The 46,540-nt window shown below is 67.1% G+C and carries 48 protein-coding genes (1 of these 48 cut by a window edge); 28 read left to right on the forward strand and 20 right to left on the reverse strand.

Annotated elements, in window-relative coordinates; translation table 11 throughout:
* The 3 genes from ACFSCV_RS10740 to ACFSCV_RS10750 all read left to right on the forward strand — a co-directional run.
* Positions 1-838, forward strand: partial view of a ketopantoate reductase family protein gene (locus tag ACFSCV_RS10740; RefSeq protein ID WP_378799587.1) — the 3' portion only. 203 nt of this gene lie to the left of the window's left edge; only the last 838 of its 1,041 coding nucleotides appear in the window; the start codon falls outside the window, past its left edge; its stop codon occupies positions 836-838.
* Between the two features lie 109 nt (positions 839-947).
* Positions 948-2,012, forward strand: a complete 1,065-nt coding sequence (locus ACFSCV_RS10745) for a GSCFA domain-containing protein (protein WP_378799588.1) — start codon at positions 948-950, stop codon at positions 2,010-2,012.
* Positions 2,009-2,776, forward strand: a complete 768-nt coding sequence (locus ACFSCV_RS10750; protein ID WP_378799589.1) for a hypothetical protein — start codon at positions 2,009-2,011, stop codon at positions 2,774-2,776. Before ACFSCV_RS10745 ends, ACFSCV_RS10750 begins: the two co-directional genes overlap by 4 nt.
* Before the next feature lie 25 nt (positions 2,777-2,801).
* Here ACFSCV_RS10750 and ACFSCV_RS10755 read toward each other — a convergent pair whose 3' ends face one another.
* Together ACFSCV_RS10755 and ACFSCV_RS10760 are read right to left on the reverse strand one after the other, a co-directional pair.
* On the reverse strand, positions 2,802-3,785 hold the full coding sequence (locus tag ACFSCV_RS10755; RefSeq protein WP_378799590.1) for a CorA family divalent cation transporter: 984 nt from the start codon (positions 3,783-3,785) through the stop codon (positions 2,802-2,804).
* 82 nt (positions 3,786-3,867) lie between these two features.
* Positions 3,868-4,557 (reverse strand): fumarylacetoacetate hydrolase family protein, encoded by a 690-nt coding sequence (locus ACFSCV_RS10760; protein WP_378799591.1) that lies wholly within the window; start codon positions 4,555-4,557, stop codon positions 3,868-3,870.
* A gap of 123 nt (positions 4,558-4,680) precedes the next feature.
* Between ACFSCV_RS10760 and ACFSCV_RS10765 the strand changes: the two genes are divergently transcribed.
* The 5 genes from ACFSCV_RS10765 (at position 4,681) to ACFSCV_RS10785 (ending at position 11,021) form a co-directional block, all read left to right on the forward strand.
* Complete coding sequence (locus ACFSCV_RS10765) at positions 4,681-5,433, forward strand: CoxG family protein (RefSeq protein ID WP_378799592.1); 753 nt, start codon at positions 4,681-4,683, stop codon at positions 5,431-5,433.
* A 270-nt stretch (positions 5,434-5,703) separates the two neighbouring features.
* Positions 5,704-7,209 carry an amino acid permease gene (locus ACFSCV_RS10770; RefSeq protein WP_378799593.1) on the forward strand — a complete coding sequence of 502 codons (1,506 nt, stop codon included), beginning with the start codon at positions 5,704-5,706 and terminating at the stop codon, positions 7,207-7,209.
* Positions 7,210-7,418: 209 nt separating this feature from the next.
* Positions 7,419-8,804, forward strand: coding sequence for an aldehyde dehydrogenase family protein (locus tag ACFSCV_RS10775; protein ID WP_378799594.1), 1,386 nt, complete (start codon positions 7,419-7,421; stop codon positions 8,802-8,804).
* Between the two features lie 154 nt (positions 8,805-8,958).
* Entirely contained in the window at positions 8,959-10,137 is a 1,179-nt protein-coding gene (locus ACFSCV_RS10780; RefSeq protein WP_378799595.1) for an iron-containing alcohol dehydrogenase, read from the forward strand.
* Complete coding sequence (locus ACFSCV_RS10785) at positions 10,134-11,021, forward strand: type 1 glutamine amidotransferase (RefSeq protein WP_378799596.1); 888 nt, start codon at positions 10,134-10,136, stop codon at positions 11,019-11,021. Before ACFSCV_RS10780 ends, ACFSCV_RS10785 begins: the two co-directional genes overlap by 4 nt.
* Before the next feature lie 13 nt (positions 11,022-11,034).
* On the opposite strand, the gene ACFSCV_RS10790 is transcribed toward ACFSCV_RS10785, so the two are convergent.
* Positions 11,035-11,808 carry an ABC transporter permease gene (locus ACFSCV_RS10790; RefSeq protein ID WP_378799597.1) on the reverse strand — a complete coding sequence of 258 codons (774 nt, stop codon included), beginning with the start codon at positions 11,806-11,808 and terminating at the stop codon, positions 11,035-11,037.
* Positions 11,805-12,734, reverse strand: a complete 930-nt coding sequence (locus tag ACFSCV_RS10795) for an ABC transporter ATP-binding protein (protein WP_378799598.1) — start codon at positions 12,732-12,734, stop codon at positions 11,805-11,807. The genes ACFSCV_RS10790 and ACFSCV_RS10795 overlap by 4 nt, the downstream gene beginning before the upstream one ends.
* A 398-nt stretch (positions 12,735-13,132) precedes the next feature.
* On the opposite strand from ACFSCV_RS10795, the gene ACFSCV_RS10800 reads away from it, so the two are divergent.
* The 8 genes from ACFSCV_RS10800 (at position 13,133) to ACFSCV_RS10835 (ending at position 22,003) form a co-directional block, all read left to right on the forward strand.
* Entirely contained in the window at positions 13,133-15,436 is a 2,304-nt protein-coding gene (locus tag ACFSCV_RS10800) for an FdhF/YdeP family oxidoreductase (RefSeq protein ID WP_378799599.1), read from the forward strand.
* On the forward strand, positions 15,436-15,756 hold the full coding sequence (locus ACFSCV_RS10805) for a hypothetical protein (protein WP_378799600.1): 321 nt from the start codon (positions 15,436-15,438) through the stop codon (positions 15,754-15,756). Before ACFSCV_RS10800 ends, ACFSCV_RS10805 begins: the two co-directional genes overlap by 1 nt.
* A gap of 74 nt (positions 15,757-15,830) precedes the next feature.
* Positions 15,831-16,037 (forward strand): hypothetical protein, encoded by a 207-nt coding sequence (locus ACFSCV_RS10810; RefSeq protein WP_378799601.1) that lies wholly within the window; start codon positions 15,831-15,833, stop codon positions 16,035-16,037.
* 528 nt (positions 16,038-16,565) lie between these two features.
* Positions 16,566-17,330, forward strand: a complete 765-nt coding sequence (locus ACFSCV_RS10815) for an ABC transporter permease (RefSeq protein WP_378799602.1) — start codon at positions 16,566-16,568, stop codon at positions 17,328-17,330.
* 50 nt (positions 17,331-17,380) lie between these two features.
* Entirely contained in the window at positions 17,381-18,370 is a 990-nt protein-coding gene (locus ACFSCV_RS10820) for an ABC transporter substrate-binding protein (protein ID WP_378799603.1), read from the forward strand.
* A gap of 18 nt (positions 18,371-18,388) precedes the next feature.
* Positions 18,389-19,228 (forward strand): ABC transporter ATP-binding protein, encoded by an 840-nt coding sequence (locus tag ACFSCV_RS10825; protein ID WP_378799604.1) that lies wholly within the window; start codon positions 18,389-18,391, stop codon positions 19,226-19,228.
* 56 nt (positions 19,229-19,284) lie between these two features.
* Complete coding sequence (locus ACFSCV_RS10830; RefSeq protein ID WP_378799605.1) at positions 19,285-20,961, forward strand: carbon-nitrogen hydrolase family protein; 1,677 nt, start codon at positions 19,285-19,287, stop codon at positions 20,959-20,961.
* 58 nt (positions 20,962-21,019) lie between these two features.
* Positions 21,020-22,003, forward strand: a complete 984-nt coding sequence (locus ACFSCV_RS10835) for a LysR family transcriptional regulator (RefSeq protein WP_378799606.1) — start codon at positions 21,020-21,022, stop codon at positions 22,001-22,003.
* A gap of 7 nt (positions 22,004-22,010) precedes the next feature.
* Here ACFSCV_RS10835 and ACFSCV_RS10840 read toward each other — a convergent pair whose 3' ends face one another.
* The gene (locus ACFSCV_RS10840; protein ID WP_378799607.1) at positions 22,011-22,622 is read right to left on the reverse strand and encodes a biliverdin-producing heme oxygenase; all 612 of its coding nucleotides are present in this window, start codon (positions 22,620-22,622) and stop codon (positions 22,011-22,013) included.
* A 415-nt stretch (positions 22,623-23,037) separates the two neighbouring features.
* Between ACFSCV_RS10840 and ilvD the strand changes: the two genes are divergently transcribed.
* On the forward strand, positions 23,038-24,885 hold the full coding sequence (ilvD, locus tag ACFSCV_RS10845; protein WP_378799608.1) for a dihydroxy-acid dehydratase: 1,848 nt from the start codon (positions 23,038-23,040) through the stop codon (positions 24,883-24,885).
* Here the strand turns inward: ilvD and ACFSCV_RS10850 are convergent.
* Entirely contained in the window at positions 24,873-25,286 is a 414-nt protein-coding gene (locus ACFSCV_RS10850; RefSeq protein WP_378799609.1) for a group III truncated hemoglobin, read from the reverse strand. The genes ilvD and ACFSCV_RS10850 overlap by 13 nt on opposite strands.
* A gap of 95 nt (positions 25,287-25,381) precedes the next feature.
* On the opposite strand from ACFSCV_RS10850, the gene ACFSCV_RS10855 reads away from it, so the two are divergent.
* Together ACFSCV_RS10855 and ACFSCV_RS10860 are read left to right on the forward strand one after the other, a co-directional pair.
* Entirely contained in the window at positions 25,382-25,834 is a 453-nt protein-coding gene (locus ACFSCV_RS10855; RefSeq protein WP_378799610.1) for an Rrf2 family transcriptional regulator, read from the forward strand.
* A gap of 36 nt (positions 25,835-25,870) precedes the next feature.
* Positions 25,871-27,025, forward strand: a complete 1,155-nt coding sequence (locus tag ACFSCV_RS10860; protein WP_378799611.1) for an HPP family protein — start codon at positions 25,871-25,873, stop codon at positions 27,023-27,025.
* Between the two features lie 3 nt (positions 27,026-27,028).
* Here ACFSCV_RS10860 and ACFSCV_RS10865 read toward each other — a convergent pair whose 3' ends face one another.
* Positions 27,029-27,877, reverse strand: a complete 849-nt coding sequence (locus tag ACFSCV_RS10865) for a hypothetical protein (RefSeq protein WP_378799612.1) — start codon at positions 27,875-27,877, stop codon at positions 27,029-27,031.
* Positions 27,878-27,980: 103 nt separating this feature from the next.
* On the reverse strand, positions 27,981-28,244 hold the full coding sequence (locus ACFSCV_RS10870) for a PepSY domain-containing protein (RefSeq protein ID WP_378799613.1): 264 nt from the start codon (positions 28,242-28,244) through the stop codon (positions 27,981-27,983).
* Positions 28,245-28,356: 112 nt separating this feature from the next.
* On the opposite strand from ACFSCV_RS10870, the gene ACFSCV_RS10875 reads away from it, so the two are divergent.
* From ACFSCV_RS10875 to ACFSCV_RS10885, 3 genes are read left to right on the forward strand one after another with little or no spacing between them, the layout of a single operon-like run.
* Positions 28,357-28,653 (forward strand): PepSY domain-containing protein, encoded by a 297-nt coding sequence (locus tag ACFSCV_RS10875; protein WP_378799614.1) that lies wholly within the window; start codon positions 28,357-28,359, stop codon positions 28,651-28,653.
* Between the two features lie 3 nt (positions 28,654-28,656).
* Positions 28,657-29,322, forward strand: a complete 666-nt coding sequence (locus tag ACFSCV_RS10880) for a response regulator transcription factor (RefSeq protein WP_378799615.1) — start codon at positions 28,657-28,659, stop codon at positions 29,320-29,322.
* The gene (locus ACFSCV_RS10885) at positions 29,319-30,671 is read left to right on the forward strand and encodes a sensor histidine kinase (RefSeq protein ID WP_378799616.1); all 1,353 of its coding nucleotides are present in this window, start codon (positions 29,319-29,321) and stop codon (positions 30,669-30,671) included. Before ACFSCV_RS10880 ends, ACFSCV_RS10885 begins: the two co-directional genes overlap by 4 nt.
* On the opposite strand, the gene ACFSCV_RS10890 is transcribed toward ACFSCV_RS10885, so the two are convergent.
* From ACFSCV_RS10890 to ACFSCV_RS10900, 3 genes are all read right to left on the reverse strand, one after another.
* Positions 30,668-31,381 (reverse strand): phosphotransferase family protein, encoded by a 714-nt coding sequence (locus ACFSCV_RS10890; RefSeq protein WP_378799617.1) that lies wholly within the window; start codon positions 31,379-31,381, stop codon positions 30,668-30,670. The genes ACFSCV_RS10885 and ACFSCV_RS10890 overlap by 4 nt on opposite strands.
* Positions 31,382-31,588: 207 nt before the next feature.
* Complete coding sequence (locus ACFSCV_RS10895; protein ID WP_378799618.1) at positions 31,589-32,605, reverse strand: homoserine dehydrogenase; 1,017 nt, start codon at positions 32,603-32,605, stop codon at positions 31,589-31,591.
* A 15-nt stretch (positions 32,606-32,620) separates the two neighbouring features.
* On the reverse strand, positions 32,621-33,043 hold the full coding sequence (locus ACFSCV_RS10900) for a VOC family protein (RefSeq protein WP_378799619.1): 423 nt from the start codon (positions 33,041-33,043) through the stop codon (positions 32,621-32,623).
* A 104-nt stretch (positions 33,044-33,147) separates the two neighbouring features.
* On the opposite strand from ACFSCV_RS10900, the gene ACFSCV_RS10905 reads away from it, so the two are divergent.
* A complete protein-coding gene (locus ACFSCV_RS10905) occupies positions 33,148-34,017 on the forward strand; it encodes a LysR family transcriptional regulator (RefSeq protein WP_378799620.1) in 870 nt (289 codons plus the stop codon).
* A gap of 69 nt (positions 34,018-34,086) precedes the next feature.
* Here the strand turns inward: ACFSCV_RS10905 and ACFSCV_RS10910 are convergent, their stop codons facing one another.
* Entirely contained in the window at positions 34,087-34,977 is an 891-nt protein-coding gene (locus tag ACFSCV_RS10910; protein WP_378799621.1) for a LysR family transcriptional regulator, read from the reverse strand.
* A 163-nt stretch (positions 34,978-35,140) separates the two neighbouring features.
* Here ACFSCV_RS10910 and ACFSCV_RS10915 point away from each other — a divergent pair, with 163 nt between their 5' ends.
* From ACFSCV_RS10915 to ACFSCV_RS10925, 3 genes are all read left to right on the forward strand, one after another.
* A complete protein-coding gene (locus ACFSCV_RS10915; protein ID WP_378799622.1) occupies positions 35,141-35,701 on the forward strand; it encodes a YybH family protein in 561 nt (186 codons plus the stop codon).
* 48 nt (positions 35,702-35,749) lie between these two features.
* Complete coding sequence (locus ACFSCV_RS10920) at positions 35,750-36,301, forward strand: nuclear transport factor 2 family protein (RefSeq protein ID WP_378799623.1); 552 nt, start codon at positions 35,750-35,752, stop codon at positions 36,299-36,301.
* 132 nt (positions 36,302-36,433) lie between these two features.
* Positions 36,434-36,769, forward strand: coding sequence for an Atu4866 domain-containing protein (locus tag ACFSCV_RS10925; RefSeq protein WP_378799624.1), 336 nt, complete (start codon positions 36,434-36,436; stop codon positions 36,767-36,769).
* A gap of 149 nt (positions 36,770-36,918) precedes the next feature.
* Here ACFSCV_RS10925 and ACFSCV_RS10930 read toward each other — a convergent pair whose 3' ends face one another.
* Complete coding sequence (locus tag ACFSCV_RS10930) at positions 36,919-37,434, reverse strand: nuclear transport factor 2-like protein (RefSeq protein ID WP_378799625.1); 516 nt, start codon at positions 37,432-37,434, stop codon at positions 36,919-36,921.
* Positions 37,435-37,623: 189 nt separating this feature from the next.
* Here ACFSCV_RS10930 and ACFSCV_RS10935 point away from each other — a divergent pair, with 189 nt between their 5' ends.
* Positions 37,624-38,535: a LysR family transcriptional regulator gene (locus ACFSCV_RS10935; protein ID WP_378799626.1), complete on the forward strand. Its 912-nt coding sequence runs from the start codon at positions 37,624-37,626 to the stop codon at positions 38,533-38,535.
* A gap of 496 nt (positions 38,536-39,031) precedes the next feature.
* A complete protein-coding gene (locus tag ACFSCV_RS10940) occupies positions 39,032-39,454 on the forward strand; it encodes an AbiEi antitoxin N-terminal domain-containing protein (RefSeq protein ID WP_378799627.1) in 423 nt (140 codons plus the stop codon).
* Positions 39,455-39,806: 352 nt separating this feature from the next.
* Here ACFSCV_RS10940 and ACFSCV_RS10945 read toward each other — a convergent pair whose 3' ends face one another.
* The 7 genes from ACFSCV_RS10945 to ACFSCV_RS10975 form a co-directional block, all read right to left on the reverse strand.
* Complete coding sequence (locus ACFSCV_RS10945) at positions 39,807-41,117, reverse strand: DNA phosphorothioation-associated DGQHR protein 1 (protein ID WP_378799628.1); 1,311 nt, start codon at positions 41,115-41,117, stop codon at positions 39,807-39,809.
* Positions 41,065-41,601 carry a hypothetical protein gene (locus tag ACFSCV_RS10950; protein ID WP_378799629.1) on the reverse strand — a complete coding sequence of 179 codons (537 nt, stop codon included), beginning with the start codon at positions 41,599-41,601 and terminating at the stop codon, positions 41,065-41,067. Before ACFSCV_RS10950 ends, ACFSCV_RS10945 begins: the two co-directional genes overlap by 53 nt.
* A 50-nt stretch (positions 41,602-41,651) precedes the next feature.
* Complete coding sequence (locus ACFSCV_RS10955; protein ID WP_378799630.1) at positions 41,652-41,894, reverse strand: sulfurtransferase TusA family protein; 243 nt, start codon at positions 41,892-41,894, stop codon at positions 41,652-41,654.
* On the reverse strand, positions 41,891-43,417 hold the full coding sequence (locus ACFSCV_RS10960) for an FtsK/SpoIIIE domain-containing protein (RefSeq protein WP_378799631.1): 1,527 nt from the start codon (positions 43,415-43,417) through the stop codon (positions 41,891-41,893). Before ACFSCV_RS10960 ends, ACFSCV_RS10955 begins: the two co-directional genes overlap by 4 nt.
* Entirely contained in the window at positions 43,414-45,483 is a 2,070-nt protein-coding gene (gene dndD, locus ACFSCV_RS10965) for a DNA sulfur modification protein DndD (protein WP_378799632.1), read from the reverse strand. The genes ACFSCV_RS10960 and dndD overlap by 4 nt, the downstream gene beginning before the upstream one ends.
* Before the next feature lie 16 nt (positions 45,484-45,499).
* On the reverse strand, positions 45,500-45,715 hold the full coding sequence (locus tag ACFSCV_RS10970) for a DNA modification system-associated small protein (protein WP_378799633.1): 216 nt from the start codon (positions 45,713-45,715) through the stop codon (positions 45,500-45,502).
* The coding region (locus ACFSCV_RS10975; RefSeq protein ID WP_378799634.1) for an adenine nucleotide alpha hydrolase family protein at positions 45,708-46,540 on the reverse strand (833 nt) is incomplete at its 5' end. The genes ACFSCV_RS10970 and ACFSCV_RS10975, both read right to left, overlap by 8 nt.

Below are 46,540 nucleotides of genomic sequence, written 5' to 3' on the forward strand. Positions count from 1 at the left end.
CGCGGCGCCGCCGCAGGCGATCGACGTCTCCAAGTACGATCTGGTCGGCCTTGCGATGCAGGAGCCGCAATACGCGAACCACACGATCCGCGTGCTGATGGTCAAGATCGCCGAGGCGAAGCTGCCCTGCCTGTCGATCATGAACATGCCGCCGCTGCCCTATCTCAAGCGCATTCCCGGGCTGGAGGGCATGAACTTCGAGGAGGCCTTCACCAACGCGCAGGTGTGGGAGCGCTTCGAGCCGGGCCTGATTTCGCTGTGCTCGCCGGACCCGCAGGCGTTCCGCCCGCCGGAGGAGGAGGCCAACGTCCTGCACGTGGGCCTGCCGACGAACTTCAAGGCGGCGACCTTCGAGGACGAGGCCCACAACCGGCTGCTCCGGCAGCTCGAGGCGGACATCGACGCGGTGCGGCTCGACGGCAAGGACGTGCCGGTGAAGCTCAAGGTTTTCGACTCGCTGTTCGTGCCGCTGGCCAAGTGGTCGATGCTGCTGACCGGCAACTACCGCTGCATCACGCTCGGCGAGCCGCGCTCGATCCGCGACGCGGTGCACAGCGACATCGCGCTGTCGCAGTCGATCTACGACCATGTGGACACGATCGCCCGGAAGCTCGGCGCCGATCCGGCGGACCAGGTGCCGTTCGAGAAATACGCCAAGGCGGCGGAAAGCCTGCTGAAGCCATCGTCGGCCGCGCGGGCTGTCGCCGGCGGCGCGCCCTTCATCGAGCGCGTGGACCTGCTGGTGAAGCTGATCGCGCACCAGCTCGACTTCCCCAACGCCGCGATCGACGACACCGTCCAGATCGTCGACCGGCGCCTGAACGAGAACCTCGCGTAAGTCGCGGAGGGGCTCGCCCATCGGGCGGGCCCCTTGAGCGACGCTGCGATCGGACCGCCAGCAAGGATAGGGGTGCGCTTTAGAGGTCGGTGACCTAGTCTGCCGCGTGATGACCAGCGCAGATGGCCGCCACCCCTACGACACGCTTCCCGACGACGCCTTCTGGCGGCTCGCGGTCGCTGCGAAAAGCCCGTTCGAACTGAACGCTATCTGGCGCCCGAAGGCGCCGCTCAGGCGCGACGCCATGGTCGCGACCGCGGGCTCTTGCTTCGCGCAGCACATCAGCCGCGCGCTGAAGCGCCGGGGCTTCGGCTGGCTCGACACGGAGCCGGCGCCGTTCGGCATGCCGCCGGACGTGGCGGAAAGCTTCGGCTACGGCGTGTTTAGCTTCCGCACCGGCAACATCTATTCGGCCGCCCTGCTGCGGCAGTGGCTGGGCTGGGCGGCGGGAGACGCGGCCCCCTCGGACGAGCTCTGGCGCGACGACGACGGGCGCTGGTTCGACCCCTTCCGGCCCGCGATCCAGCCCGGCGGGTTTTCGGACGCCGACGACGTCCGCGCCGCGCGCGCGACCACGCTGCGCGCCATACGCAGGGGCGTGTCGTCGGCCGACGTGTTCCTGTTCACGCTCGGGCTGACCGAATGCTGGCAGGACGCGGCGACCGGCGAGGTGTTTCCGCTGTGCCCCGGCGTCGCGGCCGGGCGCTTCGATCCGCAGCGCCACATCCTCCGCAATTTCGGCTTCGAGCGCATCCGCGACGATCTGCAGGCGGCGACCGCCGTGCTCAAGCGCCTGAACCCTGCGATCCGCGTGATCCTAACGGTCTCGCCCGTGCCGCTGATCGCGACGGTTTCGGGCGAACATGCGCTGGTCGCGAACACCTACACCAAGTCGACCCTGCGCGCGGTCGCCGGCGAACTCGCCGCCGGGGACCCGACCGTCGACTATTTCCCGTCCTACGAGATGGTGGCGACCTCGCCCATGCGGGGCATGTTCTACAACCCGAACATGCGCACCATCACGCCCGCAGGCGTCGCCTTCGTGATGGAGGCGTTCTTCGCCGAGCAGGGCGCGGCGCCTGCGGAGCCTTCACCCTCCGCGCCGCAGCCTCCCGCTCAGCCTACGGCCAACGACCTCGCCTGCGAGGAAGAGCTGCTGGATGCGCCCCAATGACGGCCGACCTGTTCCTGTTCGGCTGCTCCCATGCGGGGCGGCTGCAGAAGGGCGCGGAGGTGATCGGGCTGCGCGTCGCCGGCGGCGCGCTGATGCGTGGCCGCCTCTGGGACGAGGACGCCTTCGCCTTCGACCCGTCCCAAGGGCTGAGCTTCGCGGATCCGATGGCGCGCGCCCGGCTGAGCGCCGCGCTCGCGGCGGCCGGCGCGAGCCGGCTCGAGGACGTGCGCCTTCCGATCGTGACCACTCTCGGCTTCCAGCTCGACCTCGTCCAGGACGAGATCAGCCGCCGCCACACGCTGGCGCGGGACCCGGACGACGCGCGCGACTTCATCACGACGGAAGCGCTTAGCGCCATCGTCGCGGCGCGGCGGGAACCCCTGCTCGACCTGCTGGGCTGGCTTGCGGCCGGCGGGGCCACGGTTGTGCTGGTCGCGCCGCCCGCACGCCATCCCGACGCGCCCCTCGCCGCGGCGCTAGAGACGATCGTCGCAGGGGAAGCGGCGCGGCGCGGCGTCCGCATGATCTCGCCGCGGCCCTGGTCGACCGGGCCGGACGGCCGGCTGCGGCCCGAGTTCGAGGCGCGCAAGGATGGCGACACGGTCCACGGCAACGCCTATTTCGGCGCGCGCGCCATGGCGGAGGTCGCCGCGGCGCTTGGGCTTCCCGTGACGATCCCGGCGGAGAGCCTCGCCTCGGCGGACGCGTTCGACGCCTACGCCCAGCGCAGCCGTAGGCTCGCGGCGCGCGCGTTCGCGGGCTGAGCGGAAGGGACGAACCGGATCGGCGTCAGATGATCCGAGCCCATTTCAGCACCGCGAAAGTGCCGGCCCCCGTCGCCGCCATCAGCGCCATGGTCCAGATGAAGCCGTGCGCCGACCCCACGCCCGGCAGCCCGCCCACATTCATGCCGAACACGCCGGTGACGAGCGTCATCGGCAGGAACATGGCGGTGAAGATCGAGAGCACGTAGAGGTTCCGGTTGGTGATCTCGGCGAGCCGGCCGGCGCGCTCGTCCTGGAGCTGGCGCGCGCGCTCCTGAGCCAGCTCCAGATCGTGGCCGACGGCGTCCAAACGCGTCACGGCGTCGCGAAGGTCGCTCGCGTCCTCGGCGCTCGCCCACGCGGGAAGCCGCGCCAGCAGGCCGGCGAGCGCGATGCGCTGCGGCCCGAGATGACGCCGCAGGTGGGCGAACGTGCGCCGCGCCCGGCCGAGCGCGGCGCCGCCGTCCTTCACCCGGTCGGCGAGCACGTCCGCCTCGACGTCGTCGAGCTCCTCGATCGTCTCCAGCAGCGTGCCCGAGAAAGCGTCGGAGAGATGGTGCAGCAGCTCGACCAGCAGCGGCGCCGGGCGCCGCTCGCAGCGGTCGAGCTCGACCGAGCGGCGCAGACGGTCGACCGCGCGGAGCGCGTTGCGGCGGGCGGTGACGAAGCGGCGGTCGTCGAAGAACAGCCGCAGCGCGCCGATCCGGTTCGGGTCGTCGGCGAAATCGTGGTGCAGGTCGCCCAGCACGCCCATGACGCCGTGCGGCCCGGCTTCGATGCGGATGTGGCGGTCGGAGCCGAGCAGGATCTCGCGCGCGTCCTCCGGCAGAAGCTCGCAGGTCGCGAGCCACTGCTGCACGCGGGAGTCGGAGGCGTCGAGATGCAGCCAGACGAAGCCGTCGGGCGCGGCGAGCGCGGCGTCCACATCCTCCCACCGCAGGCGCGTCACCGCGCCGTCGCCCGCAGTGCGGACGCCGTAGATCAGGCGCTTGTCGTCGATGACCAGCATGTCGGCCTCCGCTGCGCCTCCGGGCGTTCGCTCGATCGATACTCCGGGACCGTTGACGATAGGGCGAACGCGTGAGGCTGCGTCAGCCGACGTCGAGCCGCAGCGCCCCGACGCCCTCGACCCGGCCCTCAAGCCGGTCGCCGCGCGCGACCGCGCCGACGCCGGACGGCGTGCCGGAGAAGATCAGGTCGCCCGGCGCAAGCTCGAAGTAGCGTGACAGATAGGCGATCATCTCCGGCACCTTCCAGATCATCTGGTCGAGGTCGCCGGTCTGCCGGCGGACGCCGTTGACGTCGAGGGTGATCGCCCCGCGGTCGGGGTGACCGATCTCGGCCGCGCGGGCGAGCGGCCCGCAGGGCGCGGCGTGGTCGAACGCCTTGCCGATCTCCCATGGCCGCTGCAGCTTCTTGGCCTCGGCCTGCAGGTCGCGGCGGGTGAAGTCGACGCCGACGCCGTAGCCGAAGACGAGATCGAGCGCATCCGCCACCGCGACGTCGCGCCCTCCCCTCTCCAGCGCCACCACCATCTCGATCTCGTGGTGCACGTCGGAGGTCTCGGGCGGATAGGGGAACGTCGCCCCGTCCGGCAGCAGCGCGTCCGGGGTCTTGAGGAAAAAGAACGGCGGCTCGCGATCCGGGTCGTGGCCCATCTCGACGGCGTGGGCGGCGTAGTTGCGGCCGATGCAGTAGACGCGGCGGGCGGGGAACAGCTCCGAGCGGCCGAGCACGGCGACGGCCGGCTGCGGAGGCGGCGTGAAGACGTAGGCGGACATGGCGGCTCCGGTCGCGGCGATGTGCTCAAGGCGCCCGGCCCGGCCTCATGCGGCTGGACCGGCACCCATGGGCGGTTCTAGAACTGGCCCCGCGAAAAAGCGAACAGGGTGCGGGACATCGTCATGGAGCTCACTGGTTCCCATCGCATTCCGGCGCCCCGCGAGGCGGTATGGGCCGGTCTGTGCGACCCCGAGGTCCTGCGCGCCAGCGTGCCCGGCTGCGAGAGCGTCGAGCGCTCGGGCGACGGACTGAGGGGGAAGGTCGCGGCCAAGATTGGGCCGGTCAAGGCGCTGTTCGACGGCGAGGTGAAGGTCGACGAACAGCGCCGGCCCGAAAGCTGCGTCCTGTCGGGTCAGGCGGCCGCGGGCGGAGCCGGCTTCGCCAAGGGCGGCGCCAAGATCGCGCTCGCCGAGGACGGCGACGTCACGGTCGCGACCTATTCGATCACGGCGGAGGTCGGCGGCAAGGTGGGGCAGCTCGGCTCGCGCCTCGTCGGCGGCGTGGCGCGGCAGCAGCTCGAGGCCTTCTTCGAAGCGTTCTCGCGCGAGATCGTCGCCCGTCCTCCGAGCGCGGAGACCGTGCCCTCGGTGTCGGAAGCGCCGCCGATCGCCCACGAGGAGCCGGACGAGCGCGACGCCGCGCCCCAGACGCTGGAGGCCCCGCCGCTCGCCTCGGGCGTCGCGGCCTTCGCCCCGCCCCCGGCGCAGCTCGCGCCGCAGCCGGCCGAGACGAAGCCGGAGTCCGCGAAGGAGCAGCGCGAGCCGGTGTCGGCGGGCGCCTCGGTCGGGCGCATCCTGCTGGTGGCGGCCGTGGTCATCGCGATTGGGATCGCGGTCTATCACTTCGTGATCGCCGCGCCCCCGCCTCCGGTCTGAGCCCATATCGCGAGGCGCCGCCCCGCCGGCTCCTCGCGAAACTGCCCTCTACCCGCACATTTTCCCGTCGCACGAGCCCATTTATGCGCCGTGACGCATTTTGTGGCGCGATGACGCTCGTCCCGAGTTGACAGGGGCCGCGCCCGACAGGACGCTGCCCCTCGGTCACGATGGCGTGAGCGCTCCGTGACCGCGCGAGAAGGCTCGTCATCCCGCATGGACGCGAGCGCGTCACGCGCCCGATCAATCGGCGCAACGGGGAACAGCGGCATGGCGCAGGACGGGAAAAGCGGCGTCACCTACCAGACGGTGGACGCCGGATATTTCGAGAAGCGCGGACTGACGCGCTACGCCGGCGTGGCGAGCCTCTGGGCGCTCGGCGTCGGCGCCGTCATCTCCGGGCATTTCTCGGGATGGAACTTCGGCTTCGCCACCGGCGGCTGGGGCGGGATGCTGGTCGCCGGGATGATCATCGCGGTGATGTATCTCGGCCTGACCTTCTCGATCGCCGAGATGTCGGCGGCGCTGCCGCACACCGGCGCGGCCTATTCCTTCGCCCGCACGGCCATGGGCCCCTGGGGCGGCTTCTTCACCGGCCTCTGCGAGAACGTCGAATATGTCATCACGCCGGCGGTCGTCGTCACCTTCATCACCGGCTACGTCAACGCGATCTTCGGCCTCGACCCGGCCTATTCTCCGCTGGTCTGGGTCGCGTTCTACGTGCTCTTCGTGGCGCTCAACGTGTTCGGCCTGGAGCTGTCGTTCAAGGTGACGATGGCGTTCACGCTGATTTCGCTCACGGTGCTGGTGTTCTTCTGGATCAGCGCCGTCCCGCATATGGACTTCTCGCGCTGGGCGCTCAACATCGCGGCCGGACCCGATGGCGCGCCGGTCGAGCTGCCGGAGGGCGGCGGCTCCTACTTCCCCTTCGGCCTGTCGGGCGTGCTGGCGACGCTGCCCTTCGCGGTGTGGCTGTTCCTCGCGATCGAGCAGCTTCCGCTCGCCGCCGAGGAGTCGGTCGATCCGGCCCGCGACATGCCGAAGGGCATCATGCTCGGCATCGCGACGCTGATCGTCTCGGCCTTCATGATCGTGCTGCTGAACCCGTCGGTCGCGGGCGTCGGCTCGTTCCACCTCGCCACCTCGCTTGAGCCGCTGCTCGACGGCTTCAAGGCGATCTACGGCGACGGCGGCGTGGTCCTGCTCGGCGTCGTGGCCCTCACCGGCCTGATCGCGAGCTTCCACACCATCCTCTACGCCCAGGGACGCCAGGTCTATTCGCTCTCGCGCGCCGGCTACTTCCCGCGCGGGCTGTCGGTGACGCACGCCTCCTACCGGACGCCCTACGTCGCCATGATCGTCGGCTCGATCGTCGGCCTCGGCGTGATGCTTATCATCTGGTTCGCGCTCGGCGCCGAGGCCGGCGGCGCCACCATCGGCAGCGTGCTGCTCAACATGGCGGTGTCGGGCGCGATGTTCTCCTACATCGCCCAGGCGGTCTCCTACATCCTGCTGCGGAAGAACGCCGCCCACATCAAGCGGCCGTTCAAGAGCCCGCTCGGCGTGCCCGGCGCGGTCGCCACCATCGTGATCGCCGTCGTCACGCTGTTCTATCAGGTGCAGGATCCGAACTTCACCAAGGGCGTGCTCTGGGTGCTGGTGTGGTTCGCGATCGCGACCGTCTACTTCGCGGTCTACGGCCGCCACAAGCTCGTGCTGTCGCCCGAGGAGGAGTTCGCGCTGTCCGGCGGCAAGGGCGAGTACAAGTCCCACTGAACCGACGCGGGCGGCCCGGCGCCCCCGGGCCGCCCGTGGAAGCGGACAGGCGAACAGCCGCGATTCGATCGGTCGAGACGGCGGCGGCGCGGCGGCGACCCACATGGGAAGCCTCTCGAAGATCGTGCTACGAGAGAGCGCCGCTTCCTGACAACGATCCCGGTTCTTTGCGGCGGTCGCCGCTTCGGCCGGGTTCATGGGTGTCCGCCATGACCGACCTCACCTGCATTTCCCCCATCGACGGCCGCGAAGTCGCCCGCCGGCCGATCGATCCGCCCGCCGTGGTGGCGGAGGCGGTGGCGGCTGCGAAACGCGCGCAGCAGGAGTGGGCCGGCGTGCCCCTCGCCGAACGCGGCGCGAAAATGCTCGCCTTCCTCGACGCGCTGCTCGGCCTGAACCAGCAGATCATCCCCGAACTCGCCCTCCAGATGGGCCGTCCCGTGCGGTACGGCGGCGAGATGCGCGGCGTCGAGGAGCGCGTCCGCCATTGCGTCGCGACCGCCGAGAAGGCGCTGGCCCCGGTCACGCCGGAGCCGAAGCCAGGGTTCCGCCGCATGATCAAGCGCACGCCGATCGGCGTCGTGCTCGTCATCGCGCCGTGGAACTACCCGTTCCTCACCGCCGTCAACGCCATCGTGCCCGCGCTGATCGCCGGCAACGCCGTGCTGCTGAAGCACGCCAACCAGACGCTGCTGGCCGGCGAGCGGCTGCAGGAGGCCATGGACAGGGCCGGTCTGCCGAAGGGCCTGTTCCGCAACCTCTATCTCGGCCATGACGAGACCTCGGACCTGATCCGTTCGGGCGTGATCGGCCACATCAACTTCACCGGCTCGGTCGGCGGCGGCCGGGCGATCGAGCGCGCCGCGGCCGGCACCTTCGCAAGCCTCGGCCTCGAGCTCGGCGGCAAGGACCCGGCTTACGTCCGCGAGGACGCCGACCTCGACTTCGCGATCGAGAACCTCGCCGACGGCGCGTTCTACAATTCCGGCCAGTGCTGCTGCGGGATCGAGCGCGTCTATGTGCACGAGCGCCATTACGACCGCTTCGTCGCGGGCGTGGTGGAGCTCGCGGCGCAGTACCGGCTCGGCGATCCGCTCGACGACGCCACCACGCTCGGGCCGATGTCCGCGACCCGCTTCGCCGAAAACGTCCGCGCCCAGATCGCGGAGGCGATCGCCCGCGGCGCCAAGGCGCATCTCGACCCGCGCGCCTTCCCCGCGGACAGGGAGGGAACGCCCTATCTCGCCCCGCAGGTGCTCACGAACGTCGACCACTCCATGAGCGTGATGATGGAGGAGAGCTTCGGCCCCGTGGTCGGGATCATGAAGGTGTCCGGCGACGAGGAGGCGCTCAGGCTGATGAACGACAGCCCCTACGGCCTCACCGCGTCGATCTGGACCCGGGATATCGACCTCGCCGAGGCGCTCGGCGATCGGATCGAGACCGGCACGGTGTTCATGAACCGCTGCGACTATCTCGATCCCGCGCTCGCCTGGACCGGCGTCAAGGACACCGGCCGCGGCGCCAGCCTGTCCGAGATCGGCTTCCACATGATGACGCGGCCGAAGAGCTACCACCTGCGCGAGGCGACGTAAGCCCGAACGCGCGCTCGACCGTCATGCCCGCGTCTTCGCGGGCGTCCACGAAGTCCCCCAATCGTCGTGCTCTACGCCCAAGTCGTGGATACCCGGGACCAGTCCCGGGCATGACGGAGCGGATGTCGCTTCCGCCGCAAGCTTCCGGTGCCTCATGACCAGCCCCTTCACCGCCGCCTGGAACTACCCGACCCGCGTGCTCGTCGGCCCCGGCCGCGTCGCGGAGCTCGGCGACGCCTGCGCGCAAGCCGGCGTCGCCCGGCCGCTGCTGGTGACGGACCCCGGCCTGATGAGCACGCCGCTTGTCGGCCACGCCCTCGCGGCGCTCGAGGCGGCGGGGCGGCCGGCGACCGTGTTCTCTGAGGTGAAGGGCAACCCGACCGACGCCAATGTGGAGGCTGGGGTCGCGGCCTACCGTGCGGCGGGCGCGGACGGCGTCGTCGCCTTCGGCGGCGGCTCCGGGCTCGACGTCGGCAAGCTGGTCGCCTTCATGGCCGGCCAGACCCGGCCGATCTGGGACTTCGAGGACGTCGGCGACTGGTGGACCCGCGCCGACGCCGCGGCGATCGCGCCGATCGTGGCGGTCCCGACCACCGCCGGCACCGGCTCGGAGGTCGGCCGCGCCGCGGTCGTCACCAACGAGGGCGCCCACGAGAAGAAGATCATCTTCCACCCGAAGATGCAGCCGGCGGTCGTCATCCTCGATCCGGAGCTCACGGTCGGCCTGCCGCCGAAGCTCACGGCCTGGACCGGCTTCGACGCCCTCGCCCACTGTCTGGAGGCCTTTTCCGCCCCGGGCTTCCACCCGATGGCGGACGGCGTCGCCGTCAACGGCGCGCGGCTGATCAAGCGCTACCTCCCGCGCGCCGTCGTCGACGGCGGCGACATCGAGGCCCGCGTCAACATGCTCGCCGCCGCCAGCATGGGCGCGACCGCGTTCCAGAAGGGGCTCGGCGCGATCCACGCGCTGTCGCATCCGGTCGGCGCGCTTTACGACACCCATCACGGCCTGACCAACGGCGTGGTGATGCCCTACGTGCTGCTGGCGAACCGCCCCGCGATCGAGGAGCGCTTCACCCATCTCGCGCGCTCGTTCGAGATCGACGGCGGCTTCGACGGATTCATCGACTGGGTGCTGCGCTTTCGGGAGGAGCTCTACGTGCCGCATACGCTCGCCGAACTCGGCGTCGACGAGGACCGCATCGACGAGATGGCGGAGAAGGCCGAACGCGATCCCTCGACCGGCGGCAATCCCCTGCCCTTCAAGGCGGCGGACTTCGCGAGGCTCTACCGCGCCGCGATCCGCGGCGACCTCGACGCGGCGCGGGCGTGACGCGCATGCGCCCGCTCCGCCTCCTCGTCGTCGAAGGCAACCCGAAGGCCATGCGCGAGCGGCACGCCGCCGTCTCCGGCCAGACGCCAAGCGCCTTCTACAGCGACGTCCTCACGCAACTCACGGCGGCCGAGAAGCTCGAGGCCACGATCGACGTCTGCTATCCGGCCGACGAGGGCGCGAACCTGCCGGACGGCGCAGGCGTCGGGTCCTATGACGGCGCCGTCATCACGGGGTCGGGGCTCAACCTCTGGAAGGCGGAGCGGGAATCGCTCGTGCAGGTGGATTTCGCCCGCACGATCTACGACGCCGGCGTGCCGTTCTTCGGCTCATGCTGGGGCCTGCAGGTGGCCGCGGCCGCGGCCGGCGGCGAGGTGAAGCTCAACCGCCGCGGCCGCGAGATCGGCATCGCCCGATCGATCCATCTCACCGACGCCGGCCGCGACCATGCGCTGCACGCCGGACGCGCGCAGGTGTTCGACGCGCCCGCGATCCATTCCGACGAGGTCGCGGCCGTGCCGCCGGGCGCCACCGTCACCGCGGTCAACGACCTCTGCGCGGTGCAGGCGGCCGAGATCCGGCACGGCGACGGCGTGTTCTGGGGCGTCCAGTTCCACCCGGAATACACGTTCGCGGAGCTCGGCGGCATCCTGACCCGCTACACGCCGATCATGCTGGAGGAAGGCTTCTTCCGCGACAGCGCGGAGGCCGCGGCCTACATCGCCGACCTCGTCGCGCTCGACGCCGATCCCGCCCGCAAGGACGTCGCTTGGCGCCTCGGCGTCGCGCCCTCGGTGCTCGACCCGAAGATCCGCCGCACCGAGCTCATCAACTGGATCACCCGCCAAGTGCTGCCGGCGCTCAGCGCGCGCACGCGCGCCTGAGCCTCGGCCGCGTTCAGGGCTTCAACCGGTACCCCGTCCTGAAGATCCAGCGGATCGCCACCAGGCAGACCAGCAGGAACGCCAGCGTCATCGCGAGGCTGATCTCAACGTTGACGTCGGCCTTGCCGTAGAAGCTCCAGCGGAAGCCGCTGACGAGATACACGACCGGGTTGAACAGGCTGAGCGTGCGCCAGAACGGCGGCAGCATGTCGATCGAGTAGAAGCTGCCGCCGAGGAAGGTCAGCGGCGTGATGATGAGCAGCGGGATCACCTGAAGCTGCTCGAAGCCGTCCGCCCAGACGCCGATGATGAAGCCGAACAGCGAGAAGGTCAGCCCCGTCAGGACAAGGAAGCCCATCATCCAGAACGGATGCTGGATCGACAGCGGCGTGAACAGCGAGGCGGTCGCGAGGATGATCAGGCCGATGACGATCGACTTGGTCGCCGCCGCGCCGACATAGGCGATGACGATCTCGAGATAGGACACCGGCGCCGACAGCACCTCGTAGATCGTGCCGGCGAAGCGCGGGAAATAGATGCCGAACGACGCGTTCGCGACGCTCTGCGTCAGCAGCGACAGCATGATCAGGCCGGGCACGATGAACGCGCCGTAGGGTACGCCGTCGATCTCGTTCATGCGCTGGCCGATCGCCGCGCCGAAGACCACGAAGTAGAGCGAGGTCGACAGCACGGGCGAGATGACGCTCTGCATCACCGTCCGCAGCGCGCGCGCCATCTCAAAATTGTAGATCGCGGCGACCGCGCGCAGATTGACGCCTCCAGTCACGCCCGGCCTCCATTCACCAGACCTACGAAGATGTCCTCGAGCGACGACTGCGTCGTCCTGAGGTCGCGGAAATGGACGCCCGCCGCCGACAGTTCGGTCACGAGCGAGGCCACGTCCGCGCTTTCGCGCGTCGCGTCATAGACGTAGACGAGCTCCGAGCCGCCGGCCCGCAGCTCCAGCTTGTGGCGGCCGAGCGCCGCCGGAATCTCGGAAAGCGGCTCGCAGAGCTGGAGGATCAGCTCCTTGCGGCCGAGCTTCGCCATCAGCGCCGCCTTTTCCTCCACTAGGATCAGCTCGCCGCCGGTGATGACGCCGATGCGGTCAGCCATCTCCTCGGCTTCCTCGATGTAGTGGGTGGTGAGGATCACGGTGACGCCGGTCTCGCGCAGCTCGCGGATCAGCCGCCACATGTCGCGTCGGAGCTCCACGTCGACGCCCGCCGTCGGCTCGTCGAGGAAAAGAAGCCGCGGCTCGTGCGCCAGCGCCTTGGCGATCAGCACCCGGCGCTTCATGCCGCCGGACAGCGCCATGATGCGCTCGTCCCGCTTTTCCCACAGCGACAGATCGCGCAGCAGCTTTTCGAGGTAGGCGGGGTTCTTCGGCCTGCCGAACAGCCCGCGGCTGAACGCCACAGTGTCCCACACGCTTTCGAAACGATCCGTGGCAAGCTCCTGCGGCACGAGGCCGATCAGCGACCGCGCGGCGCGGTAGTCGCGCTCGATGTCGGCGCCGGCGACCGTCACCGTTCCGTCGGTCCGGTTCACCAGACCGCAGACGATCGAGATCAGCGTCGTCTTGCCGGCGCCGTTCGGGCCGAGCAGCGCGAAGATCTCTCCGGTCTCGATCGCGAGGTCGACATGCTTCAGCGCCTGGAACCCGGACGCATAGGTCTTGGACAGACCCGAAATCTCAAGAATGGGGGACATTGCTCAAATTCAGCCGGCGCTGGATGCGGCGTTGCGGTCCGTCAGACCGGGCGGGTCCGCAATCTAGTCACTTCCCTCCGCGGTATGAAGACGCCTGAACGCGGTTTTCCTGTTGCGCTGCGGCATGATGCGATTTCCCTATCGCGCAATCGCAATCAATGATGACCGACAAGACGATGCATGAATCCATATCGCCCGATTGGCGATACCGATAGTTTTCGGTCTTGGAAGTCTGTTTTTAATTGTTATGAATTGAGCGCATGGCCGCCATGTCGTCATAAGATATCAAATAAATCCGGCGCGTTTAGTTGCGCCGTAAGCGCCTCGCGGCTATCTCGGAACATGTTCACTGCCGCGATCGCGCGGCTTCGGCGATCTCACACGCACGGTCGAAGCACATGTCTCAGGCGGACGCGCCCCTCAAACGCTCCCACGCCGCCGGCGGCTGGGGAGCTCTTCGCAGCTGCGGAAAGCATTTGCTCAGGAGCGGGTCGGCGATCACCGGCGCGATGACGCTGCTGAAGGCCAATCAGGCCGACGGCTTCGACTGCCCGGGCTGCGCCTGGGGCGATCCGGAGCACGGCTCGTCGTTCGAATTCTGCGAGAACGGGGTGAAGGCGGTGTCGTGGGAGGCGACCGCCCGCCGCGCGACCCCCGCCTTCTTCGCCGGGCATACGGTGAGCGAACTGCGCGGCTGGACCGACTACGACCTCGAGAACGTCGGCCGCCTGACCGAGCCGATGCGCTACGATCCGGAGACGGACCGCTACGTCGCCGTCTCGTGGGACGAGGCGTTCAACGGGATCGCGGCGGAGCTCAACGCGCTCGAAAGCCCGGACGAGGCCGAGTTCTACACCTCCGGCCGCGCCTCCAACGAGGCCGCCTATCTCTACCAGCTGTTCGCGCGCGCCTACGGCACCAACAATTTCCCCGACTGCTCGAACATGTGCCACGAGGCGTCGGGCGTCGGGCTGACGCAGGCGATCGGCGTCGGCAAGGGCACGGTCACGCTCGAGGACTTCCACCACGCCGACGCGATCATCGTGATCGGCCAGAACCCCGGCACCAACCATCCGCGCATGCTGGGCGACCTGCGCAAGGCGTCGATGCGCGGCGCGCGCGTCGCGGTGCTGAACCCGATCCGCGAGCGCGGGCTCGAGCGCTTCGCCGATCCGCAGGACAAGATCGAGATGATCCGCGGCGGATCGACCTCGATCGCGACGCATTACTACCAGCCGAAGCTCGGCGGCGACATGGCGGCCATCCGAGGCGTCGCCAAGATCGTGTTCGCCCGCGACGACGCCGCGCGCGCCGCCGGCCGCCCGTCGCTGCTGGACGAGTCCTTCATCGCCGAGCACACCGTCGGGCTCGACGCGTGGCGCGCGGAAGTCGAGGCGACCTCCTGGGGCGCGATCGAGGACCAGTCGGGCCTCACCTATGACGAGATCGCGACGCTCGCCGACGTCTATCTCGGCGGCGAGCGCGTCATCGTCACCTGGGCGATGGGCGTGACCCAGCACAAGCACTCGGTCGCGACCGTGCGCGAGATCGCGAACCTGCTGTTCCTGCGCGGCCATGTCGGCCGCGAGGGCGCCGGCCTCTGCCCCGTGCGTGGCCATTCCAACGTGCAGGGCGACCGCACGGTCGGCATCAACGAGAACGCGCCGGAGTGGTTCCTGGCCGCCATGGAGCGTGAGTTCGGCTTCGCCGTTCCGCGCAAGCCGGGCCACAACGTGCTGCACGCCATCGGCGCCATGGTCGAGGGCCGCTCCAAGGCCTTCATCGGGCTCGGCGGCAACTTCCTGCGCGCGACCCCCGACACCGCCGTCGTCGAACAGGCGCTGCGGAACTGCCGTCTCACGGTCCAGATCGCGACCAAGCCGAACCTCGGCCATATGGCGGTGGGCAAAGTCGCCTACCTGCTGCCCTGCATGGGCCGCACCGAGATCGACCGCAACAGCGAGAAGAAGACCCAGATCGTCACCGTCGAGGACTCGATGTCGATGGTCCACGGCTCGGGCGGCATCAACAAGCCGGCCTCGCCGCATCTGAAGTCCGAGGTCGGCGTCATCTGCGGCATCGCGGCGGCGACGGTCGGCTCGGCCCATGTGGACTGGGCCGCCATGGCCCAGGACTACGACCTGATCCGCGACAGCATCGCCCGCACCATTCCGGGCTTCGACGACTACAACGTCCGCGTCCGCCAGCCGCGCGGCTTCCGGCTGCGCAACGCGGCGAGCGAGCGCGAATGGCTGACGCGGTCCGGCAGGGCCGAGTTCTCCGCTACGCCGCTGCCGGCCGAGATCGAGCACCAGAGCGCCCGCAAGCGTCCCGGCCAGTTCGTGCTGCAGACCGTCCGCAGCCACGACCAGTACAACACCACGATCTACGGCCTCGACGACCGCTACCGCGGCGTCTACGGCGAGCGCCGCGTGATCTTCATGAACCCGGACGACATCGCCGCCATGGGCTCGACGCCCAACGCGCGCGTCGACGTGGTAGGCGACGCCTCTGACGGCCGCGCGCGGCTCGCGGAGGACTTCCGGCTCGTCGCATACGACATCCCGCGCGGCTGCATCGCCGGCTACTATCCCGAGCTGAACGCGGTCGTGCCCTTCACCAAGGCCGGCGATCTCTCCGACACGCCGCTGTCGAAGTCCGTGCTGGTCTCGCTCGCGCCGCGCGCGGGGGAGGCCGCCTGATGGCCGCGGTCGCCGAGGACGAAACCGCCTTCATGGCGGCGGTCGAGGCCGTGGTGGAGGCCGCGCCGGGACTGACGCCGCTGCACGCCGGCGTGCTGACCGCGCTCGGCGCCGGCGTCGCCGCCGACAGCCGCTCCTTCGCCAAAGTCTTCGGGCTCGCCCACGCCCTCGTCCTGCGCGCGGTGTCCGACCTCGCCGACGAGCTCGGCCTTGTGTCGGTCGCCGCGCGCGACGCCCGCACCCAGCGCGCGAAGCTCGCGCTCACCGAGGCCGGCCGCCGGCTCGTGGCCGCCGCGCCTGCGCCCGGGCGGCAGGGTTAACCTTTCCTTAAAATTTACATCTCATTAAGGATTTCTCCCTATTCCCCGCCCCCTTCGGCTGAGCGAAGTTGCCCATGGCGACCTGGGGAATGGCGATGGCGATAGACAAGCTCACGGAGCTCTACGCGAACTCGGCGTATAGGCGCCGTGCCGCGCCCGACGTGCTCGGAGAAGCCCGCTCCATCGCCGCGACCGTCGTGCTCATGGCCGGCGCCGTGCTGAACCTCGCGGCCCCCTTCGCGATCGTCTGGATCGTCGTCGAGGCGGTCGGCTTCCGGTAGGCGCGTCAGTCTCGGCGTCCAGGCGCAGCCCCGGGGTTCAGGGATCAGGAACGCGTTCGCCCGAACTTCGTCCGCTTCTACGGCGACGCGCCGTCATGGCCCCGCCTGACAAGGCTTAGCGGATAAGGCGGCGCATCATCGGCCGCCCGGTCAGTTGCATCGAAACCTGAGCCGATCATCAGGGCGCGCGTCGGCCCGAGCGCGCCGCGCCGCCCGTCGTTCCATGCGATCGATCAACCGCCCGGCTTCCCCTTGATGAACGTCGAGGTTCGGAAGGCTATTTTGACGACGCCGTGGGCGCCGGGCGCCTAAAACTGCATCGTTACTCTTCATCCGACGCCAAACGCCCGCGATGCGATGCGTTTCTGCACGACAACGTGCAACACTGGCCCTTTTATCCCCGGCGGATCGGCCCGATGATCCACCGAGGCTAAGACGTCGCCACGGCGTTTCTCGCCTCAGGTCGCTCCGGCGCCATGACGGCGTCGTGTCGAAAGCGGATCGGGTCGCGATGTCATGATCTCTTTATTGTCGTCGACAAAGCTTCGAAAGGCGCTTGAACTCGCCGTCGGCCCGCTGCTTCTGATCGCCATCTGGTGGGTGGCGTTCAAGGGCGGCTACGTCAACAAGGATCTTCTTCCGTCGCCGTTCGAAACGATCGGCGAAACCGCGCGCAGGGTCGCGGCGGGCGAGCTGAACGAGGATTTCGGCCACACGCTGGCGCGCGTCGCCTACGCCATCGGGATCGCGGTGACCCTCGGGGTGCCGATGGGCATCGTGCTCGGCGCCAAGGCCGCGGTCTACCGCTCGGTCGAGTTCCTGATCGATTTCTTCCGGTCGACGCCCGCGACCGCGATGTTCCCGCTGTTCCTGCTGCTGTTCGGGCTCGGCGACGCCGCCAAGATCGCGGTGGCGGCTTTCGCAGCCTGGCTCGTCATCGTGTTCAACGTCGCCTACGGCGTGCTGAACGCGCGCCGGACGCGCATCCTCGCGGCGCAGTCCATGGGCGCGTCTTCGCTCCGGATCTTCCGCGACGTCATCTTCTTCGAGACGCTGCCGCAGACCTTCGTCGGCCTGCGCAACGCGGTGTCTATCGCGCTCGTGGTCATCATCGTCGCCGAGATGTTCATCGGGGCGACCGACGGGCTCGGGCACCGCATCATCGACGCCCAGATCTCCTACGAACTCGCCGACATGTACGGCTCGATCCTCGTCGCCGGCGCCATGGGCTACGGCCTCAACGTGCTGCTGCTCGTGCTCGAGCGCCGTCTGGTCCACTGGGCCGGGCGCTGAGCATGGCCGCGTCCCTTTCCTCGCCTTCCGAACCCGAAGGAACCGACCGCATGCGCCATCTCGCAACCGCCCTCGCCGCAGGCGTCGCCCTTTTCGCGTCGGCCGGCGCCGTCTCCGCCTGCGCCAGCATGGAGAAGGTCTCCGCCGCCTGGCTCCCGATCATGCAGACCACCGCCTACTACGTGGCGCTTGAGGAGAAGCTGTTCGAGAAGGCCTGCATCGAGATCGTCTCCAACAAGATGGAGTCGCCGAACCACATCATCGACGCGCTGGTCGCCGGCCGCGCCGACTTCGGCCCTCCCGGAGCCGCCGCCGGCATCGCGATGGTGGCCGAGCAGAAGTTCCCCGGCACCTTCAAGGTGTTCGGCCTGCAGGGCGGCGGCATCAAGGTCGACCGCATCAACGACGGGCTGATCGTCAAGCCGGACAGCACGATCGCGAGCTTCGCCGACCTCAAGGGCAAAACCCTCGGCCATCTGCCGGGCATCCAGTGGCGCACCATCACCCGCCATATGGTGCGCTCCGCGGGCCTCGATCCCGACAAGGACGTGAAGCTCGTCGACCTCGCGGTCGCGATGCAGGTGCCGGCGGTCGTCGGCGGCACCGCCGACGCGACGCTGTCGCTCGAGCCGGTCGGCTCGATCGCCGTCGCCTCCGGCAAGGCCAAGCGCGCCATGACCAATCCGGTCGAGGCCGTTATCGCCGACCCGTTCTATTCCGGCGCCTCGCTCATCACGACGAAGTTCCTGAAGGAGCGGCCGGCGGTCGCGCGCAAGGTGGTCGAGATCATCGACCAGGCGACGGACCTAGTGAACGCCGATTTCGCCAAGTACCGGACCGTGCTTCCGAAATACACCGCGATCCGCGCGGAGCAGCTGGAGCTTGTCGCGCAGCCCTATCTCCGCGGCTACAAGGACCTGAACGACGTCGACGCCGCCTCCTACCAGGCGCTGGTGGACGTCTTCGCCAAGGAAGGCGTGCTGCCCGCCTCCGTGGACGTGAAGACCAAGCTGCTGACCGCCGCCGATCTCGGCAGCTGAGTGACCCGGGAGTCCGCCTTGGGCCAGATCCACGCCTTGAGACCGACGGAGGGCCCGCCTGCGGAGACGGGCGCCGCCCCTGCCCCGCGCCGCGGCAAGCTGACGATCCGCGGTCTGTCGAAAAGCTTCAACGGAGCCGTCGTCTATGACGGCTTCGACCTCGATCTGCCGCTCGGCTCCTTCATCTCGATCTTCGGGCCGAACGGCTGCGGCAAGAGCACCCTGATCAACATGATCTCGGGACTCGCGCCGATGGACGCCGGCCAGGCGCTCTACGACGGGCGCACCATCGGCGAGACCAACATCTCCTATGTCTTCCAGAACTACCGGGAGGCGCTGTTTCCGTGGATCCGGGCGATCGACAACATCCATTACCCGCTCAAGGTGATGGGCGTGCCGAGGGCGGAGCGGAAGCGCCGGGTCGAGGCCCTGCTCGCCGAGTTCGACGTCAAGTTCGACCTCGCCGCCTACCCCTACACGCTATCCGGCGGCCAACAGCAGACGGTGTCGATCCTCCGCGCGCTGGTGACCGAGCCGGAGGTGCTGTTCCTCGACGAGCCGTTCTCCGCGCTCGACTATGAGATGACTCTGTTCATGCGCGAGCAGCTCCAGAAGATCTTCATGAAGCGCAGCATCACCACGCTGCTCGTGTCGCACGACCTCGAAGAGGCGATCCAGCTCGCCGACAAGCTGGTGCTGCTGAGCCGGCGGCCGACGCGCGTGGCGGAGATCGTCGACATCGCCCTGCCCTGGCCGCGCGACGGCGCCGCCACCACCAGCGAGGAGTTCACGGCGCTGAAGCGGCGCTGCCTCGACACGTTCTGGCGCGAGGTGAAAGCCGCGCCCGAGCCAAGCTGACCTCAGGCTGACGAAGGGCCGACGCGGCCCGCAAACATCTTACGGAGACCGATCCCATGACGAAGCGACGCTTTCGCGCCGCAGCGGTGCAGACGCTCGCGCGCCTCGGCGACTACGACCACAACATCGCGCTCGCGACCTCCTACGTCGAGGAAGCGGTGCGGCAGGGCTGCGAGCTCATCGTGTTCCCGGAATGCATGGACACGGGCTACCTGTTCGACTCGGCGGAGCACGCCCGCGACCTCGCGGAGACGGTGACGGACGGCCCGTTCGTGAAGGCGCTGTCCGCGCTCGCCGCGAAGCACGGCGTCTACATCGCGAGCGGCATCACGGAATGGGACCCGGCGAAGAACAAGATCTTCAACTCCGGCGTCATGTTCGGGCGCAAGGGCGAGCTCGCCTGCCACTACCACAAGCAGTTCCTCGCCACCCACGACCAGAACTGGTTCGCCTTCGGCGAGCGCGGCTGTCCCGTGGTCGACACGGATCTCGGCCGCATCGGCCTGCTGATCTGCTTCGACGGCCGCATCCCCGAAATCTTCCGCGCCATGACGCTGCAGGGCGCGGAGATCATCGTCGACATGGCGAACTTCTTCACCATGGACCAGGCCGACATGTGGGGCCCGGCCCGCGCCTATGAGAACGGCGTCTGGCTCGTCGCCGCCACCAAGGCCGGCCACGAGCGCTCGATCTACTACCCCGGCGGCAGCATGATCGTGGACCCGAAGGGCCGCGTCGCCGCCAAGGTCCCCTACGACACCCACGGCATGGCGGTTGCCGACGTCGATCCGGAGATGGCGGGCGACAAGTCGATCTACGCCGCGGACGACAAGATCGCGGGCCGCCGGCCGGAGACCTATGGCGCGCTTGCGCTGCCTTACGAGCAGACCCCGGTCTACGGGATCGCCGACCAGCCGCTGGTGCCGTCGCGCAGCGTCACCAAGGTGGCCGCCGTGCAGATGCATATGACGGCCGACGCGGCCAACGCCGACGCCGTGTTCGAGATGGTGGACCACACCGCGAAGCTCGGCGCCAAGGTGCTGGTCCTGCCGGAATACGCCTTCAGTCCGACCTGGCTGCCAAACGCCGAGGAGGCAGCGCTCCAGGCGGAGTCGACGCCTGCGATCCTCGCGCGGCTGGCGGGAATCGCGAAGCGCTACGGCTGCCTGATCGGGGCGCCGGTGGTGGAGCGGGAGGGCGACCGGCTCCATGCCACGACCGTCCTGATCGGACCCGACGGCGCGGAGATCGGGCGCTACCGCAAGACCCACCTCACCGCCGAGGAGCAGCGCTGGGCGACCGCCGGCGACGACTATCCGGTGTTCGACACGCCCTTCGGCCGCATCGGCGTGATGTCGGGCTTCGACGCCGTGTTCCCCGAGACCTCGCGCTGCCTCGGCGTCGGCGCCGCCGACATCGTGCTGTGGCCGGCTGCGCTGCGGGAGCCGTTCGAGCGCGAACTGCTCGCCGTGCCGCGGGCCGAGGACAACCGCGTCGCGCTCGCGCTGGCGAACCGGGTCGACAGCCCCTACCCCGGCGGCAGCATGGTGGTTCCGCCGACCGGCTTCCCGCTGTGGGACGTCAACGTGGTCGCCCCGCGCTCGCTCACGCTCGGCGCGGTCATGCCCCGCCATGTGGACCTCGCCGTCTGCCGCCAGAAGATGATGATCCCGAAGGTCGACATGTTCGCGAACCGCCTGACCGGCACTTACGCGCCGCTCGTCGCGGCCTGAAACCGGCAGGACAGGGGCCGATCCGGCGGCGGGGCGCGCCGCCGGATCGGTAGTGATCATGGCTTTCGCGACAGCTACAGTTCCGTCCTTCGCGACGAAGCACGGAGACCGCGTCATGGCGGCGGTGAAGGCGCAGCCCCGCTACGACTGGAACGACATCGTCTACTTCCTCGCCGTGGCGCGGCAGAAGAACCTGGCGCGCGCCGCGAAAGCGCTGAAGGTCGACCACACCACCGTCGGCCGCCGCATCCGCGAGCTCGAGCGCAGCCTCGGCGCCAGCCTGTTCAAGCGCAGCCGCACCGGCTTCACCCTGACCGAGACCGGCCTGCGCCTGCTGCAGCACGCGGAGGGCATGGAGAACCAGGCGAACGCCCTGACGGAGGCGGTCGGCGCGGGCGGCGACGCCGGCGGCGCCGTGCGCATCGCCACCATGGAAGGCATGGGCAGCCTCTACCTCACCACCTGCTTCGGCGCGTTCCGCAGGCAGTATCCCGGCATCCAGATCGAGCTGATCACCGACACGCGGACGCTCGACCTGACCCGCCGGGAAGCGGAGGTGTTCGTAAGCTTCAACCGGCCGGTCGGGCGGCGGCTCTCGACCCGCAAGATCGGCGAGTTCCGCGTCTCGCTCTATGCGGCCGAGGCCTATTTCGCGGATCGGCCGCGCCCGACCTCCGCCCGGGACCTCGACGAGCACGACTTCATCGACTTCATCGACGAGTACATCCATGTCCGCGAGAACCGCTGGCTGTCGGACATCTTCCGCCCGGCGCATGTGGGCTTCCGCAGCACGAGCCTGATCGCGCAATATGTCAGCGCGTCCTCCGGCCAGGGCATCGCGATGCTGCCGAGCTTCGTCGCGGCCCACAATCCGGCGCTGATCCCGGTGCTGCCGGAGTTGTCCACCGTGCGCGACGTCTGGCTGTCGGTGCACGAGGACCTCGTGCACATCGCGCGCATCAAGGCGGTGGCGGGCTTCCTCGAAAAGCGCCTCGCGGCCGACCGCGGCTTCCTGCTCGGCGAGACGGGAGCGCGCGGCTGAACGGTCGTCAGCCGAACGACGCCCGCACCAGGCCCTGAACGCGCGCGAACGCGGCTTCGGCGCCTGCGACCGCGCGCGCGGCCCCGTCCGCGTCGAGCGGGACAGCGTCGAGGGCGGCGGCGAAAACGCGCCAGTTGAGGCCGCGGCCGTCCGGCGCCGGAGCGAGGTGGCGGGCGCCGAACTCCGTGGACAGGCCGAGCTTCGCCGCCTCCTTCAGCAGGAACGCGGCGCCCAGGTTCGACCCTTCGGCGACGTAGAGCCAGCCCAGCGCCTCGGCGTCGTCGAACGGCGCGCCGGCCGGAAAGGCGGGGCCGTCGGACGGAGCGGAAGCCTCGACCCCAAGATCCGCGAGATCGTTTTCGATCGCAGACAGCCGGCTGCGCGCGGCGAGGTCCGGCAGCAGCCGGCCGAGGCCGGGATCGGCGTAGAGCGCCTCAATGTCGGCGTGGAAGGACTGCTGGACCGCGAGGAAACGGCCGTAGCGCGCGCGATCGGCGAAGGGGGCGCCGGCCATGATCGACCGGTCGAGCCGCTGATGGGCCGCCGTGGTCCGCTCCTTCAGACGGCGCGAGAGCCCGGCCTCTTCGACGGCGGGCTCGAGGGCGGCGTGCAGGCTCATAGATCGAGGTCCGTTGTTGGGCCGGCCGGGTCTGACGAAGACGGGCGGTGAGGTCGGCATGGCGCTCTGGCCGGCAAGGCCTGACGCCGAGGCGAGACGATCGAAATAGTGGCGATCGCTGGCATTCTCCAGAGGTTTACGGCCGGCGGCCATGCGACCGCCGGAGGCGACAGGCCGTTTCGTCTCGCCGGCGCCGTGTCGGTCGATCCCTGAACGCTCCACGTCCACGGGACGTTCGCTTCGGCGACGCAACGAGCAGGGCGCCCGCTAATCCTACGGCTCGTGCCTCGCCACGCCCGCGCCGCAGGGCTGACCGTCGAAGGTGAGGTTGGACGGCGAGGCGATAAGGCGCCAAAAGCTCGGAAAACGGCTGGAGCGCGCGAGCGCCCGGCCCTGAGCCGTTCCGAGGATCGCCATGCCCGCCTACCGCTCCCGCACGACCACCCATGGCCGCAACATGGCCGGCGCCCGCGGGCTTTGGCGCGCGACCGGCATGAAGGACAGCGACTTCGGCAAGCCGATCATCGCGGTGGTGAACTCGTTCACGCAGTTCGTGCCCGGCCACGTCCACCTCAAGGACCTCGGCCAGTTGGTCGCGCGCGAGATCGAGAAGGCCGGCGGTGTCGCGAAGGAGTTCAACACCATCGCGGTCGACGACGGCATCGCGATGGGCCACGACGGCATGCTCTACAGCCTGCCCTCGCGCGAGCTGATCGCCGACAGCGTCGAGTACATGGTCAACGCGCATTGCGCGGACGCCATGGTCTGCATCTCGAACTGCGACAAGATCACCCCCGGCATGCTGCTGGCGTCGCTCCGCCTCAACATCCCGACCGTCTTCGTCTCGGGCGGGCCGATGGAGGCGGGCAAGGTCGTCCTCAAGGGAAAGGAGGTCGCGCTCGACCTCGTCGACGCCATGGTCGCGGCCGCCGACGACCGTGTCGCCGAGGAGGACGTGGCGAAGATCGAGCGCTCGGCCTGCCCGACCTGCGGCTCCTGCTCCGGCATGTTCACCGCGAACTCGATGAACTGCCTGACCGAGGCGCTCGGCCTGTCGCTGCCGGGCAACGGCTCGACGCTCGCCACCCACGCCGACCGCGAGCGCCTGTTCGTGGAGGCCGGCCATCTGATCGTCGACATCGCGCGCCGCTGGTACGAGAACGACGACGACGGCGTGCTCCCGCGGAAGGTGGCGAGCTTCAAGGCGTTCGAGAACGCCATGAGCCTCGACATCGCCATGGGCGGCTCGACCAACACCGTGCTGCACCTTCTCGCGGCCTCCTATGAGGGCGAGGTCGGCTTCACGATGGAGGACATCGACCGGCTGTCCCGCAAGGTGCCGGTGCTGTGCAAGGTCGCGCCCGCGAAGTCGGACGTGCACATGGAGGACGTGCACCGCGCGGGCGGCGTGATGGGCATTCTCGGCGAGCTCGATCGCGCCGGCCTGCTGCACCGCGACCTGCCGACCGTGCACAGCGCCACCATCGGCGACGCGCTCGACCGCTGGGACGTCGCGGTCACGACAAGCGAGGCGGTGAAGACCTTCTACCGGGCGGCGCCGGGCGGCGTGCCGACGCAGGTCGCCTTCAGCCAGGATCGCAGGTGGGACGACGTCGACGTCGACCGGGAGCACGGCGTCATCCGCAGCGCGGCCCACGCCTTCAGTCAGGACGGCGGCCTCGCGGTGCTGACCGGCGACCTCGCGCTCGACGGCTGCATCGTGAAGACGGCCGGCGTCGACGAGTCGATCCTGACGTTCTCCGGCCCGGCCAAAGTGTTCGAGAGCCAGGACGACGCGGTGAGCGGCATCCTCACCGGCAAGGTGGTCGCGGGCGAGGTGGTCGTCATCCGCTACGAAGGCCCGCGCGGCGGCCCCGGCATGCAGGAGATGCTCTACCCCACGAGCTACCTGAAATCGAAGGGGCTCGGGAAGGCCTGCGCGCTCGTCACCGATGGCCGCTTCTCCGGCGGATCGTCGGGGCTCTCGATCGGCCACGTCTCGCCGGAAGCGGCGGAGGGCGGCCTGATCGCGCTGGTCGAGGACGGCGACATGGTGGAGATCGACATCCCCGGCCGCTCGATCCGGCTGGCGGTGGCGGCGGACGTGATCGCCGCCCGACGGGCCGCCGAGATCGCGCGCGGCGCCGACGCCTGGAAGCCGAAGGCGCGCAAGCGCAAGGTCTCCGCCGCGCTGAAGGCCTACGCCGCCTTCACCACCAGCGCCGCGCGCGGCGCCGTGCGCGACGTCGATCAGGCCCGCTGAGGCCCGGGCCCCGAGGGCGCGCCGTCAGTGCGGCCTTCGGGGCGGAACAGCAGACCGGCCTGAAGGCTGACCGCGATGCGGCCGGCCCTGGCGTCGAGTTCGGCCGCGACCTCCGGCGGGAAGCGCTCCGCCGCGGTCGCGCTCCACAGCGCGAGCCAGCGCGCGAACAGCGCAGGATCGAGCCGTTCGCGCAGCTTCAGATGCGCCGCGAACGGATTGCCCTTGTAGCGCCCGCTTCCCAGCATGACCGAAGACCAGAACGCGCCGAGCCGCTCCAGGTGCTCCGGCCAGTCTTCCACATGGCCTTCGAACAGCGGACCGAGCTCCGGGTCGCTCCGGACCTGGGCGTAGAACGCCTCGACCTGCCCCAGAAGCTCGGCTTCCGTCGGTTGACCGCTCATGGCCGCGCCGTAAAGATATATTCTCTGTACATCTTTTTTCGGCTTAGGTCGTCTGGTCTGAACATGCAAACGAAACGCGCGGGCGGGCGATCGCCATGCGCCTGACCCGCTACACGGATTACGCCATCCGCACGCTCGCCTATCTCGCGGCGCGGCCGGAGCGTCTGTCGTCGATCGCGGAGGTCGCCGCCGCCTACGGCGTTTCGCAGAACCATCTGATGAAGGTGGTCCACGAGCTCGCCAAGGCCGGCTACGTCGAGACGGTGCGCGGCCGTTCCGGCGGCATGCGGCTGGCGAAGCCCGCCGGAGCGATCACCGTCGGCGAGATCGTCCGTCTGACCGAGGACGGATTCGATCTCGTCGACTGCGGCTCGTGCGCGATCAACGGCGTCTGCGGCGTGAAAGGCGCGCTCGCGGAAGCCACGCGCGCCTTCCTCGGCGTGCTGGACCGTCATTCCTTCGAGACGCCCGGCGGCGGGGCCGCCCTGCGGATGGCGCTCGACCAGACGCCCCGCCTGAGCGCGGACTGCGCCGCGCAGGACGCCTGAGCCGATGCTGCGCTGAAAACCCGAGAAGACGCATTCATGCATCCCCTGCTGCGCCGTTTCCTCCCCGACATGCCCCGCTTCACCCCGCGCGAGCGCGCCGTGTCGGTGCTCGGCGCCTTCCTCGGCGTCGGCGCGACCGGCCTCGTGTCGACCGCCGCGGTCGGCGCGGGCGCCGCGCTGCCGGCGATGATCGCGCCGGTCGGCGCGTCGGCCGTGCTGCTGTTCGCGGTGCCGGCCAGCCCGCTGGCGCAGCCTTGGTCGATCATGGGCGGCAATCTGGTCTCGGCGATCATGGGCGTGGCGGCCGCGCAGGCGATCGGGTCTCCGCCGCTCGCGGCCGCGGTCGCCATCGGGCTCGCCATCGCGGCCATGATCACGCTCCGCTGCGTCCACCCGCCGAGCGGCGCGGTCGCCCTCACCGCGGTGCTCGGCGGAGCCCAGATCCACGACCTCGGCTTCGGCTTCGTGCTCTGGCCGGTGGCGGCGAATTCCGCGCTGCTGCTCGCTTCGGCCCTGGCGTTCAACCCGCTTGCGGGGCGAACCTATCCGAGCCGGCCGGCTGAGCCCCAGCCGCAGCGCGGCGCGGACGAGCCGGCGCCCTCGGCGCGGATCGGGATCACCCCCGACGATCTCGACGCCGCGCTCGCCGGCCTCGGCTATCCGCTCGACGTCGGGCGGGCCGACCTTGAGGCGGTGCTGCGCAGCGCGCAGCTCCACGCCTTCGGACGCCGCGCCACCCAGACCGTCTGCGCCGACGTGATGGCGCGAAACGTCGTCGCCGTGTCGCCCGGCATGTCGATCCGAGAAGCGCTGAAGCTCGCGCGCGAGCGCCGGCTGAAGGCGCTGCCGGTCACCGACGAGTCCGCCCGCGTGATCGGCGTGGTGACTCAGACCGACTTTCTCGAGAAGGCCACATGGAGCGGCCTTGGCCCGCATGTCGGCCTCAAGCGGCGGATCGCGCTGACGCTGACGCGGCTGCGCGCGCCCTCCTCCCGGATCGAGGACATCATGACCACGCAGGTCCGCTCGGTCCGCCCGGAGACCCCGATCGCGGACGTGGTCCCGCTGCTCTCCGACAACGGCCTGCACCACCTGCCCGTCGTCGACGGCGAGGGGCGGCTGGTCGGCCTCCTGTCCCAGACGGACGTCATCCTCGCCCTGCTCGCCGACAAGGCCGCCGCCGCGGCCTGAGGTTCAGGCGAAACCGGGCTGGTCGCGGATCAGGTCGGCGAGCCCGGGCTGCGGCCCGAGCGCCAGGATCTCCTCGACCATGTCGGCCTCCTTGTCGGACGGCAGGCTCGCCTTGAGGTCTTCGTCGGAGGCGGCGCGGCCGTGATAGGCGGCGACAACGCCCTCGACACCGGCGCGCCCGGCGCCCGCGCACAGGAACGGCAGGATCGTGGCATGCAGCCGCGTCGGCAGCGGCTTCAGCGCGACGCTCCTCCCGGCGAGCGCGAGCGCCTCCCCAGCGTCGACCGGATGGCGGTCGCCATAGAACACGCTCCAGCGGAGATTGGGCAGATCGGCCGGCGCCCGGACGTCGCCGAAGCGCTGCAGGTCGCGCAAGATCCGCCGGCGCCGGCCGGCGCGCTCCAGAAGGTTGTGGTAGCTCTTGAACCGGATCGCCTCGTTCGGCGGCCACAGCCGCGTCTGCGCGCCGAAGGCGAGCGCGGAGACCTGAACCTGCGGAAGGGCGCGCGCGAGTTCGCGGGAGACGAGCAGCGCGCCGAAGCCCGACTTGCTGCTGCCGATGGCGCAGACGGCCTGGAAGCCGTTCGCGGCCACGAAGCCGCGCAGCCCCTCGATCAGGCTGTCGACGAAGGTGGTGTAGTAGCTCACCCGCTGGTCGGCGACGTCCACCACCGGGCAGGGGAACGGCACGCTCCCCAGCGTGAGGCTGCGCCGCGACGACAGGTTGATCACGACGCCGATCCCGCGCCCGGGGCGCAGACCCAGCCTGTAGGTCTCGTTGATCAGACCGAACGCCGACGTGTCGAGGACGGGCTCTTCGCCTTCGGCCTGCCGTTCGCGGCTTCCGCGCATGCGCCCTCGGGTGTCAGCGCCGCCGATGCGGCCCGGCGGGTTCTTAGCGGCCGGGCGGACGGCGGCCAAGGGGGCCGCCGTCCGCCCATGAGGCGGCGGGCGTTCAGTCGTCCAGGCGCTCGTTCGAGATCGCGCCGGTCCTCGGATCGACGTCGAACTCCATCATTCGGCCGTCCTTGACGCCCTTGCCTTCCCAGCGGCCGTCGTCGGCCTCGAGTTCGGCGACGCTGGAATAGCCAGCGGCCTTCAGCTTCTGCGTGACCTGCTCCATGCTGATCCAGTCGGCGCCCGGCGTGTCGGCGAAGGCGGCGCCGATCGGCGCGACGGCGAGAGCGGCGGCGAGGACGAGCTTCGAAGCGATGGACATGGCTTTCTCCTGTGGCGTGATCGATGACGCCGGTTCTCGCAGCTTCCGCCCACGCCATCCTGACGGGCGTCGTCAGCGTTTCGTCAGCGAGGCCGTTCTAGGCTGCGCGGCCATGATCCGCCCGCTCGCCATCCTCGCCGCCGCCGCGCTCGCGCTTGGCGCCGCCCTGCCCGCCCTCGGCGACGACGATCAGGACGAGGCGCGCCGCGCGCTTGAGCGGGGCGAGATCCGCCCGCTGGAGGAGGTGCTGGCGGCCGCCCGCGCCCGCGTCCCCGGCGATGTCGTCAAGATCGAGCTCGACCGCGACGACGGCCTCTGGGTCTACGAGATCAAGATCCTGACGCCCTCGGGCGCGCGCCGCGAGGTGGAGATCGACGCGCGGTCGCTGCGGGTGCTGGAGGTCGACTGAGCCGTGCGCCTGCTCGTGGTCGAAGACGAACCGCAGATCGCGGCCGACCTGCGCGACGGGCTCGCCCAGGCGGGCTTCGTCGTGGACCTCGCCCGCGACGGCGAGACGGCGTGGTTCCAGGCCGACGTCGAGCCCTACGACGCCATGGTGCTCGACCTCGGCCTGCCGCGGCTCGACGGTCTTAGCGTGCTCAAGCGCCTGCGGGAGGGCGGCAGCCGGCTGCCGGTGCTGATCCTGACGGCGCGCGACGGCTGGCGCGAGCGGGTCGAGGGCATCAACGCCGGCGCCGACGACTACCTCGCCAAGCCTTTCCGCATGGAGGAGCTGGTGGCGCGGCTCCACGCCGTGCTGCGGCGCGCGGTCGGCGAGGCGTCGCCGGTGATGCGCGCCGGCGAGCTCGAGCTCGATCCCCGCGGACGCCAGGCCAGCCTCGCGGGACGCGCGCTCGCGCTCACGCCGCTCGAATTCCGCGCGCTCGTCCACCTCATGCGCCGGCGCGGCGTCGTGGTCTCCGCCGGCGAGCTGATCGAGCACGTCTACGACAGCGGCGCCGAACGCGAGACCAACGCCGTCGAGGCGCTGATGACCCGGCTGCGCCGCAAGCTCGGCGCGCCCCTGATCGAAACCCGCCGGGGCCACGGCTACCTCATCCCGGCGGACGACCGGTGACCGGACGGTCGCTGCGGCTCAGGCTCAGCCTAGCGGCGGCCGGACTGATCGCGCTCGCGCTGGTGCTCGGCGGGGCAGGCCTGTTCCTGATCTTCGACGCCGCGCTCGACCGGCGCACCGCCGACGAACTGGACCAGACCGCGCGCTTTCTGGCCGGACAGGTCGCCTTCGGCGCCGACGGCGCGATGACCCTGGAGCAGCGTCCGGCCGATCCACGCTACGCCGCGCCCTATGGCGGGCTCTACTGGCAGGTCGACGCCGCCGACGGACAGCGCCTGCGCTCGCGGTCGCTATGGGACAAGGCGCTCGACGCCGAGCCCCGTCCGGGCGGCGACGGCGCCGAACCGCAGACGCTTGACATCGCCGGGCCGGACGGCGGAACGCTGCTCGCGGTGGCGCGCGCGGTGCAGGTGTCGGAGCCCCGTCCCCAGGTCACGATCCTTGTCGGACTGGACCGGCGTCAGCTCGCTGCGAGCCGGACGGAGGTGATGCGCCTGCTGGCGCCGACGCTCGCCGCGCTCGCCGTGGCGCTGTCGCTCGCCATGGCGCTGTTCGTCCATCGCGCGCTGCTGCCGTTCCGCGCGCTGCGGGACGATCTCGGCGGCCTGCGCGAGGGTCGGACAACGACGCTGCCCGGCCGCTACGCCGACGAGGTGCAGCCGCTGGTCGACGACCTCAACGCGCTGCTGGACCAGCGCGCGCGGGCGCTGAAGCGCGCCGAGACGCAGGCGGCCGACATGGCGCACGGCCTGAAGACGCCGCTCGCGGTGCTTTCGGCGCTCGGCCGCCGGATCGCGCTACAAGCGCCGGCCGAGGCCGCCGAGATCGAGCGTCAGGCGGAAGCGATGTCGGCGCAGGTGACCCGCGCCCTCGCCCGCGCCCGCGCCACCGCCGCGGGGCTCGAACGTCGGGGCGCCGTGTCCGGCGTCTCGATCCGCCAGATCGCCGCCGCGCTCGATCGCCTGCCCGGCTCGGAGCGGCTCGACTGGCGGATCGAGACGCCGGACACGGTGGTCTTCCCGGCGTCGGAAGGCGAGCTGTTCGAGATCCTCGGCGCGCTCATGGACAACGCGCGCAAATGGGGCCGGCGCTCCATCGTGGTGTCGGCGCATGGAAACCGGGATACCGGCGCGATCACGGTCGCGGACGACGGACCCGGCATGCCGGCGGACGAACGGGCGCGGATCGGGCGCGGCGTACGCTGGGACGAGACGACGCCCGGAACCGGTTTCGGCCTCGCCATCGCCCGCGACCTCGCAGAGGCCGCCGGCGCTCGGCTGACGCTCGGCGTCTCCGAACTCGGCGGGCTGGAGGCGAAAGTGTCGTGGCCGGCGCCCGCCGCCGACTAGGACAGGGGCCGCAGCGGCAGGCTGATCTTCAGCGGCGGCCAGCCCATTTGCCGCGCGACCAGCACCCGGTGCGCGAAGGCGACGACGGGGGCCGCGATGCGGTGGCGGAGGCGCTGCCGCTTGCGGCCGAGCGCCCTGCGCCATTTGCCGTTCGCCACCACCACGTCGGCGACCGTCGGCCCGACGAAGGCCGCGCTCCAGTCGACGACCACCGCATGTCCGTCCGCATCCAGCATGATGTTGCTCGGCGCGAGGTCGCCATGGCACAGCCCCTCGCCGGCGAAGGCGGAGGGATCGCCCGCGATGCTGGCCAGCGCCGCTTCGGCGCGCCCGCCCGAACGCGCCGCCATCAGGGACGGCGGCGGCGACGGCACGCGGCGGAGCTGGATATGCAGGGACAGCAGCTCCCTCAGCGCCCGCGCGAGGCTGATGCGCCCGGTGCGGAGCGCGGTCTCGAAGGTCACGCCGTCGATGCGTTCGCCGACGATGCCATAACGGTCGCGGTAGGCGACGATCTCGTCGACGCGCCATGTGCGCACCCCGGCCGCCCAGGCGTGCCGCGTGATTTCGAACTCGGTCGTGGCGTCCGACAGGCTGGACGCCCGCGACAGGAACAGCTTCACGACGCGCCCGTCGGAGAGGGCGTAGACGCCAGCCTTGTAACCTTTGCCGACCGGCCGCACGATCTCGGCCTTCGCAAGAATTCGCATATGCCCTGCACGTTCCGTCGCCGCCGGCCACCGCACTGCGCCGACGAGACGTTCCTGTAGGCCGCCTTATTGCGACGGAACTGTGGCGGCGAGCGGCCGTGCGCTGATCCGGCCTAGGCGGGCGCGACCCGGATATCCGGCGCGGGCGGATCGAAATGCGCGTGGCGTATGGCCCGGACGAGACGGCGCGACATTTGCGCCGGCTCCTCAGACGAGGCGGGGCCGGCCGGCCCTCGACGCGAGGATGTGCTCGAAATCCTTCAGCGCCGCAGACGCCGTGGCGAGCGGCTCGGCCCCGCAGCCGATCGCCACGATCTCGCCCATGCCGTCCGTCTTGACCCGGATCGCCTTGGTCTTGCCGGGCAGGCGAGCGAGCGGATCCGTCAGCGGATAGGCTTCAACGCCGACGCCGCCCCGGAACGCGCCCGCCTCATCGCGCCAGAGACGGCCCACGAGCTTCGGAACGAGGCCGCCGTCCCGCCAGCCGGCGATCTGCTCCTCCGTGACGGTCTGGATGCCGCGGACCTCGAGATCGCCGATCGCCAGCTCCGCGCCGAGGCCGAAGCCGGCGAGGATCACCAGCTTGCGGGCCGTGTCCCAACCCTCGACGTCGTCACGCGGATCGCTTTCGGCGAAACCGCCGGCCTGCGCCTCGCGCAGCGCCGCCCCGAAGCCGACGCCGCGCGCCATCATGGCGTCGAGCAGATAGTTGGTGGTGGCGTTCAGCACGCCTTCGACGCCCAGGACCTCGCAGCCCAGAAGGTTGTGGTCGAGCAGGTCGATCGTCGGCAGCGCGGCGCCGGCCGCGCCGCTGACCTTGATCGTCGCGCCGGAGCGGCGAGCGAAGCCGCGCAGGCGGGCGCCGTCGCGGACCAGCGCGCCCTTGGAGATGACGATGGCGTCGCGCCCGCCCGACAGGGCCCGCTCCAGATAGGCGAGGCCCGGCCCGCCCATGCGATGGTCGCTCGGGCCGGCCTCGATCAGCACGTCGGCGCCGCTCGCCTCGATCACGTCCGGGCCCGACAGGCCCGGCTCCAGATCGCCAAAGCGCTCCGCCTCCAGACCGGCCGGATCGACCCGCCCCGCCCGCGACGCGCAGACGGCGACCAGCCGGACCTCGACGCCGTGGACGTCGCGGTAGCGAGCCCGCCGGTCGAGCAGAAGCCCGGCCGTCGCCCGCCCCACGGCCCCGAAGCCGGCGATGGCGACGCGGCAGAGCGCCATGCGGGCCCCTCCCCGTTACTTCGCGAACAGGTTTCCGATGTCGGCGAACGCCTTCATCTCGATGGCGTTGCCGCTCGGATCCCGGAAGAACATGGTGGCCTGCTCGCCCGGCTCGCCCTTGAAGCGGATGTAGGGCGCGATCACGAACTCGACCCCGGCCTTGGTCAGCCGGTCCGCAGCCTCCCGCCACTGGTCCATCGGCAGGACGACGCCGAAATGCCGGACCGGCACGCCGTGGCCGTCGACGGCGTTGGTCGCGGCGACGCCGGTCTCGTCCGGCGCGAGATGCGCCACGATCTGGTGGCCGTAGAAGTCGAAATCGATCCAGTCCGGCGAGCTGCGGCCCTCCGGGCACCCCAGCAGGCCGCCGTAGAAGGAGCGGGCGGCCGCAAGGTCGTCGACGGGGAAGGCGAGGTGGAAGGGGTGCAGCGCGGGCATGGCCTGGGTTCTCCGTTGCGGACGCGAACGCTTCTACACGGTCGGACTCATGACGAAAAACGCTTCTTTCTTTATCTAAGCCACACGAAACGTTATCAATCGGCATGATCCCCGAGCTTCGCACATTGCTGGCGGTCGCGCGCCACGGCACGTTCGCCGCCGCTGGCGACCGGGTCGGGCTGACCCAGGCCGCGGTCAGCGGCCACATGCGACGGCTGGAGGAGGCTCTCGGCTTCCCGCTGTTCGAGCGCACCGGCCGATCGGCCAGACTCAACGAGGCGGGCCTGCGCACGGTCAGGCGGGCGGAGGCGCTGATCGCCTCGTTCGAGGCGCTGGGCGAGCCCGAGCGGGACGACGCCTGGGAAGGCGCGCTGCGGGTCGGCGCCATCGCCTCGGTTCAGGGGACCCTGCTCGCGCGCGCGCTCGTCCCGTTCCGCCTCCGCTTCCCGCGCTGCCATATCCATGTGGGGCCGGACGTCTCCCTGCGGCTGATGGACCGCGTCGACGCGGGCGAGATCGACTTTGCGATCCTGATCCGCCCCTCCTTCGATCCGCCGCGCGATCTCGAATGGCTGCCGCTCGTGCACGAGGACTACGCCCTGATCGTTCCAGCGGACGTCGACGGCGACGACTGGCGCGCGATCCTGCCGGCGCATTCGTTCATCCGCTACGACCGCGCGTCGTTCGGCGGCCGGCAGGTGGAGCGGCTGCTCCGGAACGCGTCGGCGCGGCCGCGGGACTGGCTCGAGATCGACGAACTCGACGCCATGCTGGCGATGGTCGCGCTGGGGCTCGGCGTCGCCATCGCGCCGCTGTCGGAATCGCTGCTGCCGCTGCCGCCGGGCGTCCGCGCGGTGGCGCTCGGCCCCGACACGATCCGCCGCGAAATCGGCGTGCTGCGCCGCGCCGGCGAAAGCTCGCCCGCCGCCGCGGCGCTGGTGGAGGCGCTGCACGCGTCCCGTCGGGCGCCGTAGAGGCGCTGATCGTCACCGCGAGCCCCATGCAGAGGCCTGTGGCGCCTCCGCCGAACTCGGCGCGGATCGCTATCGCGACCGCTTCACATGGTCGACCAAGGCCCGAAGCTTCGGGGCGAGATTCCGGCGGTTGGGGAAATATAGGAAGAAGCCTGCGAAGGGCGGGCAATAGTCTTCGAGGAGCGGGACCAACTGGCCGGAGGCGACGTAGGGCCTGAAGGTCTCCTCCATGCCGAAGGTGATCCCTCCCCCGGCGCAGGCCGTGCGGATCATCAGCCACATGTCGTTGGTGGTGATCTCAGGATTGACGGCGACGTCGTACTCGCGCCCGTCCTCGCCGAACTCCCAGCGGTACGGCGCCGTCTCAGGCGCCGGACGCCAGCCGATGCAGCGGTGCCGCGCCAGCTCGGACGGATGCGACGGCGCGCCGAAGCGCTCGATATAGGCCGGCGCTGCGACCACCGTCTGGCGCTGCTCGCCCGACACCGGGATGGCGATCATGTCCTGGTCGATCACCTCGCCGAGCCGCACCCCGGCGTCGTAACCCTCCGCGACGATGTCGAACTCCTCATCTGTGACGGTCACGTCGATCTGCACCGCCGGATAGGCCTCCGCGAAGCCGGCCAGCAGCGGCCCCGAGATGAACCGCTCCGCGATCGAGGACACGGCCAGCCGCAGGAGGCCGCTTGGCGCGCTGTCGCGATCCGCTGCGGCGTCCAGGGCGACGCCGACCTCGGCGATCGCCGGCGCGACGCGCTGGAACAGCCGCTCGCCGGCCTCGGTCAGGCTGACGCTGCGCGTCGTCCGCTGGACCAGCGCGACGCCGAGGCGGTCCTCGAGCCGACGAAGGGTCTGGCTGACAGCCGGCCGCGTCACGCCGAGACGCTCGGCGGCCGCGCGGAAGCTCCGCGTCTCCGCGACGGCCAGGAAGACGGAGAGTCCGGCGAGATCGACAGCCATTGGTAAGGTGAGGTTACCGGCTTAGTCACGATTGGGCAAATTGTCCGCTCCGTCGGCCATCTCTAGTTCTCGTTCAACGACGCCCCCGCTCGCTTCGCGGAAGTCCCTCGGTTCAGCCGCGGAGCGTCGTGGGTCGTCCCGCCTGACGTCGAAGGAGAACGAGATGCGTATCCGCCTGTCGCTCATCGCCGCCGGAACACTGGCGCTCGCATCCCCCGTCGCGGCGCAGGCGCAATCGGCGCCCGTCGCCCAGTGCGCCGTCTCGGGCGCGAGCTCGGCTCCGGAGCTGCACAAGGAGTGGATCCTCGTCGGGTGGGACAAGCCGGTCGCCGGCCAGTCCTGGGATTTCCGCGAGAAGCTTGGGAAATACTACGACTGGGAGGCCAAAGACGTCGTGCTCTATGACGACATGGCTCCCGACCACCGCATCGCGCGCTCGGCCGAAGGGTACCGCGCGCTGTGGGAGAAATCGTTCCAGGCGCTGCGCCGCGCCCACCACCTCGTCCTGGACGGTCCGGAGACGATCGTCAGCGGCGCTCTGGCGACGTCGACGCTGGAGTTCGCGGCGCGGCTCGAGCCCGCCGAAGGCCAGCCGATCGTCTCGATCCGCGCACGCTCGACTCTGGTGTGGCGGTGCACGGGCGACGCCTGGAAGATCGTGCGCGAGCATAACAGCACACGCCGCATCACGCCCGACGAGTCCCGTCAACTCTTCGGCTTCTGATCGATCGTAGCAAGACAAGCCCTGTCGGTTTCCGAAAGGAACGATCCCATGACTGTCTTTTCATTGCGCTCCCGCGTCGCAGGCGCGGGCCACAGGCTGCTCATCGCCACTGCGTTCCTCGCCGTCATCGGGGCGGCGCATGCCGAGATCACGGCGTCAGACGCGAGCGCGGAGACCCACGACACCGCCATCGAAACGCGGAACAAGGCCATCGTCCGCGACGCCTTCGAGAAATGGCGCGGCGGAACCTACGTCTTCGCCGCGCTTCTCGCCCCCGACGTCGTCTGGACGATCCACGGCTCCGGCCCGGTCGCAGGCACGTACCGCAGCCAAAGCGACTTCGTCGAACGGGCGTCGCGCCCCCTGACGAGCCGTCTCGCGACCCCGGTCGTGCCGGAGGTGCGCGGCATCTACGCCGTCGGCGACACGGTCCTCATCCGCTTCGACGGTTCGGCGACGACGACCTCGGGGGCGCCCTACCGCAACCAATTCCTCTGGGTGTTCCGGATGAAGGACGGCTTGGTCATCGAGGCCGAGGCGTTCCTGGATCTCGTCGCCTACCAGCAGGTCGTCGAGAACAACGAGCCGCGCGCGCAATAGCAGGAGGTCGCGTGAGGCCGCCACGGCCAGCCGCGCGCCCCGCCCCACGCGGGGCAGCCGCCTCAAAACCCCTGCAGACCCACAGTTCGGCCTCGCAGCCGACAGCCACACCCGATGCCTAGGAGCGCGATCATGCGCCATGCGTTTGCGGTCCTGACGACCGCCGCCCTCTTGACCCAGTCCGCGCACGCCGAGGAGCCAGCCATGCGAACCGACCATCCCTATGCCGGCATGTGGGTGACGGACGACGGTCGTATCCGCCACGAACTCCTGCCCAACGGCCGCTATGTCGAGGCGCGCGGCGCACGCGAGCGCGCCTATGAAGGCCGTTACGAAGTGACCGGGACACATATCGAGTACTGGGACGACACCGGCTTCACCGCCGACGGCGACTTCGTGGACGTCGACACCTTGCATCACGGCGGCATGGTCCTGCGCCGTCGAGAGGATCCAGCCGCGAAGCCCTGAGCTCCCGGCCGAGGCGGCGCACCATGCGACCTAGGCGCGCTTCGACCTCAAGCGAGCCTACGAGGTCGGCGGCGAAGGAGCGGCCATGGACGCCACCCCTCCGAAGGAGTTGGAAACACACGGACACCTCGACCTGCTGTGCCTTGCTTTCAGACGCTGGTTGCCGGCCCGTCTGGCCTTGCTTTGATAAGATACTCGCCGCTTTCCCTGAAACTGCGGACGGTCGCAAACGTATCTTCCATGAACTGCACGTAGGACAGCTTGCCGTTCTCGCCGCGCGCCAGAACGGCGAAGGGCGAGGTCACCGTCTTGCCCAGAATGGTCGATGTGTAAGTAAAAAAGCCGAAGATCGCCGCACCGTCTTTATTCTCAAAGCTGTCCTGGATCCGGAAGTCCTTCACGGTCCAATAGCGGCTGACGTCCAGAAAGGTCTGAACCAGCCCTTTCGTGCCTTCGTTGGCGCCAGCCCAAGGCATGATCCGCTTCAGTTCCGGATTGTCGTAGTTGAGCGACACATAGATGAAGTCGTCGGTCGTAAATTTCTCGACGAACTCAAGATCGGTCGGGTTCGACAAGATCGACCGCAGCGCCGCCAAAGGCGACGCCGCCGACGCGGGCTCGGTTGTCGACGACTTCCGGTCAAGAGCGCGCGCTGCAGTGGACATCACAGGTTCCTCCTTTCGGGCGTTTCTTGGAGCAGCGGCGCAGGAATCGCCACGCTCCGCTCGATATGCGCGACTCGCCACGCGGCCTGGGGCCATTGGCCCGTCTCGCGTCAGCGCAGTCTTGCGCTAATCTTGGAGATTGGCTGCGATTGACGGAATGGGGATATCCGTCGGATCATCCCGGACATTATGTCGGCGATGCTTTCAATCGAGTCCCTCAGCGGCCTCGTCGCGTTTTCAGTCGCCGTGGAGACCGGAAGTTTCGCGGCCGCAGGAAGAAAGCTGGGGCTATCCGCGTCAGCCGTAGGCAAGGCGGTGGAGCGACTTGAAGCCCGCCTCGGCCTGCGCTTGCTGAACCGTACGACCCGATCGCTCGCCGTGACCGGCGAAGGCGACGTCCTGTATCGCTATGTCGTGCGGATCCTGAAAGACCTGCACGACGCCGAGCAGGAGCTTCATCTTTTCCAGAAAGAGCCGCGCGGTCGGCTCAAGATAAGCGTGCCTACGGTGATCGGCCGCAAGGTCGTCATGCCTGCGCTTCGCGATTTTCAGACCCGCTTCCCTGACGTGACGACCGACATCAGCCTTGACGACGTCAAGGTCGACATCATCGAGGGCGGCTACGACGTGGTGCTACGACTTGGCGAACTGGACGATTCAACGCTGAGCGCGCGAAGGATAGGTCCCCACACGTTCATCACCTGCGCCTCGCCTGCTTATCTCGCTCAGCACGGGATTCCCCATGACCCCGGAGACCTCCATAAGCATTGCTGCATACATTATCGTTTTCCCACGACCGGGCGGCCGGAGGTCTGGGCCTTTAAGGCGTCACGCCAGGCGAAACCGATCAAGCCCGTCATCATCTTGAACGACGGCGAGGCGCTCGCGTCCGCCGCGCTGGGCGGACTGGGGATCATCCAGGCGCCGAGCTATCTCGTGCGGGACGACATCGTGGCGGGGCGTCTTCAGGCCGTCCTAGCGGATTACACCGAGGATCGCGGCGGCGTTTCTCTTGTCTGGCCTTCGATGTCGGCGCGCGTTCCGAAAGTTCGCGCCTTCATCGACTTCATGGCCGAGCGGGTCTTCGAAAAGCTATACTGAGCGCAGCGTGCTGCGGCGCAGTCCCGCTACCGCCGGATGGACCTAAATCACTCCCACTCAATTATCGCCCCCACAGCCTAACCAATTGAAATGAAAAGCGAAAAAATATTCTCAAAAAGCGAAATACCGTCAGCGACACCGCCGCCAAGCTATCTCTTATGAAAACATTGGGCTTTTTCGGCCGAACAGCCTGTGGAAAAGTTCGCCATCTATCGTCGGTGACGACGGCCGTTCCAATTTAGGCGTCCGACAACGAAAGTGCTCGCAAGAACTACATCATACCCACGCATTGCCCGATTTGCCATCATTATCGGGAGATTCGGTCTGCGAGGTTCGACCATATCACGCGTCAATTCGCCTAATAGTGCTGACCCGAAGAGGGTTGAGAAGACCGGCATTATCTAGCAAGCGGGAACCATGAGGGGTCCGGCGCGCGTATTCAGATAGCCATCAGAATTCGAGGATTGTATCAAGGCGAAGACCATGCGTTTGCCACATGGGACCTTTTGCTAACCCAAGCGACGTTAACTGGGATATTTTCGAACTAGCTCGTGGTTTGAATGTGAGCCAAAAAGCTCACCATGAGGGAGCAAAGCGAAGGAAAGCTAAAACAGCTCGAGCGCCTCTCCCAGAGGGCTTGCTCGTCGATTCCGCGTGGCTCTCCGCGCGCAACTGTTACACTTCCCTGCGCACCAAATATGTCACCTCAGGCTGGCTCGAACAGCCAGCACGCCGGGTCTATAGACGCCCCCGCGGACAGTTGAGCTGGCAGCAGGTCGTTATCTCGCTCAAGACGATCCTCGACCATCGCCTTGCCGTTGGTGGCCGAACAGCTCTCGATCTGCAGGGCTATGCCCATTACCTCTCGCAAGGCGGTTCTAAGGTCCATTCACGGCCCAAATACCCCCCCCCCAACTAGCTCACCGCGCTGCCACTCAAGAAGCAATTCGTCTACCGCAATAGCGTGCCACTCTGCGGGCGGGACCTTGAGGACGCTGCCTTCCCTGCCCTTGATCGGCAACACGCCGGCATACGCGACGACCGATCTTTCCAAGATGCCGGATTGCGCTCGCTTGCCTGGGGACAATGGGATTGGCCGCTGACGGTTTCGGCATCTGAACGTGCGATCCTCGAGCTTCTCGATGAACGATCGATCGCCGCCAGCAACCGAGACCGCAAATCCATCAAAAGCGCCTCACCCATCCCGTGCCGACGGGAATCCCTCCCGATTCAGACCGGTCAGAAAACGCTCTAGGTAACGATAATCATCGTTATGTCGAAGCCGAGGTGACACTATCATCCATCCGCTCTTCGATCGCACGCCTGATAATTGTTCGACCCGATCCAGAGGCATTCTTAAAAATATCTCCTGCGAAATCGATTGAAGCCGCCGGATGCAAGTGGGTCCGGAAAAACTCTATACTGACGTCGCGCTCCCCATATGCAGCTGCGGCTAGCTTCCTACGGAGAATGTCGAAAAGCGCCTGAACTCCAACTGTTTTAAAGATGAAAGAACCAGCACTCGCCTTGGACCAAAACTCAAAATCACACGCCTTAAGGAAATTTAGGACTATTGTGAAAATCAGTGCGTCATTATTCGTCAGATAGAGTTCGCGGAGCGGCGATCTGTCTTTCGCGCCATCGTGCAGCGCTGACCGCTCCTTTTGTCTCGGTGAGAGTAGGTACTGGGTGTCCCGCTTTGGGTTTGTTGAGAAAAGCCGAAGGATCCCCTCGACCACCACAGCTGTCGATACGCGCCATCCGGCGCCTGCGGAAAGCTCTGCAAGGACGGTATCCTTTTTAGGAGCGATCACGATCTTTCCCTTGAGCGGAGAGTCTTCATCGATCGCAAGCCTGCGGGTGAAGAAAACCGCCAATTTATCAGGCGACCATTGCGATGCGGGCTCCTCAAGGATGTTGTAGCCAAACAGTTCGTAGGTGAGACTCTTGTCTACGGGCTTTTGCGTGGAATTGATCGTAGCGAACAGCTGCGCTTGATAGGGCTTGGGCAAATCGAGGTAGATCGAACACAGCAAATCCATCTGAAGGCGATCCTGGTGCTCGATTTCCGTGAATCCGAAGAGCCTATGTTGACCATCGATAATCGCAGCCAGCTTTTCTCCAGTTGGGATGGTTAACGACAGGCACCCGTCATCATGTTCAGTAACGAACCAGCGTCTGGGTTGCGCGGAGAGCTGCTCGTCCGGCACGTCCTCGGCAGCCTCCTCTTCATCCTCAATGAGACCATCCGTCCTAAAATTTGCGGCCAGGATGATCGAGTTGGGGAACGCAGAGTCCTGGCGATCGATATAGCCGCCAATCTGAGACAGGCGCTTGGGCTGGAAGACCCGCTGGGTGCCATCGAGATCATATCCATTCTGATCAGGACGGGCCGCAGCTTTCATCGTATCGCTGAACGCTACGTTCAGGAGAAGTTCAGCTGGAAGCGCAACGACATAAAACAGGCCAAGAGGCTGCCGAACCTGGATCGCTTTGGTTGTGTAAGGGAAGGTAATCATAAACTCGTCCTCAATGCTTGAAACCATCAAGGCTGCCGGAAAGAGGAACAGATGGGTCGCCACCGATTGGCGCGTTTACTGGAACAGTGTCTCGAAACGATGGATCTGCCCCGTTCGCAATCCACCAAATCCAGATAGCGACCACTGAAAAAAATAACGCCCACCTCATTGCCACAGAGAAGTCTGTCGGTCGTCCGAACGCTAACCAGGACGCCGCGAGGGCGAAAACGACGACAAGCAGCAGTGCAAATGCTCGCAATCCCTTGGCTTCGCTCCCAAACACCATTTGAAGGCTGGATGATCCGACCAATGCGGGGAAAAAGGTCAAAAGTGCCACGAGGATCGCATCTGGTTTGGCTTCGTTCGTTCCATAAGCGTAACGAATAACTTCAAACCAAACCCCTAGGCCACTGCACAGAACAACGCCCAGCAAAAGATAAACCCAGAACGTTACATGCCTCATAGGTGAGCATGTGCGTCCCCAAATATCCTTGCCCAACAGGGTAAAACCATTGGTGGACGTAGAAGTTAATGACGATTCTGACACGTGTACTGCCCCCCCCCAGCGGCCACTTCGTCCTAATGTTTAGTGGCAGACTATGCTTTCAACTTTATCAGGTACCAACGCATTTCATCTGAAATGCCTTTGTCAAGCAGATCATGGCCGTCAGTATTGACCATGTGCGGAATGTCGATATCAGCGAGCGGATCAGTGCATTCCACCCGCACTTTCGAGCCACCCGGCAGCTTTTTAACAGCTTTGCGAGTGCGGGCGACGGGGATTGGGCAGCGCAGCCCTTTCATATCGAGCAAATAGATCGTCTCGTTATCAGGACTCACTTTCGCACCACGCTTTCAACATCAGCCAAACTCAAAAAATACCCATGAGCTCTGCTACTCTCTGTGCCCGAGAGCTTGACGATCATATCTCCGGCGCCAAGGAGCTCCTCTGCTCCAGGATCATCGAGAATGATTTGGGACTCAGAAGCCTTCTGTACGGTAAGCGCGATGCGTGCCGGAATGTTGCTCCGAAGCAAACCGCTGAAGGTCTTTGCGTCTGGCCGCTGAGTCGCGAGAATGAGATGGATACCGGCGGCCCGAGCCAGTTGGGCGAGGCGGACAATTTTCTGCTCAATGTCCCTGTCCTGGAGAACCAGATCGGCCAACTCGTCAATGCAGGCTACGATAAAGGGAACATGCATCCCCTTTTTTGCCGCTTCGCCAACATTATTCACGCCGAGCTCGCTCAATCGGCGATAACGGTCATCCATTTCGGCAACCAGATCATCGATCATTTCTCGGCAAGCGGGAACACCGATGGCGATTTTATCCTGCCAAAGAAAACGCGAATTCGCATAGACGCTGAATTCAACCTGCTTCGGATCGAACAAGGCAAGCCGCAATGAAGCAGGCGAGTGCTTTGCAATGAGCGATACCAGGAGAGCGTGAACACAGACGCTCTTCCCCTGTCCTGTCGCCCCGCCGACGAGCAAGTGCGGCATGGACTTGAGATCGAACTGAAGTGGTTTGCCGATGACATCCACCCCAGGGCAGACAACGAGTTGATCGCCGTTCGGTGACACTGATTTGAGAGCATCCAGCAGGTCTTGTTTACCTGCCGACTTCCATGTTGCCCGTGGTCGGGGGACATCGATCATGACGATGCGGGCTTCGTCGCCAGCGCTAAGCGTCGGCATGTGCTGTTGAAGGCTCATGGCTAGAGCCAGCCTCTCCAGGCCTCTCTTGAGTTTATCCAGTTGGTTCACGTCTCTCAGTGCCACGCGATATCGGGACAGCCTCGGGCCATGTAGAACGCCTTTGACTTCGGCGCTGACGCCGATCTCGGCAAGAGCTCGAACGAGCAGGTTCGATTGATCGGTCGGAGGAGTTTCCTCGACCTTCACGCGAGGCGCCGCCCCCGACCCGACCGGTCGATCGGGGAGGTCTGCCCGCCTTTTTACCAAAGTGCTGATGAAGCTATCGAAATCCTCGTTGCTGTTTTTCCAGTCGTCGTACAGAAGGCTGGCGCCTCTATGCCAATGTTGTCGGAGAAACCCGCGAAAGGTATCCATCCCATCAATTGCTGTCGCGCCGAACACGCGTGCATGTGTTAGGATCAATCCGACCCATATCGCCACGTCCTCCTGAGTGAAGATCGACGATGCGGGTATTTCCAGACCTTTCGCATCGACCTGCTCCACCGGAAGCGCGCCGAGCGACAGCGATCGGCCAATGGCCAGTCGCGCGACCGCAGCTTTCGTCGACAGCCCAAGAACTTCCATCAGTTGCTTGGTTTGACTGTCGGCGTGAGCGGAAGTCCGGAAGCGAGCTGCCATGATCTGCTGAAGGCTCACGGTACTCATGCCACCTCCTCAAGGAAATACTGATCTTCATGAGCCCTGGTCCGCCCAATTCCGTCACCCACATCCGCATGATCGAGAAGATAGGTCTTTGATATATTGTCTCGGATGCGCTCTAGGAACGCTGCATCGATTTCCTCGTCCTGACTAAGAAGAATAACCTGCCGATTTTTCTCACCCGTCCAATAATTCAATATGTTCTGGCGGTGTTTGCTATCGAGGCGACCGAGAGGCGTATCGACGACAAGCGGCGCCTTAACACCAGATACTCGTGCAAGGCCAGCAATGAGCGCCGTAGCGAAAATCTGGTTCTCGCCTGCTGAGCGATCGAAAGATAGCGGCTTTCCGGATTTGCCCACAATGACCGTGGTGCCATCATCCTTGATCTCAATCTTTGACACTTGGTCCTTATGAGCAAGCTGCTTGTACACCGCAGTCATATGTGCGGCGAGTTCCTTTACTTTCAGCGGAAACAGCGCTGGGATGACAACATCGATCACCTTGCGAACACGTTCGGATCGTTCGATGATCGCCCGCGCCGGGGAGGACTCGTCGAGCTTCTTGCGCTCACGCTCGTATTCCGCCCGTTGAGAAGCTATCTGCGCATCGAGTGCGACGAGGCGACGATCGTCCGACCGCCATTCATCATCCAGCGCCGTCATCCGATCCTGGACCGCTTTGAGCTCGGCGGTCAGCTGAGCCAACGTACCGTCGCGGTCGATTCCTTCGAGACGCGTGATTTTTCGGCCGAGCTCATCGATACGGTCCGTTAGGTCCGCCTCTGCTCGAAGGACATCCTGAATATCCTGGTAGCCAAGCGACATAGTCGCGAGGAGGGACAGGACCCGATCCCTTTCCGATGCCGATAGATAATCGTGAATGATCTCGTCGGCGCAATCGTTGGGGGGCGGATAAAACAGGCTGGCCCAAGCGGCGTTCATGCGGCTGCGTACCGCCTCAACCTGTTCAATTGTCAAAGGTGGATCAATCGGCGGCGCGGATTGTTGTTCGTAAGCAGATTTGAATTCCAGTTGACGTGGCTCAAGCGCACGCTTTTCGGTATCCCACTGGAACCATCTCTGCTCCCTTTCGAGCTGGTTCTGGAAATTCGCAACCAGTTCTTTCGACGCGAGGTGAAAAGGCAGGCGCTGCGCGAGAATCTCTTCGAGCCGCTTATGTGCGTCTCGAAGCTGCCCACGCAGCTGCTCCCGCCCCTCAATCAGGTCCTTGTATGTCGCGGTATCGCCGCCGCCGCCGCCAGCCGCGGTAACACGTTCCAATAGGGATTGAAACTCACCGTCAAGACGTTCGCGCTTCTGTCGTGTCTCGTCAGATTTCCGCCTAAGTTCTCCGGCGCTTTTTTCATTTTCAGTGAGCTGATTGAACAGCAGCGTGAGCCGGTCTTCATCAACGTTCGCGACGGTCTCGCGCTTGGAGCGCTCGAAATTGCGCAGACGGTCTGCCAACTGACGGAGGAGTACAACGCCAAGCAACCCTTCCAGCCCTTGCTTCACCTGTTCAACTCGCCCCTGATCGGCAAGCTTTTTCACTTCTTCGCCGTCAAAAAAGAAAAACGGCGCGACGTGAGCAGGAATGAAGAATTCATCAAGCGCCTCTGAGAGATGGAAGGAATTCCGTCCATCCGAGCGGGGCAGTTGTGGCACACCTCTGATAATTTCGCGATACGTGGCTTCCTCGTCGGTCCAGTTGCCATTTGAACGGAAATACCACTTCCTGGAAATCTCGACGGCCTTGCTCTTTGTTCGATTGATAACGACTTTGACCATCATAGTGTCGCGGCCGTCGCGGAGGGCCTCGCCGTTGAACGCCTTCTCAAGAAAGGTTGGATATCCGCGACTGTCGTCCGTTTTCAGGCCCGCCCGAGCCAAATGTGACATAGCGTCCTTACCGTAGAGACACAGATAAAGCGCTTCGAGAATCGAAGTCTTGCCATATCCGTTCATGCCGCCAATCAAGATAACGTTGCGGCCGTTGGTTGGCTCGGGGAAATTGAATTCTTGGCGCTGATAGGACTTGAAGCACACGAGTTCTATTTTTGAGATCCACATACCCTCGTGCCCCGCCTCAATCCATTCTGCCCAGAATCTCTTCGATCCGCTGATAGATGCCTGCCGCTCGCTCCTGATGTTGGCGTGCCCTCTGCAAGCCAACAAGTTCCGCAATCACGTCGACGGGCACATTGTTCTCCCTCGCTACCTGATCAAGGACTTTCGCCGCCTCTTTGTCTTCCCATAGAGGCAAATCGTTGAGTTGCGCTTCCTCGATAATCGATTCAGACATCGGCCAATCCCCCTTGGGCCTGAAGCTCCTCGGACCAATGCCGATAGATAAGTTTCAGCTCATCATCCGATATTAAGCGATCTCCAAACCGTTCCTGCACATCTATGAGCCGCGAGAGAATTTCTCGTCGGGCCTGAATGGTGAAGGGACCGGGAATATGTCTCCCGTTTACGTCAAAGGAGAGCTTTCCGTTCCTCCTGACGATCTGGCGCATTTCAGGATTGTTGCGAATTGAGCGAAGCCAATCTCGGAAATCGATTAGCGGCTGGAAGTGATGTTTGCCAGCATCCACAAAGCCCTGAAGGCTCTTGTCCTTTTCGACAACCGTGCAGGTCCAACATCCGAAGCGGCTATTAGATGTGCCGCATCCAGGTGCTTCATCTGCGCTCAAAACGACGGGGCATTCACCACCCTCAGAGTCACGATAGAGCTTGATCAAAGAGGCATGATCTCCGCCCCAAGGTGCATGGTATGTACCAAGAATTTCCCAGACGTCTTCAATGGTGAGGTCGACGATCGGGCGGTAAATCAGCGCACCAGGGAGCCTGTCATGCGGAGCAAGATTTCCACCGCGACCGTTCCGCCATTTGTCAATCGACCGCTGTCGAGACTGGCTTTCGTCGCGCCGCACGCCCAGAACGACAATAGCGGCTCCGGATTGAGAAACCTGCTCTTTGATATACCCGCTGGTCGGCTGAATCTTAAGCCGGTCCGTGCACCAACGCATGGTCATGTTAGGGCTGGGATAGCCTTTTCCAATCAAGAGCACCCAGAATGTCTTATCGGGGTCAGGCTTGGTTCTCGCGACCCTAATCGGCAGATCGA

Origin of the sequence: Methylopila henanensis (assembly GCF_042681025.1) — a bacterium.
Lineage (GTDB): Bacteria > Pseudomonadota > Alphaproteobacteria > Rhizobiales > Methylopilaceae > Methylopila > Methylopila henanensis.

Bases quoted from the DNA above. Each gene is read 5' to 3' on its own strand.
- ACFSCV_RS10745 (WP_378799588.1), top strand. From the start codon at position 948: ATGACCAGCGCAGATGGCCGCCACCCCTACGACACGCTTCCCGACGAC.
- ACFSCV_RS10750 (WP_378799589.1), top strand. From the start codon at position 2,009: ATGACGGCCGACCTGTTCCTGTTCGGCTGCTCCCATGCGGGGCGGCTG.
- ACFSCV_RS10755 (WP_378799590.1), bottom strand. From the start codon at position 3,785: ATGCTGGTCATCGACGACAAGCGCCTGATCTACGGCGTCCGCACTGCG.
- ACFSCV_RS10760 (WP_378799591.1), bottom strand. From the start codon at position 4,557: ATGTCCGCCTACGTCTTCACGCCGCCTCCGCAGCCGGCCGTCGCCGTG.
- ACFSCV_RS10765 (WP_378799592.1), top strand. From the start codon at position 4,681: ATGGAGCTCACTGGTTCCCATCGCATTCCGGCGCCCCGCGAGGCGGTA.
- ACFSCV_RS10770 (WP_378799593.1), top strand. From the start codon at position 5,704: ATGGCGCAGGACGGGAAAAGCGGCGTCACCTACCAGACGGTGGACGCC.
- ACFSCV_RS10775 (WP_378799594.1), top strand. From the start codon at position 7,419: ATGACCGACCTCACCTGCATTTCCCCCATCGACGGCCGCGAAGTCGCC.
- ACFSCV_RS10780 (WP_378799595.1), top strand. From the start codon at position 8,959: ATGACCAGCCCCTTCACCGCCGCCTGGAACTACCCGACCCGCGTGCTC.
- ACFSCV_RS10795 (WP_378799598.1), bottom strand. From the start codon at position 12,734: ATGTCCCCCATTCTTGAGATTTCGGGTCTGTCCAAGACCTATGCGTCC.
- ACFSCV_RS10800 (WP_378799599.1), top strand. From the start codon at position 13,133: ATGTCTCAGGCGGACGCGCCCCTCAAACGCTCCCACGCCGCCGGCGGC.
- ACFSCV_RS10805 (WP_378799600.1), top strand. From the start codon at position 15,436: ATGGCCGCGGTCGCCGAGGACGAAACCGCCTTCATGGCGGCGGTCGAG.
- ACFSCV_RS10810 (WP_378799601.1), top strand. From the start codon at position 15,831: ATGGCGACCTGGGGAATGGCGATGGCGATAGACAAGCTCACGGAGCTC.
- ACFSCV_RS10820 (WP_378799603.1), top strand. From the start codon at position 17,381: ATGCGCCATCTCGCAACCGCCCTCGCCGCAGGCGTCGCCCTTTTCGCG.
- ACFSCV_RS10830 (WP_378799605.1), top strand. From the start codon at position 19,285: ATGACGAAGCGACGCTTTCGCGCCGCAGCGGTGCAGACGCTCGCGCGC.
- ACFSCV_RS10835 (WP_378799606.1), top strand. From the start codon at position 21,020: ATGGCTTTCGCGACAGCTACAGTTCCGTCCTTCGCGACGAAGCACGGA.
- ACFSCV_RS10840 (WP_378799607.1), bottom strand. From the start codon at position 22,622: ATGAGCCTGCACGCCGCCCTCGAGCCCGCCGTCGAAGAGGCCGGGCTC.
- ilvD (WP_378799608.1), top strand. From the start codon at position 23,038: ATGCCCGCCTACCGCTCCCGCACGACCACCCATGGCCGCAACATGGCC.
- ACFSCV_RS10850 (WP_378799609.1), bottom strand. From the start codon at position 25,286: ATGAGCGGTCAACCGACGGAAGCCGAGCTTCTGGGGCAGGTCGAGGCG.
- ACFSCV_RS10855 (WP_378799610.1), top strand. From the start codon at position 25,382: ATGCGCCTGACCCGCTACACGGATTACGCCATCCGCACGCTCGCCTAT.
- ACFSCV_RS10860 (WP_378799611.1), top strand. From the start codon at position 25,871: ATGCATCCCCTGCTGCGCCGTTTCCTCCCCGACATGCCCCGCTTCACC.
- ACFSCV_RS10865 (WP_378799612.1), bottom strand. From the start codon at position 27,877: ATGCGCGGAAGCCGCGAACGGCAGGCCGAAGGCGAAGAGCCCGTCCTC.
- ACFSCV_RS10870 (WP_378799613.1), bottom strand. From the start codon at position 28,244: ATGTCCATCGCTTCGAAGCTCGTCCTCGCCGCCGCTCTCGCCGTCGCG.
- ACFSCV_RS10875 (WP_378799614.1), top strand. From the start codon at position 28,357: ATGATCCGCCCGCTCGCCATCCTCGCCGCCGCCGCGCTCGCGCTTGGC.
- ACFSCV_RS10890 (WP_378799617.1), bottom strand. From the start codon at position 31,381: ATGCGAATTCTTGCGAAGGCCGAGATCGTGCGGCCGGTCGGCAAAGGT.
- ACFSCV_RS10895 (WP_378799618.1), bottom strand. From the start codon at position 32,605: ATGGCGCTCTGCCGCGTCGCCATCGCCGGCTTCGGGGCCGTGGGGCGG.
- ACFSCV_RS10900 (WP_378799619.1), bottom strand. From the start codon at position 33,043: ATGCCCGCGCTGCACCCCTTCCACCTCGCCTTCCCCGTCGACGACCTT.
- ACFSCV_RS10905 (WP_378799620.1), top strand. From the start codon at position 33,148: ATGATCCCCGAGCTTCGCACATTGCTGGCGGTCGCGCGCCACGGCACG.
- ACFSCV_RS10910 (WP_378799621.1), bottom strand. From the start codon at position 34,977: ATGGCTGTCGATCTCGCCGGACTCTCCGTCTTCCTGGCCGTCGCGGAG.
- ACFSCV_RS10915 (WP_378799622.1), top strand. From the start codon at position 35,141: ATGCGTATCCGCCTGTCGCTCATCGCCGCCGGAACACTGGCGCTCGCA.
- ACFSCV_RS10920 (WP_378799623.1), top strand. From the start codon at position 35,750: ATGACTGTCTTTTCATTGCGCTCCCGCGTCGCAGGCGCGGGCCACAGG.
- ACFSCV_RS10925 (WP_378799624.1), top strand. From the start codon at position 36,434: ATGCGCCATGCGTTTGCGGTCCTGACGACCGCCGCCCTCTTGACCCAG.
- ACFSCV_RS10930 (WP_378799625.1), bottom strand. From the start codon at position 37,434: ATGTCCACTGCAGCGCGCGCTCTTGACCGGAAGTCGTCGACAACCGAG.
- ACFSCV_RS10935 (WP_378799626.1), top strand. From the start codon at position 37,624: ATGTCGGCGATGCTTTCAATCGAGTCCCTCAGCGGCCTCGTCGCGTTT.
- ACFSCV_RS10940 (WP_378799627.1), top strand. From the start codon at position 39,032: ATGGGACCTTTTGCTAACCCAAGCGACGTTAACTGGGATATTTTCGAA.
- ACFSCV_RS10960 (WP_378799631.1), bottom strand. From the start codon at position 43,417: ATGAGTACCGTGAGCCTTCAGCAGATCATGGCAGCTCGCTTCCGGACT.
- dndD (WP_378799632.1), bottom strand. From the start codon at position 45,483: ATGTGGATCTCAAAAATAGAACTCGTGTGCTTCAAGTCCTATCAGCGC.
- ACFSCV_RS10970 (WP_378799633.1), bottom strand. From the start codon at position 45,715: ATGTCTGAATCGATTATCGAGGAAGCGCAACTCAACGATTTGCCTCTA.